This is a genomic window from Mesorhizobium sp. M0909, assembly GCF_040319515.1.
In the GTDB taxonomy this organism is placed as follows: domain Bacteria; phylum Pseudomonadota; class Alphaproteobacteria; order Rhizobiales; family Rhizobiaceae; genus Mesorhizobium.
Map to the genome: position 1 here is coordinate 55,764 of NZ_JAMYOA010000001.1, position 57,671 is coordinate 113,434.

General features: G+C 63.1%; 49 protein-coding genes and 1 pseudogene (2 of these 50 cut by a window edge). 23 read left to right on the top strand and 27 right to left on the bottom strand.

What is annotated here, in order from left to right; translation table 11 throughout:
- The 4 genes from NKH83_RS00275 to NKH83_RS00290 all read right to left on the bottom strand — a co-directional run.
- A protein-coding gene (locus NKH83_RS00275) for a M3 family metallopeptidase (RefSeq protein WP_352480038.1) crosses the window boundary here: on the bottom strand, positions 1-1,908 show its 5' portion. 147 nt of this gene lie to the left of the window's left edge; the window shows 1,908 of its 2,055 coding nt (coding positions 1-1,908); its start codon is at positions 1,906-1,908; the stop codon falls past the left edge of the window.
- A 90-nt stretch (positions 1,909-1,998) separates the two neighbouring features.
- The gene (locus NKH83_RS00280) at positions 1,999-2,406 is read right to left on the bottom strand and encodes a nuclear transport factor 2 family protein (protein ID WP_352801968.1); all 408 of its coding nucleotides are present in this window, start codon (positions 2,404-2,406) and stop codon (positions 1,999-2,001) included.
- A 13-nt stretch (positions 2,407-2,419) separates the two neighbouring features.
- The gene (locus tag NKH83_RS00285; RefSeq protein ID WP_254817763.1) at positions 2,420-3,064 is read right to left on the bottom strand and encodes a carbonic anhydrase; all 645 of its coding nucleotides are present in this window, start codon (positions 3,062-3,064) and stop codon (positions 2,420-2,422) included.
- A gap of 211 nt (positions 3,065-3,275) precedes the next feature.
- Positions 3,276-3,812 (bottom strand): TetR/AcrR family transcriptional regulator, encoded by a 537-nt coding sequence (locus NKH83_RS00290; RefSeq protein WP_352509081.1) that lies wholly within the window; start codon positions 3,810-3,812, stop codon positions 3,276-3,278.
- 150 nt (positions 3,813-3,962) lie between these two features.
- Between NKH83_RS00290 and NKH83_RS00295 the strand changes: the two genes are divergently transcribed.
- Positions 3,963-5,240 (top strand): efflux RND transporter periplasmic adaptor subunit, encoded by a 1,278-nt coding sequence (locus NKH83_RS00295; protein WP_502895501.1) that lies wholly within the window; start codon positions 3,963-3,965, stop codon positions 5,238-5,240.
- The gene (locus NKH83_RS00300; protein ID WP_352801517.1) at positions 5,237-8,320 is read left to right on the top strand and encodes an efflux RND transporter permease subunit; all 3,084 of its coding nucleotides are present in this window, start codon (positions 5,237-5,239) and stop codon (positions 8,318-8,320) included. The genes NKH83_RS00295 and NKH83_RS00300 overlap by 4 nt, the downstream gene beginning before the upstream one ends.
- A 90-nt stretch (positions 8,321-8,410) precedes the next feature.
- Here the strand turns inward: NKH83_RS00300 and NKH83_RS00305 are convergent, their stop codons facing one another.
- Complete coding sequence (locus NKH83_RS00305) at positions 8,411-8,875, bottom strand: L,D-transpeptidase (RefSeq protein ID WP_352470721.1); 465 nt, start codon at positions 8,873-8,875, stop codon at positions 8,411-8,413.
- Positions 8,876-9,718: 843 nt separating this feature from the next.
- Positions 9,719-10,405 (bottom strand): response regulator transcription factor, encoded by a 687-nt coding sequence (locus tag NKH83_RS00310; protein ID WP_292663715.1) that lies wholly within the window; start codon positions 10,403-10,405, stop codon positions 9,719-9,721.
- Between the two features lie 46 nt (positions 10,406-10,451).
- Here NKH83_RS00310 and NKH83_RS00315 point away from each other — a divergent pair, with 46 nt between their 5' ends.
- A complete protein-coding gene (locus NKH83_RS00315; protein WP_254817757.1) occupies positions 10,452-11,231 on the top strand; it encodes a response regulator in 780 nt (259 codons plus the stop codon).
- Between the two features lie 44 nt (positions 11,232-11,275).
- Positions 11,276-13,363 (top strand): PAS domain S-box protein, encoded by a 2,088-nt coding sequence (locus NKH83_RS00320; RefSeq protein ID WP_254817756.1) that lies wholly within the window; start codon positions 11,276-11,278, stop codon positions 13,361-13,363.
- A gap of 90 nt (positions 13,364-13,453) precedes the next feature.
- On the opposite strand, the gene NKH83_RS00325 is transcribed toward NKH83_RS00320, so the two are convergent.
- Positions 13,454-13,858 carry a hypothetical protein gene (locus NKH83_RS00325; protein WP_352801519.1) on the bottom strand — a complete coding sequence of 135 codons (405 nt, stop codon included), beginning with the start codon at positions 13,856-13,858 and terminating at the stop codon, positions 13,454-13,456.
- A 411-nt stretch (positions 13,859-14,269) separates the two neighbouring features.
- On the opposite strand from NKH83_RS00325, the gene NKH83_RS00330 reads away from it, so the two are divergent.
- Entirely contained in the window at positions 14,270-15,472 is a 1,203-nt protein-coding gene (locus tag NKH83_RS00330) for an aromatic ring-hydroxylating oxygenase subunit alpha (RefSeq protein WP_352801521.1), read from the top strand.
- Between the two features lie 11 nt (positions 15,473-15,483).
- Here NKH83_RS00330 and NKH83_RS00335 read toward each other — a convergent pair whose 3' ends face one another.
- From NKH83_RS00335 to NKH83_RS00345, 3 genes are all read right to left on the bottom strand, one after another.
- Entirely contained in the window at positions 15,484-16,251 is a 768-nt protein-coding gene (locus tag NKH83_RS00335; RefSeq protein ID WP_352801972.1) for a DUF429 domain-containing protein, read from the bottom strand.
- Positions 16,252-16,328: 77 nt separating this feature from the next.
- Positions 16,329-17,213, bottom strand: coding sequence for a pyridoxal kinase PdxY (gene pdxY, locus NKH83_RS00340; protein ID WP_352801523.1), 885 nt, complete (start codon positions 17,211-17,213; stop codon positions 16,329-16,331).
- A gap of 9 nt (positions 17,214-17,222) precedes the next feature.
- Entirely contained in the window at positions 17,223-17,474 is a 252-nt protein-coding gene (locus NKH83_RS00345; protein ID WP_352801974.1) for a hypothetical protein, read from the bottom strand.
- A gap of 162 nt (positions 17,475-17,636) precedes the next feature.
- On the opposite strand from NKH83_RS00345, the gene NKH83_RS00350 reads away from it, so the two are divergent.
- From NKH83_RS00350 to ppa, 6 genes are all read left to right on the top strand, one after another.
- On the top strand, positions 17,637-18,281 hold the full coding sequence (locus tag NKH83_RS00350; protein ID WP_352740819.1) for a LemA family protein: 645 nt from the start codon (positions 17,637-17,639) through the stop codon (positions 18,279-18,281).
- A gap of 85 nt (positions 18,282-18,366) precedes the next feature.
- Positions 18,367-19,176, top strand: a complete 810-nt coding sequence (locus NKH83_RS00355) for a TPM domain-containing protein (protein WP_352509073.1) — start codon at positions 18,367-18,369, stop codon at positions 19,174-19,176.
- A 70-nt stretch (positions 19,177-19,246) separates the two neighbouring features.
- A complete protein-coding gene (locus NKH83_RS00360) occupies positions 19,247-20,071 on the top strand; it encodes a TPM domain-containing protein (RefSeq protein ID WP_352801976.1) in 825 nt (274 codons plus the stop codon).
- A gap of 10 nt (positions 20,072-20,081) precedes the next feature.
- Positions 20,082-20,720 carry a TPM domain-containing protein gene (locus NKH83_RS00365; protein WP_352801525.1) on the top strand — a complete coding sequence of 213 codons (639 nt, stop codon included), beginning with the start codon at positions 20,082-20,084 and terminating at the stop codon, positions 20,718-20,720.
- Between the two features lie 233 nt (positions 20,721-20,953).
- Positions 20,954-21,460 carry a GNAT family N-acetyltransferase gene (locus tag NKH83_RS00370; protein WP_254817749.1) on the top strand — a complete coding sequence of 169 codons (507 nt, stop codon included), beginning with the start codon at positions 20,954-20,956 and terminating at the stop codon, positions 21,458-21,460.
- A 117-nt stretch (positions 21,461-21,577) separates the two neighbouring features.
- Positions 21,578-22,108 (top strand): inorganic diphosphatase, encoded by a 531-nt coding sequence (gene ppa, locus NKH83_RS00375; protein WP_023721304.1) that lies wholly within the window; start codon positions 21,578-21,580, stop codon positions 22,106-22,108.
- A 17-nt stretch (positions 22,109-22,125) separates the two neighbouring features.
- Here the strand turns inward: ppa and NKH83_RS00380 are convergent, their stop codons facing one another.
- Complete coding sequence (locus tag NKH83_RS00380; protein WP_352801527.1) at positions 22,126-22,716, bottom strand: hypothetical protein; 591 nt, start codon at positions 22,714-22,716, stop codon at positions 22,126-22,128.
- A gap of 97 nt (positions 22,717-22,813) precedes the next feature.
- Positions 22,814-23,419, bottom strand: a complete 606-nt coding sequence (locus NKH83_RS00385; RefSeq protein WP_352509069.1) for a TetR/AcrR family transcriptional regulator — start codon at positions 23,417-23,419, stop codon at positions 22,814-22,816.
- A gap of 82 nt (positions 23,420-23,501) precedes the next feature.
- Between NKH83_RS00385 and NKH83_RS00390 the strand changes: the two genes are divergently transcribed.
- Together NKH83_RS00390 and NKH83_RS00395 are read left to right on the top strand one after the other, a co-directional pair.
- Positions 23,502-24,785: an MFS transporter gene (locus NKH83_RS00390; protein WP_352801529.1), complete on the top strand. Its 1,284-nt coding sequence runs from the start codon at positions 23,502-23,504 to the stop codon at positions 24,783-24,785.
- A gap of 147 nt (positions 24,786-24,932) precedes the next feature.
- Positions 24,933-26,507 (top strand): alkaline phosphatase D family protein, encoded by a 1,575-nt coding sequence (locus tag NKH83_RS00395; protein ID WP_352801531.1) that lies wholly within the window; start codon positions 24,933-24,935, stop codon positions 26,505-26,507.
- 37 nt (positions 26,508-26,544) lie between these two features.
- On the opposite strand, the gene NKH83_RS00400 is transcribed toward NKH83_RS00395, so the two are convergent.
- Complete coding sequence (locus NKH83_RS00400) at positions 26,545-26,826, bottom strand: hypothetical protein (RefSeq protein ID WP_352801533.1); 282 nt, start codon at positions 26,824-26,826, stop codon at positions 26,545-26,547.
- Between the two features lie 198 nt (positions 26,827-27,024).
- Here NKH83_RS00400 and typA point away from each other — a divergent pair, with 198 nt between their 5' ends.
- Positions 27,025-28,854 (top strand): translational GTPase TypA, encoded by a 1,830-nt coding sequence (typA, locus tag NKH83_RS00405; protein ID WP_254817743.1) that lies wholly within the window; start codon positions 27,025-27,027, stop codon positions 28,852-28,854.
- A 257-nt stretch (positions 28,855-29,111) separates the two neighbouring features.
- Here the strand turns inward: typA and NKH83_RS00410 are convergent, their stop codons facing one another.
- The gene (locus NKH83_RS00410; protein ID WP_352801535.1) at positions 29,112-29,738 is read right to left on the bottom strand and encodes a DUF1062 domain-containing protein; all 627 of its coding nucleotides are present in this window, start codon (positions 29,736-29,738) and stop codon (positions 29,112-29,114) included.
- 395 nt (positions 29,739-30,133) lie between these two features.
- On the opposite strand from NKH83_RS00410, the gene NKH83_RS00415 reads away from it, so the two are divergent.
- Positions 30,134-30,748 carry a LysE family translocator gene (locus tag NKH83_RS00415; protein WP_352801537.1) on the top strand — a complete coding sequence of 205 codons (615 nt, stop codon included), beginning with the start codon at positions 30,134-30,136 and terminating at the stop codon, positions 30,746-30,748.
- Between the two features lie 9 nt (positions 30,749-30,757).
- Here NKH83_RS00415 and NKH83_RS00420 read toward each other — a convergent pair whose 3' ends face one another.
- The gene (locus NKH83_RS00420; RefSeq protein ID WP_254817740.1) at positions 30,758-31,081 is read right to left on the bottom strand and encodes a YciI family protein; all 324 of its coding nucleotides are present in this window, start codon (positions 31,079-31,081) and stop codon (positions 30,758-30,760) included.
- A 137-nt stretch (positions 31,082-31,218) separates the two neighbouring features.
- Positions 31,219-31,781, bottom strand: a pseudogene (locus NKH83_RS00425) (peroxidase-related enzyme).
- A gap of 131 nt (positions 31,782-31,912) precedes the next feature.
- Here NKH83_RS00425 and NKH83_RS00430 point away from each other — a divergent pair.
- Both NKH83_RS00430 and NKH83_RS00435 read left to right on the top strand, forming a co-directional pair.
- Positions 31,913-36,709, top strand: coding sequence for an NAD-glutamate dehydrogenase (locus NKH83_RS00430; protein ID WP_352801539.1), 4,797 nt, complete (start codon positions 31,913-31,915; stop codon positions 36,707-36,709).
- A gap of 188 nt (positions 36,710-36,897) precedes the next feature.
- A complete protein-coding gene (locus NKH83_RS00435; protein ID WP_352801541.1) occupies positions 36,898-38,274 on the top strand; it encodes an MFS transporter in 1,377 nt (458 codons plus the stop codon).
- Positions 38,275-38,313: 39 nt separating this feature from the next.
- Here NKH83_RS00435 and purH read toward each other — a convergent pair whose 3' ends face one another.
- From purH to htpX, 4 genes are all read right to left on the bottom strand, one after another.
- The gene (gene purH, locus NKH83_RS00440) at positions 38,314-39,930 is read right to left on the bottom strand and encodes a bifunctional phosphoribosylaminoimidazolecarboxamide formyltransferase/IMP cyclohydrolase (protein WP_352801543.1); all 1,617 of its coding nucleotides are present in this window, start codon (positions 39,928-39,930) and stop codon (positions 38,314-38,316) included.
- 84 nt (positions 39,931-40,014) lie between these two features.
- Positions 40,015-41,763: a heparinase II/III family protein gene (locus NKH83_RS00445; RefSeq protein ID WP_352801544.1), complete on the bottom strand. Its 1,749-nt coding sequence runs from the start codon at positions 41,761-41,763 to the stop codon at positions 40,015-40,017.
- Between the two features lie 145 nt (positions 41,764-41,908).
- Positions 41,909-43,297, bottom strand: a complete 1,389-nt coding sequence (locus tag NKH83_RS00450; RefSeq protein WP_502895503.1) for an RsmB/NOP family class I SAM-dependent RNA methyltransferase — start codon at positions 43,295-43,297, stop codon at positions 41,909-41,911.
- Positions 43,288-44,304, bottom strand: a complete 1,017-nt coding sequence (gene htpX, locus NKH83_RS00455) for a zinc metalloprotease HtpX (protein WP_352801548.1) — start codon at positions 44,302-44,304, stop codon at positions 43,288-43,290. The genes NKH83_RS00450 and htpX overlap by 10 nt, the downstream gene beginning before the upstream one ends.
- A gap of 117 nt (positions 44,305-44,421) precedes the next feature.
- On the opposite strand from htpX, the gene NKH83_RS00460 reads away from it, so the two are divergent.
- Positions 44,422-44,634 carry a DUF1674 domain-containing protein gene (locus tag NKH83_RS00460; RefSeq protein WP_352801550.1) on the top strand — a complete coding sequence of 71 codons (213 nt, stop codon included), beginning with the start codon at positions 44,422-44,424 and terminating at the stop codon, positions 44,632-44,634.
- Positions 44,635-44,653: 19 nt separating this feature from the next.
- On the opposite strand, the gene NKH83_RS00465 is transcribed toward NKH83_RS00460, so the two are convergent.
- Complete coding sequence (locus NKH83_RS00465) at positions 44,654-45,325, bottom strand: HAD-IA family hydrolase (protein WP_352801552.1); 672 nt, start codon at positions 45,323-45,325, stop codon at positions 44,654-44,656.
- A 169-nt stretch (positions 45,326-45,494) separates the two neighbouring features.
- Between NKH83_RS00465 and NKH83_RS00470 the strand changes: the two genes are divergently transcribed.
- The 3 genes from NKH83_RS00470 to NKH83_RS00480 all read left to right on the top strand — a co-directional run bounded on the left by NKH83_RS00470 (position 45,495) and on the right by NKH83_RS00480 (position 49,710).
- The gene (locus NKH83_RS00470) at positions 45,495-46,364 is read left to right on the top strand and encodes a transglutaminase-like domain-containing protein (protein ID WP_352801554.1); all 870 of its coding nucleotides are present in this window, start codon (positions 45,495-45,497) and stop codon (positions 46,362-46,364) included.
- A gap of 328 nt (positions 46,365-46,692) precedes the next feature.
- Positions 46,693-48,054 carry a pilus assembly protein TadG-related protein gene (locus tag NKH83_RS00475; RefSeq protein ID WP_352801556.1) on the top strand — a complete coding sequence of 454 codons (1,362 nt, stop codon included), beginning with the start codon at positions 46,693-46,695 and terminating at the stop codon, positions 48,052-48,054.
- Between the two features lie 387 nt (positions 48,055-48,441).
- Positions 48,442-49,710 carry a class I SAM-dependent methyltransferase gene (locus tag NKH83_RS00480; protein WP_352479567.1) on the top strand — a complete coding sequence of 423 codons (1,269 nt, stop codon included), beginning with the start codon at positions 48,442-48,444 and terminating at the stop codon, positions 49,708-49,710.
- On the opposite strand, the gene NKH83_RS00485 is transcribed toward NKH83_RS00480, so the two are convergent.
- Together NKH83_RS00485 and acs are read right to left on the bottom strand one after the other, a co-directional pair.
- On the bottom strand, positions 49,711-50,454 hold the full coding sequence (locus tag NKH83_RS00485; RefSeq protein WP_352801558.1) for an MOSC domain-containing protein: 744 nt from the start codon (positions 50,452-50,454) through the stop codon (positions 49,711-49,713). It abuts the gene before it with no gap.
- Complete coding sequence (gene acs / locus NKH83_RS00490; protein WP_352801560.1) at positions 50,454-52,409, bottom strand: acetate--CoA ligase; 1,956 nt, start codon at positions 52,407-52,409, stop codon at positions 50,454-50,456. The genes NKH83_RS00485 and acs overlap by 1 nt, the downstream gene beginning before the upstream one ends.
- A gap of 305 nt (positions 52,410-52,714) precedes the next feature.
- Here acs and NKH83_RS00495 point away from each other — a divergent pair, with 305 nt between their 5' ends.
- A complete protein-coding gene (locus NKH83_RS00495; protein WP_254820441.1) occupies positions 52,715-52,987 on the top strand; it encodes an usg protein in 273 nt (90 codons plus the stop codon).
- Between the two features lie 41 nt (positions 52,988-53,028).
- Here NKH83_RS00495 and NKH83_RS00500 read toward each other — a convergent pair whose 3' ends face one another.
- Positions 53,029-54,063 carry an aldo/keto reductase gene (locus NKH83_RS00500; RefSeq protein WP_352801562.1) on the bottom strand — a complete coding sequence of 345 codons (1,035 nt, stop codon included), beginning with the start codon at positions 54,061-54,063 and terminating at the stop codon, positions 53,029-53,031.
- A gap of 56 nt (positions 54,064-54,119) precedes the next feature.
- Positions 54,120-55,301 carry an MFS transporter gene (locus NKH83_RS00505; protein ID WP_352801564.1) on the bottom strand — a complete coding sequence of 394 codons (1,182 nt, stop codon included), beginning with the start codon at positions 55,299-55,301 and terminating at the stop codon, positions 54,120-54,122.
- A gap of 138 nt (positions 55,302-55,439) precedes the next feature.
- Here NKH83_RS00505 and NKH83_RS00510 point away from each other — a divergent pair, with 138 nt between their 5' ends.
- Positions 55,440-56,348, top strand: coding sequence for a LysR family transcriptional regulator (locus NKH83_RS00510; RefSeq protein ID WP_352801566.1), 909 nt, complete (start codon positions 55,440-55,442; stop codon positions 56,346-56,348).
- Between the two features lie 62 nt (positions 56,349-56,410).
- Here NKH83_RS00510 and NKH83_RS00515 read toward each other — a convergent pair whose 3' ends face one another.
- Together NKH83_RS00515 and NKH83_RS00520 are read right to left on the bottom strand one after the other, a co-directional pair.
- Positions 56,411-57,460: an aldo/keto reductase gene (locus NKH83_RS00515; protein WP_352801568.1), complete on the bottom strand. Its 1,050-nt coding sequence runs from the start codon at positions 57,458-57,460 to the stop codon at positions 56,411-56,413.
- Between the two features lie 109 nt (positions 57,461-57,569).
- A protein-coding gene (locus NKH83_RS00520) for a YggS family pyridoxal phosphate-dependent enzyme (RefSeq protein ID WP_352648911.1) crosses the window boundary here: on the bottom strand, positions 57,570-57,671 show its end. It continues 561 nt past the right edge of the window; 102 of the gene's 663 nt are visible here — the last part of the coding sequence; its start codon lies off the right edge, out of view; its stop codon occupies positions 57,570-57,572.

The window sequence follows — 57,671 nt, forward strand, 5'->3', positions numbered from 1 at the left end:
GCCCGTCTCCTCGAAGGCGGCGAAGGCGTCGGCATCGAGCACTTCGGACCACATGTAGGAATAATAGCCGGCCGAATAGCCGTCGCCGGCAAAGATGTGGCCGAAATGCGGGGTGCGGTGACGCATGGCAATGGTATCGGGCATGTTAAGCCGTTCCAGCGTTTCGGCTTCGAAACGAAGCGGCTGGTCCGGTGCATCCGGCCGCGCGTGGTAAGCCATGTCCACCAACGCCGAGGCAGTGAACTCGACCGTGGCGAAGCCCGCGCCGAAGGTGCGCGCCGCCAGCATCTTGTCGACCAGCGCCTTTGGCATCGGCTTGCCGGTCTTGACATGCAGCGCATGTTTTTCCAGCACCGCCGGTACCGTCAGCCAGTGTTCGTAAAGCTGCGAAGGCAGTTCGACGAAATCGCGGCTGACCGAGGTGCCAGCGACCGACGGCCAAGTGACGTCGGTCAGCATGCCGTGCAGAGCATGACCGAATTCATGGAACAGCGTCTTGGCTTCATCGACCGACAGCAAGGCGGCCTCGCCGGCCGGCGGCTTGGCGAAGTTCATGATGTTGTAGATGACCGGCTTCGAGCCAGGGCCAAGCCTATAACCGGATTTCAGCGCGCTCATCCAGGCGCCGGAGCGCTTCGAAGGCCGGGCGAAATAGTCGGCGAGGAACAGGCCGCGCTCGCTGCCGTCGGCATTCTTCACCACGAAGACACGCGCGTCCGGATGCCAGGTGGCAATGCCCTTCTTTTCTTCGAAAGAAATGCCGAACAATCGTGTTGCCACATCGAAACAGGCGTCGATGATGCGGTCTAGCTGCAGATACGGCTTCAGCTCGGCCTCGTCGAAGGCGAATTTCTCTGCCCGCAGCTTCTCCTGGTAGAAGCGCCAGTCCCAGGCAGCGAATTTCTCGTTGCTGCCGGCCTCGGCCGCCAGCCGCTGCAATTCGGCCTGGTCGCTTGCGGCCTTCTCCACCGCCTTTTCCCAGACCGGATCGAGCAGCGCGTGCACCGCCTCCGGCGTCTTGGCCATGGTATCGTCGAGCTTCAATGCGGCGTAGGAAGCATAGCCGAGCAGCTTTGCCTTCTCGGCGCGCAGGCGCAGCATGTCGCGCACCACTTCCGTATTGTCGGTGGCGCCGCCATTCTGACCACGCATGATGAAGGCGCGGAACGCCGTCTCGCGCAGGTCGCGGCGTTCTGAGAAGGTCGAGAACGGCTCGTAGATCGACCGCGACAGAGTGACGGCGTAGCGGCCCTTCTGGCCGCGCATCTCGGCGGCTTCCGCCATCGAGCTTTTCAGGAATTCCGGCAGGCCGGCAAGATCGGCCTCGTCGAGGAACAACGCCCAGTCGCGCTCGTCGGCAAGCACGTTCTGGCCGAAATTGGTGCCGAGCGACGACAATTCCTCGTTGATCGAGGCCAGCCGCTTCTTGCCTTCGGCGTCGAGCATGGCGCCGGAGCGAACGAAGTTTTTCCAGGTCTTTTCCAAGACCCGCAGCGTTTCGGCATCGAGCTTCAAAGCATCGCGGCGCTGATAGAGGTGGTCGATGCGGGCGAATAGGCGTTCGTTCATCGAGATTGCCGAGAAGTGCCGCGACATCTTCGGCGAGATGTCGCGCTCCAGCGCCTGGATCGCCTCGTTGGTGTGGGCGCCGGCGCGGCACCAGAAGATCGACGAGACATGGTCGAGAGCCTCGCCGGCAAGCTCGAGCGCGGCAAGCGTGTTTTCGATGGTCGGCGTCCCGGTGTTGCCGGCAATCGCCTCGATCTCGGCTTCATGCGCCTTCAGGGCCGCGTCGAAGACCGGAGAAAAATCGCCATCGCCGATGCGCGTGAAATCGGGCAGGCCGAGCGGCCCTTGCCATGCGGTCAGCGGATGGGCGGCGAGGTCGACGGCGGATGGCATGGGCAAACTTTCGCTGAGTGGCGGGAGGAGATGGATCGTCACCGATGTAAGGCGCCGGCCGGTTGCGCGCAACAGCGGCCCCAGTTCATGGTTCCGTCAGTAACCGTCGCAATTTTCGGCGATCGCGGCTTGCGAACTGGCGCTGATCTGGTCGTTGGCGACCGCGAAAGTCTCCTGCATCAGCATGTCGTTGCTGGGAAAATCATAGCAGGCGATCACAGTGGTGACGCCGCCCTCCGTCTTCTCGATCCGGTGGCGGATTTCGGCCCCGGCGACGGCGCCCTGCCACTCGGCGATCGAGGCGATGAATTCCTGCTTGCTTTGCACGACGCCGAGGTCGTCGAGCTTGATGCGGACGTTGTCGGCGAGCAGGTCCGACAATTCGGTGCGGTCGGCGACCAGCAGTGCCGAATACCAGCGGTCTATGATCGCGCTATCGTCGGCGCGGGCGATATTTGCTGAGCACAGCAATACCGCCGCCGCGAACGCGAACCGAGCTCGCATCATGCCTCGTCTCCTACTCGGTCTCCGGCCGCTCGAAATCGCCTGTGTCCTTGTTCATCACCCAAAGCTCGCCGGTCGAAATATCGAACCAGGCACCGTGCAGCGACAGCCGCCCCTTGCCTTCGAGGATCGAAATACAAGGGAAGGTGCGCAGATTGGCTATGGAATAACGGATCGAGATGCGCTCCAGCGCCGTCTGGCGCTCGGTCGCGGTCATGAAGGTGCTGGACGATACGGTCTCGGCCGCCGGCGCGATCAGGCTCATCCATTTGCCGATGAAATCGCCCGGCGACAACGGCGCGGCCGTGGTGTCGAGTGCTGCGCGGATGCCGCCGCAGCGGCCGTGACCCATCACCACGATGTTCTTGACCTTGAGGCTCTGCACGGCAAATTCGAGCGCCGCCGATGTCGAGTGGAACTGATCGTCGGGCGCATAGGGCGGCACCAGATTGCCGACATTGCGCAGCACGAACAACTCGCCCGGCCCGGCATCGAAGATCGCTTCGGGTGCGGCGCGGGAATCGCAGCAGGCGACGATCATCGTTTCCGGTGCCTGGCCCTCCCGCGCCAGCGAGCGATAACGGCCGCTTTCGGTGAGATAGCGGCCGCTCATGAAACTGCGGTAGCCGGTGAGAAGATGCTCGGGAAGATGGGGCATGGGCAGCGGTGGGAGCCTTTCCGGGTTGAAGGCAGCTCGGGTCAATCCCGAAAGGCTCTAGCGCATCGGCCCGAAAATCGGAACCGATTTTCGGAAAGCACCGAGACGCAGGTTCAAAGCGTGGAGCTCACTCTGCCCCAAGTGGACGGCACCTCGCTCCAGCCACATCCCGACAGTCGAGGCAACTGAACCCGGCCGGCGTATTCCTAGACTATTCCGCGATCTCCAGCAGGGTCGATATCAGCAGCCGGCGCTCGTCGGCGGAAAGAATATCCGAACCGAACAGATTCATGCTGCGAAGTCCCTCGATGGCGAGATAGCAGACCAGCAGCGCCTTGAGGTTCGGCGTCTCCGCCTTCAGCCGTTCGAACACCTGCCGCCTGAACGATTTTATCGGCGTCAGGAAGTCGGGATCCTCGGCGATTGCCGAAAATATCCAGGATGCCGATGGCTTCGACTCCTCGGCATGCTCGGCCGAAAGCCTGATATAGGCGGCGAGCGGGCTCTCGCCGCTGCCGCTGTTCTTGCGGGCGGCCTCCAGCGCCTGTTGGAATGCGCTGAGATAATCCTCCACCAGCGCCTGCATCAATTTCGCCTTGGTCGGGAAATTGTAGAGAAGACCACCCTTCGACACGCCGGCACGGCTGGCAACAGCGTCCAGCGACAGGCTGCCAGGACCCGTCTCGCGCGCCACCGCGGCGGCGGCAGCGAGAATTTTTTCGCGCGAATTTGCTCTGCGGACCTTCATCAATCGTTCCCCATTCATTAGCTTAGGCGGAATTGACAAGACCGTCCAGACGGTACAGTAAGATCGCCGTCATTTGAAATTGGGACCAGTCACAGGTATGTGTTCCGGTCGTCCGACCGTTATGCTGGGCCATGGCCGAGGGAACTGTTCGTGATCAAGCGCTTCATCATCGCCTTCATTCTGCTCGTGCTGGTGTGCGGCGGCATCGTCGGCTTCAACCTGTTTCGCGACAATGCGATCAAACAGTTCTTCGCCACCATGAAGCCGCCGGCCGCGACCGTGTCGACAGTCATCGTCAAACCGATGTCCTGGACCCCCGGCATCGAGGCGATCGGCACTGTCAGTGCCGTACGCGGCGTCGACCTGACGGTCGAAACTGCTGGCATCGTCAAGGACATCCTGTTCCATGCCAATCAGAAGGTCGCCGCCAACGCCGTCCTGCTGCAGCTTGACGATGCCGTCGAGCGAGCCGACCTCGTCGCGTCGAAGGCGCAAGCCACCTCCGACCAGACGACGCTGATGCGCGCTCTCGAGCTGCAGAAGCGCGGGGTCGGCACCGATGCTACGCTCGACACGGCGCAGGCAGCAGCATCGGTCTCCGCCGCGCAGGTAAACAAGCTGCAAGCGGTGCTCGACCAAAAGCAGTTGACCGCCCCCTTCAAGGGTACTGTCGGTATTCCGAAAATCGACCTTGGCCAGTATCTCACACCCGGCACCGCCGTGGTGACCTTGCAGGACATGGATACGATGCGTGTCGATTTCACCGTGCCGGAGCAGCAGCTTCCGCAACTGAAGATCGGACAGAGGGTGCGGTTGGGCGTCGGCGGCGGCGAAATGCCGTTCACCGGCAGCATCCGCGGCATCGATCCGAAGATCGACCCGACCAGCCGGCTGGTGACGGTAAGGGCGGAGGTCGGCAATCCCGAAGGCAAGCTGACGCCCGGCCAGTTCGTCCAGGTGCGCGTCGAACTGCCCGAGGAGAACGACGTGCTGGCGCTGCCGCAGACGGCGCTGACCTCCAGCCTGTACGGCGACTTCGTCTTCGTGGTGCGCCCGGCCAAATCCGCCGAAGCCAACGGCGCGGCTCCCGAGGCAAAGCCAGAAGAAAAGCCGGCTGCAGATGCTGCCAAGCCGGCGGCCGAAGCACCCGTGGCAAAACCCGACGAAAAGCCGGCTGCTACCCCAGCCAAACCGGCAGCGGAAGCCAAGCCGGCAGCGGAAGAACAGAAACCGCAGCTCGTGCTCGCCCAGGTGTTCGTCAAGCCAGGCCGCCACAACGCCGGCCTGGTCGAGATCCTGGAAGGCATCCAGCCCGGCGACGAAGTCGTTACCGCCGGCCAGAACCGGCTCTCCAACGGCATGTCCGTTGCCGTCGACAACACGATCGATCCGAGCAAGCCGGGGAACCAGCAGGCAGCCCAGCAATGAGCTTTTCCGACCTCTTCATCCGCCGCCCGGTTCTTTCGACCGTGCTTGCCTGCATGATCCTGCTTCTGGGTTTTCAGGGCATCTTCAACCTTTCGATTCGGCAGTATCCAGAGGTTGAAGAAACGGCCATCACCATCACCACGGCTTATCCCGGTGCCAGCGCCGACCTGATCCAGGGGTTCATTTCCGCGCCGATCGCGCGTGCCGTCGCTTCGACCGAAAACATCGATTATGTCACGTCGTCGAGCCGGCCGTCCTCCAGCACCGTGACGGTGCAGATGAAGCTCGGCTCCGACCCCGACGTCGCGCTGAACGAAGTCTTGTCGAAGGTTCAGAGTGTTCGCGGCGATCTGCCGGACGAAACCAAAGACCCGGTGATCGTCAAGGGCACCGGCCAGCAGTTCGCGATGATGTACATCTCGATGCAGAATCCGAACATGACACCGGAACAGCTCACCGAATATATCGAGCGTGTCGTGCGGCCGCGTATCTCGACGGTCGAAGGTGTCGCCGACGTGCAGATTTTCGGCGCCGCCGAATATTCGATGCGTGTCTGGATCGACCCGATCAAACTGGCGGCGCGCGGCGTGACGGCGGCGGAAGTGCTGACCGCCATCAACGAATCGAATTTCCTCTCTGCGCCCGGCGATACCGAAAACGAATATGTGGCTTCCTCGATCACGGTTCGCTCGACCCTGCAGACGCCGGAGGCTTTCGCTGCCCTTCCGCTCCGCTCGAAAGACGGCAATGTGGTGAGGCTGCGCGATGTGGCCCGCGTCGAGCTCGCCGCGGCGAGCACCGACACCAGGGTCACGTTCAACGGCAAGCCCGGCATCTTTCTCGCCATCTTTCCAACGCCGGCCGCCAATCCGCTGACCACGGCGGCGGCGATCCACAAGATCGTGCCGACCATCCAGGAGACGCTGCCGCAAGGCATGACGATGGAGATCGTCTATGATTCGACCGAGCAGATCAGCGCGTCGATCGAGGAGGTGTTCAAGACCATCGGCGAGGCGGTCGCCATCGTCATCGTCGTCATCCTGCTCTTCCTCGGCTCGTTCCGCTCGGTGCTGATGCCGATCGTGACCATTCCGCTGTCGTTGATCGGCGTCTGTTTCCTGTTGTTTTCTTTGGGTTATTCGATCAATCTTTTGTCGTTGCTGGCAATGGTGCTGGCGATCGGCCTCGTCGTCGACGACGCCATCGTGGTGGTGGAAAACATCCACCGCCACATGGAGGAAGACGGTTTGTCGCCGATGCAGGCTGCCTTCAACGGCATGCGCGAGATCTCTTCCGCCGTCGTCGCCATGACGATAACGCTGGCCGCCGTGTTCGCGCCGCTGGCCTTCACCGGCGGCCTGACCGGCGCGCTGTTTCGCGAATTCGCGGTGACGCTTGCCGGCTCGGTGGTGCTTTCGGGGGGCGTTGCCCTAACCGTCACACCGATGATGTCGGCACGTATCCTGAGGTCCGGCTCGCACAGCCGCTTCCAGCGCATTGTCGACAATACGTTCGGGCGCGTCGAACACATCTATGAGCGGCTGGTCACCGGCTCGCTGAAATATCGCCCGGTGACGCTGATGATCGTCGTCGCACTGGTCGCCACGACCGGCTTTATGTTCACCAAGACCTCAAGCGAACTGGCGCCGGAAGAAGACCAGGGCTTCTTGCTGTCTATTGTGAACGCGCCGCGGTACGCGACGTCGGACTACACCGAGACCTATGTGAACCAGATTCTCGGGCTGGTGAATGATATCCCCGAAACCAGGGCGCGGTTCTCCGCCGTCGCGTTCCAAGGCCCGACGAACAGCGCTTTCGTCGGCTTTGCGTTCAAGGACTGGGCCGAGCGCGCGCGCAGCTCGAAGGAACTTCAGCAAGACATCACTGCGCGCCTTGCCAAGGTGGCGGGCGTCAAGGCTTTCGTCTTCGCGCCGCCGACGCTGCCCGGCTCCGGCGGTGGCCTGCCGATCACGATGGTCGTGCGCTCGACCGGCGAGGCCTCCGAAGTCTACGAGGCGGCGGAAAATATCAAGAACAAGGCGCAGGCCTCCGGCCGCTTCCTCGCCGTGGAGAATTCGATGTCCTACGACGCGCCGCAAGTGACGGTGACGATCGACCGCGACCGCGCCGCCGCGCTCAACCTGCCGATCGCCGACATCGGCCGGACGCTGACGCTCCTGGTCGGTGGCGCCGAGGTGGCGCAGTTCGACCGCGAATCCAACAGCTACGACATCATCCCGCAGGTGCCGCAGAGCTTTCGCGACAACCCTGAAAAGCTGGCCGAGTATTTCGTGCGCAGCGCGTCGGGCGAGATGGTGCCGCTCTCGGCGGTGGTGAAGATCTCGACCAACGCGTCGCCGGCCGCCATCGAGCAGTTCAACCAGTTGAACTCCGCCACGATTTCCGCTCTGCCATTGCCCACCGTCACCACCGGTGACGGGCTGAAGACCATCGAGGACATCGCCAGGGAAAGCCTGCCCGACACGTTCTTCATCGACTATACCGGCCAGTCACGGCAGGAGAAGCAACAGGGCTACACGATCATCATCGCCTTCGCTGCGGCTGTGCTCGTCATCTATCTGGTGCTGGCGGCGCAGTTCGAAAGCTTCCGCGATCCGTTGATCATCATGATGGCGGTGCCGCTCTCGATCTTCGGCGCGATCGTGCCGCTTAACATCGGGCTAGGCACGCTCAATATCTACACCCAGGTTGGCCTCATCACGCTGATCGGCCTCATCACCAAGCACGGCATCCTCCTGGTCGAGTTCGCCAACCAGCAGCGTGAAATGCACGGCATGCGGCGGCGCGATGCGATCATCGCGTCGGCCAGGGTGCGGCTGCGGCCGATCCTGATGACGACGGCGGCGATGGCGCTCGGCGTGGTGCCGCTGATCATCTCCAGCGGCGCGGGTGCCGCGGCACGCTATTCGATGGGCTTGGTGATCTTCACCGGCATCCTGGTCGGAACCATGTTCACGCTGTTTGTGGTGCCGATGTTCTACACCTTTATCGCCAGCAAGGACCTGCCGCATCACGCTGAAAAGCCGGATCCGAAGCTGATGCCGGTGATGCCGGATTAGATTGTACTAACCCAGATTAGATTGTACTAACATTGTACAATAAAAAGGCCGGATTTCCGGCCTTTTTGAGCGACACAAGAGCAGCATCGCTCACTTGACGATGACGATGCTGGTGTTGGCCGGGCCGAAGACCTCGACGAGCTGGTAGAAATCGGCGGCGTTGTCCGGATGCAGACGCACGCAGCCATGCGAGGCCGGCTGGCCGAGGCGCTTGATGGCGCTTGTCGCATGTACGGCGTAGCCGCCGCTGAAGAACACCGAATGCGGCATCGGGGCGTTGTCGTATTTCTTCGAATACCAAATTTCATGCATGCGGGTCGGCTTGAACGAACCGGTCGGCGTGACGTGCGTCCTGTCGCCGGTCGAGACCTTCCAGGCGAATGTCGGCCGCCCGTCGACCAGAATTTCCATGGTCTGCTGCGATAGCGACACACGCGCGACGATCTTGTTGGCGGCGGCGTGGGCTGCGCCGTTGCCGGCACTGACAAGCAAGGCAGTACCGGTGATGACGGCGGCGGCGATGTTGATGAGCTTGGCGGAAATGGCAGTGTACATGATGTCTCCCCTATTCTGCCGGTCGGGGCCGGCCCAATTCATGACCGGCTTATCGGGGCGTCATGTTTCAAGCCGATTTCGCAAGATGCTCGTTTGTGTTTCGATTCTGTTTCCCCTGGTTAACAGAAAAGGTCCGTGCAAAGCAGCTTGCAGTTGCACGACGTCGTCATGACGGGTGGCGTGTTTGCCTAGGCGGATCGGCCAAACCGCGGCGCCAATACGCGATTGCCTTTCGTTTGATAGGAATTCACCTGACTCCGAAACCGAGCTGCAACAAAGCGCAGCGTCGGCGGCATGATCCGGATACAGCGAACAGGCAAAGTTGACCTAACGAAAACAGCGGGCAACGAACGATCGGAAGCCAACACTGTTTCGCTACGGCCTGGATTGATCTGGACACTTTCCAGCCTGCGCGTCGACCGGCTCAAGCCCCTCTGGCGGGGGCGGCTTAGGGCCGTTGAGGATGCGCGGCGCCTCCGGCAACTTGCAGCCGAGAGGACCGAAGGCCCGCGCCGCAACGGGGGGCTCCGCTGGCGGCGCGGGCGCTTCGGGGGTTCCCCTGAAGTGCCCGTAAATTCCAATTTTGAGGAACGAACAGGATGAAAACGAAATTCGCCGCTTCCGTGCTTTCCGCCCTGCTTTACGTCCAGGGGCTGCTCGGCATTGCCGCCTCGCCACCGTGCTGCTGAAGGAACGTGCTCATGCCGGCGAGGTCAGTACGAACAGTGACATGCCGTCCGGCCCGTCGCTTCTCGTGGTGCGCTGAAGAGCATCGGAACCCCAAAGTGGAAACCGGTTTTGGGAAAACCCGATGCTCAAGACAAAAGGGTGGCCGTCCTGCCTTCAATCGGCGAATTGCGTCGGCGGATCGAACCGGTAACCGGCACCCCGTATGGTGGTGATGGTTTCGGTATCGAGCTTGCGGCGCAGCCGCACGATGCGCGAATCGATCGACCGATCGAAGGCTTCGGCATTTTCGGCGGGCGCGGCGGCGATGATGTCGTCCCGCGTCAGCACCTTGCGCGGGCTGGCCAGGAACAGCCTGAGCAGCGCCACCTGCCCGGGGGACAGCTGTTCTTCGGTTCCCGAGCGGTGCATGACAATGGCCGATCGGAGATCGACGGTCGCGTTCTCCAGCACGATCAGTTCCCCGGCGCTCCTGCCGCGCCGAGCCAGAAGGCCGCCGACGCGAGCGGCAAGCTCCCTGACATTGAGCGGGCTTTCGACGACGTCGGCGGCGCCGAGTTCGAGCGCCAGAACCTTGTCGACCAGATCGGCCGGGCGGCAGATCAGGATGAAATCCGGGCCACCTTCGCCGCCATGTCGCCTGAGCAGGTCTCGCCCCTCCGCCTGGCTGACGCTGTCGCCGACAACCACGACATCGATACCCTTTTCCGAAAGCAGCGATTCGGCTTCCCACGGCTGTCGCGCCGCACGGACGTCATGACCGCGCCGCTCGAGATGATCGGCGAGATCGGTGGCAATTACTTCAGCGACGGAAACAAGCGCGATAACGGATCGTGCAGCCATGTTTTTCTACCCCGCATACGGCAACCCAAGAAGAGTGCTGGACATCATGTTTATACCCAATCTACTTTCCACTGAAAGCGGGAGCGAAAGCATCGTGCGTGCACGAATTGTCATCGTCGAGGACGAGCCCGACCTCAGGGACGCGGTCGCCGAGTATCTCGGCGCCAGCGGCTATGATGTGGCCACGGCCGAAAGTGCGGCGGCGGCGCGCGACCTCTTGGAAGTGCAGTCCTTCCATCTGGCCATTCTCGACATCGCCATGCCGGGCGAGGACGGCTTGTCGCTCGGGCGCTGGATGCGGTCGAAAATGCCGATCGGCATCATCTATGCGACGGCCGCCGGTACCGCGCTCGACCGCATCGTCGGACTGGAGCTCGGCGCTGACGACTACATCGTCAAGCCTTACGAATTGCGCGAAGTGCTGGCCAGGGTGCGCAGCGTGCTGCGTCGCGTTCCGGAGCCGACCGAGCCACAAAAGGCCAAGGCTGAAACATCCGGCGGCCGCCGGTCCGTGAGCTTCGGACCCTTTCACGCCGATCTCGACGGCAGGCTCGTCACCGGCGCCAACGGCGCGGTCATTGACATGGCCAAGAGCGAGTTCGACGTGCTGGAGGTGTTCCTGACGCGCGCCAACCGGCTGTTGACGCGGGCGGCGATCTCCGAGGCGATCGGTTTCGTCGAGGATCCGGAATCGTCCCGCGCCGTCGACATCCGCATCATGCGGCTGAGAAAGAAGATCGAGGCGGATCCGGCCAATCCGAAATTCCTGCGCACGGTGCGCGGCGAAGGCTATATCTTCTCGCTGCCAGTCGGCGAAAATAACTAAGGCGACGGCTTGAGGAAGCCGCGGCCAGGAAATGACGGCTGATCATGACGGCTGAAACAACACGCGTGGACGTGCAGGGCGCCAGGCAGGGCGCGGCGATGGTGGCCGTGCATGTGGTTCGCCGGCTGCGCGAAGCCGGTGACTGGCAGCGCGAGATGGAGGGTATTCTCCAAACGCTTTGCGAAGCCATGGATTGTCACCGCGGCATCCTGTTTCGCCTGCGCGAACTGCCCGGCCAGGGCTTCGCCCAGTCGGTCGCCGCTTATTGGATCGCCCCCCGGTTTGGCGGCGAGCTGGCGTCACCAACCGTCATCATGCAGTCGGTCGTCGATTCAGACCCATTGCTGGAACGGCTGGCGGAGGACGAGCGTCAAGGCAAGATCTTCGCCGGGCACACACGCGATCTCGAAGGCTTTCTGCGGACGGATTTCGAAAAGCAGAACATCAAGTCGTTCCTGTCGGTGTCGGTCTTTTCGCACGGTAATTTGTGGGGCACGCTGGCGGTCAACGACTGCATCCACGAACGCGAATGGACCGACCAGGAAGAGGCGGCGTTGCACATGGTGGCACTCGCCATCGGCGATGCCATCGAACGGTCGCCGTCCGACGCGCATGCCAGCGACGTCATTCGCCGCACCATGCTGCAGGCCTCGCTCGATGCTATCATCGTCATCGACGAGACCGGCTCGATCATCGAATTCAATCCGGCCGCCGAGAAGATGTTCGGCTATCGGCGCAGCGATATCCTCGGCAAGGACCTGCTCGATACGGTCGTGCCGGAATATTATCGCAAGGGCTATGCGTCTGGCGCCGAATACATGTCGGGCCGCGGCGCGCCGATGGTCGGCCAACGGCTTGAAACGGTCACCCAGAATGCCGCTGGCGAGGTTTTCCCGATCGAGCTGACGGCAACCGAGATGCGGGTCGCCGATCGCCAGCTGATCTTCGGCTCGATCCGCGACCTGCGCGACAAGTTGCGGGCTGAGGAGGAAATCAACCGCCAGCGCGAAAAACTGCACCAGAACGAGAAGATGGCGGCAATGGGCTCGCTGCTTGCCGGCGTTTCGCACGAGCTCAACAATCCGCTGGCCGTGGTTGTCGCCCAGTCGACGCTGCTGCACGAATTCGCCGCCGATCCACAGACCAAAGTGCGCGCCGAAAAAGTGCGCGCCGCTGCCGAGCGCTGCGGCCGTATCGTCAAGAGTTTCCTGTCGATGGTCCGCCTGCACCCGGCCGCACAGGCCGAAACCGACCTCAACCAGGTGATCCGCGCCGCACTCGAAGTGACCGCCTATGGCGCACGGTCGAGCGGCATCATCATCGACACCGATTTCGCCAGCGGCCCGCTGCTGGCCATGGCAGATGCCGACCACGTGACGCAGGTGGCCGCCAACTTCCTCATCAACAGCCAGCATGCCTTGGCCGGCGTTGCCGGCGACCGCCGGATCAAGGTCCGGACGTTTCGCAGCGACCGCGGCAATCCCGGATTCTCGGTCGAGGATAACGGACCAGGCGTGCCGGAAGCGATACGTTCACGCATATTCGAATCCTATTTCACCACCAAGCCGGTCGGTGTCGGTACCGGCATCGGTCTGTCGATCTCGAAATCGATCATCGAGCGGCACAATGGCAATATCTGGTTCGAGGAGGTTTCGCCGAGAGGTGTGCGTTTTGTCGTGCAGCTGCCGGCGATCGCGGCCGGCGCGGCCGCCGCCGGCGAAGCTCCGTCGCGGTCGAGCGGCTTGCGTCACGCGCTGATCATAGACGATGAGCCGGATGTCGCCGCGTCGCTGTCCGACATTCTGGAGTTGATGGGTATCAAGTCGCGGATCGTGCCGGCCTGGGTCTCGGCCGCCGCGACGCTGAGTGGCCATGTCCCGCCGGACATCGTGTTTTCCGATTTGCGCATGCCCGGCACCAGCGGCATAGCCGCCTATCGCGAGCTACTCGGCGAATTGCCGGGTCTGGCGCGGCGCTTCGTGCTTGTCACCGGCGATCTGATCGGCGCGAAAGGCGAGATCGAGGCGCTACCGGCGCCGCAACGGCCGCCAATCCTCGAAAAACCGTTCAGCACGCTGGATGTGCGCGGCGTGCTCTCGGCCATTGCCGAGCAGGCCGCTCTGGGCGGCTAGACTCCGCCATCTCTCCCGGAAGAAAAAAGGGCTCCCGGCCGACATTGCGGCGGGAGCCTGACTGGAGTGCTGGAGGGCGCTCGCAAAAAATCAAAAAACGTTCGGCGTATCGGCCAGCGGGGCGGCGTTGGCGATCATGCGGACCGGCCGTGCCTTGCCCGACTGAGCGGCGATGACGCGCAGGCAGTCCAGGCTCTCGGCGCCCCAGGCCTGCCCCTTGCAGGCGAAATCGATCTCCGAAATCGGCAGGCGCGCCGTCTTGGTGGTAGTCGTCGCGCCATCGATGAGGTTGGCCGGCGGGTTCAGTGAGGCGAAGGCCGGACCGACGGTCGGCGTCAACGCCATGCCGGCAAATGCGGCGGACGCCAGCAGCATGAACATCGCCATTGGATGATCACTGGCGCGCTGGCGCAGCGCCAGTGTCGGGCGCCGGTCGTTACGCCGGGGACCCTGCTGGCGAAGGTCGGTATCGGTGATCTGGATTTTCGTACGCATCGTCGTTTCCTTCGGTCTTCTTCTTTCCTCCGTTGAAACGAACCTAATCGCACCTTGTAACCGACCAACGATGATGGATTAACGATTGTGTAACCGGCATGAAACCAAGCCCGCAGCCATTCCTGGGCAACCGATCAGGCGTAGCTGCAGCACAGGTGGCATTCTCTTTTCCGCTACCCACGGCACCAGATCCACGTCGCCTTTCCAGGCCCACGGAGCGTCGGGCGCTCAACAAGCGTGAGGGGATTAACGTCCGGAATTCCCGGGATTTTCCCGGCTTCGATCGTTCGGACTCGGCTCTCAAATCCGGCTCGATTTCCCGCCAAGAATTCTCCCCATTTTTGCAAGCCATTGCATTTCAACGGAAAATATGCTTTTATTGAACGAGCATTCAATAAATAAAGAGCCTTTATGAACCCGCATCTGCGTGACGTGGCAATTCCCAACGATTGGGATCGGCGGGGGCTGCCGGGCTGGAGCTATCATTCCGACGCCTTGCTCGAACTCGAGAAAGAGCACGTCTTCCGCAATCATTGGCAGATCGCCGGCCATGTCTGCGACGTGCCGAACGCCGGCGACTATCTGACGATGGATGTGGTCGGCGAGCGGGCGCTGATCGTGCGCGGCAAGGATGGCGTTGTACGCGCCTTCAACAATATGTGCCGCCACCGCGGCAGTCGCGTTGTCGCCGACAGCCAGGGCACTTGCAAGAACGCGCTGGTCTGCCCTTTCCATGGCTGGGTCTACAATCTCGACGGCACACTGCGCGGTGCTGCCCGCCCGCGTTCCTTCCCCGACCTCGACAAGACCGAATTCGGCCTGATGCCGCTCGAGCTCGAAATCTGGATGGGCTTCATCTTCATCCGCTTCCGCAAGGGTGGGCCGCAGCCATCCGTGGCCGAGCTGTTGAAGCCGATCGAAGCCGAGATTGCTCATTACGGCGTGGTCGAGATGGTGCCGTCCCGGGGCATCTGGACCCAAAATACGCCGGTCAACTGGAAGTCGGTGCGCGACGTCGACAATGAAGGCTACCACGTCGCCATGGCACATCCGGCGCTGCAGGATCTTTACGGTGCGACCTATTTCGACGAGCCGTTCGTCAACGGCGTGTCGCGCTCGTTCGCCACTTACAATCCGCATGCCGGACGGCGCTGGAGCGTCGCGCAATATATCAAGCTCGCACCCGACGCGAAGCACCTGCCGGAGCACCTGCGCAAGGCCTGGATCTACTACGGCATCTTCCCAAACAACGTGCTGTCGATCATGCCGGAATCGGTGCAGTTCTATCAGGAATTCCCGCTGTCGACGGGTGAGACGCTGCTGCGCGGCGCCATCTACCGCTATCACGACGAGACCAGGCAACAGGCGGCTGCCCGCTACCTATCCTACCGCATCGATCGCGACACGCTGGCCGAGGACGTGCAGCTTTCGATATGGTCCAACGAATCCATGCTGTCCGAAGCCTTCGGAGGTTTTTACCTCTCCGATCTCGAATATGGCGTGCGCACCCACCACGACCATTTGCGTAAGCAAATTCCCGTGCTCGGATTGGAGACCGCGCCCGAGGAGAAGGATATGTGGGCACTCAACGAGGCGCTCAAATCACGCTCCTGACGCCTTGGTCCTCAGGCCCAAATGGCGACTGGAATGCCGAAACGATCGGCGAGCGGCGGATCCGGAAACGGCATTGCCTCGCCTCTGACGATGCGTCCGGCAACCACCATCATCGCCGCGGCGTCGAGGAAATCGTCGGCGGCCGCGCCGCGCGGCGGCGTCTGGTCGAGAAAATCCTCGCTATGACCATGCTGGGCAAGCAGCGCCTTGCGTTCGGCCATGCCGGCCGGATTGATGTTGCCCCTGATCTTCTTGGGCAGGCGCATAGCGCGGTCGCCGTTCAGTTTGCAGAAGGCAACTTCCGGATGCGATTCGAAGACGCGGCTGCGCAATTCGGGCCGCGCGATCAGCAGCGAATCGATCTCGCGGATCTTGGCGAAGATGCCGAAGGCCTGGATCGAGACGCCGCGCGGCGGATCTGATGTCGTCCTGGCCACCTCGCTTGCCTTGCGATGTGCGGCGTACCAGGCATCGACCGTGGTGAAGGCTTCGATCTCGGCGTAGAGCGCGGCGCGGGAGGGGATGGCAAAGACACTGGACTGGCGGGCCCCGAGCAGCGGCCGCACCAGCGCCTCCGGGCCGCGACCGCCTCTTTGCGAGAAATCGGGCAGGCCGATCGGCATGTCGACCGCCACGATCGCATTGACGGGCAGTCGGTCGAGCAACGCCGCGAAGCTTGGGAAAACGGCTGTAGACGGTGCCGCACCGGGATCGCGGCGGACGGCTATCCAGCCAGCCTTGCAACCGTCGACGCCGACAAGCACAACGTCCTCGGGCACAACGTCCTCGGGCACAACATGGCCGGGCGCAACATCCTCGGGCGCATCGTCCTGCGGCACGGCGTTTTCGGCCTGCGTCACGCCCGGCGGTCCCGTTCCGGATGCGGGAGATGGCGAAGCTGCACCATCGCCATCGGGTGCGACAGGCTCTGGGCATCGGTCTCGAGCTGCAACTCGTCGCCGCCGCGCTTGGCGGTGCGCGCCAGGATCTCGTAGACCGCCGCGGTGGTCGATTGCAGAGCTTTGGCGGCCGGCTGGCCGGACAGGATCCGCGCCAGGTAGACGGCAGCCGTCAGGTCGCCGAGCCCATTCGGCGGCTTGTCGATGAGCCGGTGTTCGGCAAGCAGCGCCTCCCTGCCTGTGAGCAGCAAATTGCCGGTGCCGCCGGCCATCATCGCCGGCGCCGATGTGACCAGCATGGCCGGCGGGCCGGCCAGCAGGGCTGCAGCCATTGCCGATTTCAGGTCGGGCAGCGGCGCGCCGGCCATCCATTCCAGCTCGTAGCGGTTGGGCGTTGCGATATCGGCGATCGGCATCAGCCGGTCGCGCATGGCGATAGCGGTCGGCTCAAGTACGTAGAGGCCGCCCGAATCGCCCATCACCGGGTCGCAGATATAGAGGGCTTCCGGTGTCTTCGCCTTGACCGCGCCGACCAACGAAGCAACGGCATCGGCCTGGCCAGCCTCGCCGAGATAGCCGGACAGCACCGCGCCGACCTCGCCCAGCCACGGCGCGCGCTCGAGGTCGGTCATCAGCGCCTTGAACTGGTCCAGCGGCGGCACGATGCGGGTGGCCCGGCCATGGCCCGGATGCCAGGGCAGGATGACGGTCGGCACCGCCCAAACCGGAAAGCCGAGCGTCTCCAGCGCAAAAACGGCAGCACGGTTGCCGACCGAGCCACGTGCGACATGGCTGGAGACGACGATGACCGCGCGCGGCGCGTCGGTTTTTTCGGCACTCATTGATTTTTCCTAACTGCCCCTGGTGACGAAAAGCACGAGCCAGATCAACAGGCCGATGGCAATAAGCAAGCCCGCTGCCCGACCGATGCGGGTGCCCCAATATTCGATCGGATCCGACCGGTCGGCATCGGCCGCGGTGACGCGGTCGCGCGCGCCTTTAGTGGTTCGTGCAAGGAACGAGGTGCCGCCCGGGTCGGTCTCGCGCGCCACCCGTTCGATGATGCGGCGCGATTCCGCGTCGCTGTCGTGGCGTTTCGCCATGGTGATACCCCGTTTCATGCCGAGCTTAACCCGTTCGCCTTGTCTGTCACAGGGCCTGACGGTGAATGGCAGAAACCAGTAACACTTCTCGGCCGAAGTCATTTTCTTACGCAAGGATTGTGCTAATGCTTCGCCTGCCAATGCTATCGAGGGGACCTTATCATGCTTGCCCAGCGCCTTTCTTCACCGCCAATCTTCCGTAATATAGCTGCGTTCCTGGTCATGGCCGTCATGCTGCCGCTGCTTGCGGGCTGCGGCTACAACACCATCCCGACAGCTGAGGAAAACGCCAAGGCAGCATGGAGCGAGGTGTTGAATCAATACCAGCGCCGCGCCGATCTCATCCCCAATCTTGTCAACACGGTCAAGGGATACGCCGCGCACGAGAAGGATACGCTCGATGCCGTGGTCGAAGCGCGCGCCAAGGCGACGCAGGTGACCGTGACGCCGGAAACGCTGAACAATCCGGAAGCCTTCAAGAAATTCCAGGACAGCCAGGCCGGCTTGACCAGCGCGCTGTCGCGCCTGCTGGCGGTGGTGGAGAACTACCCCGATCTCAAGGCCAACCAGAACTTTCTGGCGCTGCAAGCACAACTCGAAGGCACCGAGAACCGCATCACGGTCGCCCGCCGCGACTATATCCAGGCAGTGAGAGAGTACAATCTGACGCTGAGGACCTTCCCGTCGGTGATCTGGGCGACCTTGTGGTTTCGCGGCAACCAGCCGTTTGCGAATTTCACCATCGAGGAGGATAAGATGCAGCCGCCGAAGGTCGATTTCGGCACCAACACCACGCAAGGCGGGTGAACGGCGCCTGTTGAGCCTGGGCCTGTTGGCCTTGTATTCCTTCGCGCCCCCCTCTGTCCTGCCGGACATCTCCCCACGGAGGGGGGTGGGAAGAAACGCAGCCCTGATTTTTCTTGGCTTCGTTCTAACCTTTCTCCTGCTCCCTCTAATCGTTCTCGCCGCCGAATTGCCGGCGCTGACCGGACGGGTCGTCGACAATGCCGGCATCATCGATGCCGCGACCGAGGCGGCGCTGACGCAGAAGCTTGCCGATTTCGAGACCAAAGGTTCGGACCAGATCGTCGTCGCGACCATCCCCAGCCTCGACGGCGAGGAAATCGAGCCTTACGCCAACCGGCTGTTCCGCGCCTGGAAACTGGGCCAGGCGAAGGAGAACAACGGCGTCCTGCTTCTGGTGGCGCCGAACGACCGCAAGATGCGCATCGAGGTCGGCTATGGGCTGGAAGGCACGCTGACCGACCTGCACACCAAGTTGATCATCGAAAACGACATGGTGCCGGCCTTCCGGGCCGGCGATTTCTCTGGCGGCATCAGCAAGGCCGTCGATGACATGATCATGGTGCTGGAAGGCAATCCCGAAGAGCTGGAAGCCCGCGGCAAGCGCAACCAGCAGGCGCCGTTCAACAGCGACGATCTGTTCTTCACGATCTTCATAGCCATCTGGGCAATCATCTTTTTCGGCGGCCTCGCAGCCTCCATCCTGCCGCCGATCTTCGGCCAGAAGATCGGTCCCGGCCGCTATCGCTGGCTGGGCATGACCTTCGAGCCAAACCGGCGGTCGTCCGGCGGCTGGTCGGGAGGTTCCGGCGGGGGATGGTCGTCGGGTTCAAGCGGTGGCGGGTTTTCCGGCGGCGGCGGTTCGTCCGGTGGCGGCGGCTCCTCGGGAAGTTGGTGACGAGATGACAAGACACGCCATCAGCCCGGTGGAATTCAGCCGTTTCATCAAAACGATCGGCACCGCGCTTATGGCCATGGCGGTGCTGCTGGTCGGCTTCGCGGTCATTGCCGCCGAATTGCCGGCGCTGACCGGACGGGTCGTCGACAATGCCGGCATCATCGATGCCGCAACCGAGGCGGCGCTGACGCAGAAGCTTGCCGATTTCGAGACCAAGGGTTCGGACCAGATCGTCGTCGCGACCATCCCCAGCCTCGACGGCGAGGAAATCGAGCCTTACGCCAACCGGCTGTTCCGCGCCTGGAAACTGGGCCAGGCGAAGGAGAACAACGGCGTCCTGCTTCTGGTGGCGCCGAACGACCGCAAGATGCGCATCGAGGTCGGCTATGGGCTGGAAGGCACGCTGACCGACCTGCACACCAAGCTGATCATCGAAAACGACATGGTGCCGGCTTTCCGTGCCGGCGATCTCTCTGGCGGCATCAGCAAGGCCGTCGATGACATGATCATGGTGCTGGAAGGCAATCCCGAAGAGCTGGAAGCCCGCGGCAAGCGCAATCCGGCGAATGACAATCCTGTCGATCCCATCTTCGTTCTGTTCATCGTCCTGTGGGCGACGATGTTCTTCGGCGGCCTGGCAATGGCATTCCTGCCGCCGATCTTCGGCACGAAGCTGTCGCCGGGCGTGTACAAGTGGCTGGGCATGACGTTCCGCTACGGCCGTGGGCCAGCGTCGTCATCCTCCGGTGGCGCTGGCTGGACGTCGGGGACCTCGTCCGGCAGTGGCTGGTCGTCTGGAAGTTCCGGCAGCGGTTGGTCGTCCGGAAGTTCGGGCGGTGGGTTTTCAGGCGGCGGCGGTTCGTCCGGCGGCGGCGGTTCTTCAGGAAGCTGGTGAGACATCAATCATGGCAACACGACCGATCAGCCTCGAGGATCATGAGCGCATCGCCGATGCGATCCGCGCTGCCGAAGCAAAGACCGACGGCGAGATCTACTGCGTCGTGGCGCATGCCAGCGACGGCTATTTTTTCCCGGCCGCTTTCATGGCGATGCTCGGCATGCTCGTCGTCAGCCTCGCCGTCGGTTACGGGCTGGAAGCCTGGTGGCTGTCGATCCGCTTGCCGCATTTCGTCATCGCCGAGCTGCTGGCGCTTGCCAGTGTGCTCATCCTGTTGTGGGCATTGCCCGCATTGCGCATCCATTTGGTGCCGAGGCGTCTGCGCTACCAAGCCGCCCACGCCAATGCGATGAAGCAGTTCCTCGCCCGCAACGTCCACCGCACCACGGCGCGCACGGGCGTGCTGGTGTTCGTCTCGATCGCCGAGCGCTATGCCGAGGTGGTCGCCGACAGCGGCATCGATTCTCGTGTCGGCCAGCATGTCTGGGACGGTGTCGTCCGCGACCTTACGGCGCATGCCGGCGACGATCGGCTCGCCGACGGGTTCGTCAAGGCGATCGAAGCGGTCGGTGCGGTACTGGCCGAGCATTTTCCGGTCTCGAGCGGCGACAGCAACGAGCTGGACGACCATCTGGTCGAAATCTAAGGGCCAGCCTGCAAACGCTACTCTGCCGGACGACTGACGCGGTTTTCTGCGCTTCCGATGCTCACGGACTCAAATGTGCGCTGCGCTTCGGTTCTCGAAAATCACGCCATTCGCCTCGGCAGAGCGCATTTTCAGGCAGGCCCTTTCTGTGTCGCGGTTCGGCTGTGTGAAAGCATCGCGGCGGCTGACCGGACTCTTGCAATCGGGCGCGGCGGGTTTATGGTTAACCAATCATGAATACGCTGAGCATCGACATCAGGAAAGCCGAACCACGCGATGCAGCCGCCATTGCCGACGTGCATCTCGAGGCCTGGCGCGGCGCCTATTCGGGCATCATCCCGCATCGTACACTGACATCGATGATCAACCGCCGCGGTGCCGATTGGTGGGCGAATGCCATTCGCCGGGCCGCCACCGTCCTGGTCGTCGAAATCGGCGGCAAAATTGCCGGCTACGCGACGATCGGCAAGAACCGAGCACGTGAACTCAGGCAGCAGGGCGAGATCTACGAGCTTTATTTGCGGCCGGAGTATCAAGGCATCGGGCTCGGCAGCCGGCTGTTCGCAGCCGCACGGGCACGGCTGGCCGACCATGGCCTGAAAGGCATGGTGGTGTGGGCGCTGGAAGACAATCAGAACGCACTTGCCTTCTATGCCGGCGCCGGCGGCCGCGATGTGGCCGAGGGCGTCGAGATATTCGAGCAGAAGGCGCTGAAGAAGGTCGCTTTCGTCTGGGAATGACGGCCAGCGCATGATCCGGCCGGTTTCGGTTTCGGACGATCCCCCCAGTACCATTCGCCGCATTGCACCATTCGCCATCGGCCGCTATCGATCTTCAATCGAGAGAGGGATAAAGCGATGCGGATCGAAGCAATTGCCAGCGGAAAGAACCCGCCCGAGGACGTCAACGTCATTATCGAGGTGCCGATCGGCGGCGAGCCGATCAAATACGAGATGGATAAGGAGGCCGGCACGCTGTTCGTCGACCGCTTCCTTCACACTTCAATGCGCTATCCCGGCAATTACGGTTTCGTACCGCACACGCTATCGGGCGACGGCGACCCGATCGACGTGCTGGTCTGCAACACGCGCGCGCTGGTGCCAGGCTGCGTTATCAATGTGCGGCCGATCGGCGTGCTGGTGATGGAGGACAATGCCGGCCAGGACGAGAAGGTCATCGCGGTGCCTTCGCCCAAGCTGACCTTGCGCTACGAGGACGTCCACGAATACACGCAATTGCCTGACATTACCCGCCAGCAAGTGCAGCATTTCTTCGAGCACTACAAGGATCTCGAACCCGGCAAATGGGTCAAGATCGAAGGCTGGTACGATGCGGCCTATGCCAAGAAGATGATCGTCGAGGCAATCGAGCGGGCCAAGCGCAAGTAATTATCGGGCGCAAATAATCAGTTGTCGACGCGGCCGAAAGCGGGCGCGTCGCCGATCACTACGCGCTTGTCCTTGCCGCAGGCGAAGGTGCGTGCCTTCTCGTCGGCAAGCTTGCGCGCCTGATCGTTGGCGGCGGGATTGCCGGTGGCGAGCACAAGGCCGATCGTGCAGCCTTCGTGGGTGTCAGGCTGGGCAACCTTGGCGACGATCAACACTTCCGTCGACTTGTTCTCGCCCTCGGTATCGCTGATCGAGCGACGATGAATGACGGCGAACGGAATGGTAGTTTTGCCGTTGGTTTCGATCCGCCACTCGACTTTAGGTCCAGCCGAGTTGAGGCCGGAAAAGCTTTCCCAGACCGTGGTCATATCGCCGGGTGGAAAGCCGTAGAACAGCGATTCCCGCGCGTCGTCGTAGGAAACCATCACCGGGTAGCCGCCATAACCCGAACAGGCGAGGTCGGCCCAGTCGCCGTCGCCTTCCTCCGCCTGGGCATAAGTCACGCAGTCCTTCTCCCAGACGAGATCGGTATAGACGCTGGATATGTCGCCAGCCCGGGCGGCGTTGCAGAAGCCGGCGAAGGCAAGCGGGATCAAAAGAGCGCGCATGGCGGACAACTCCGTTCGGGCTGCCGCAGCGTACCGTCAAATCTAGCAGCAGCCTAGACGAACTCAGGCTGCTCACAGTGATCTGGTAAACGCAACGCTATTTCTTCAAGCTTGCCTCGATCAGAAGGTCGGCGTTGCGGGCTACCGACTGCGCCGGCCCGCCGACACCGAACAGCTGGCCGCTGATATAGGCGCCCTCGATCAGGAGCAGCAGCCCGTCGCCTAGCGTGTCGGCGTCGCCGGCGCCCATCTCTGCCGCCATGGCACGCAGGCGCCGGCGCAATTCCCGCTTGTTGGCTTCGCTCACAACGCGGGCTGGATGGCCATGTTCGGGATATTCGACTGCGGCATTGGTCATGCCGCAGCCGCGATAATCGGGCCTTTGCGTACGCTTGCCGACACGCGTCAGGAAGGCGAGGATCTGCGCGCGCGGATCGCCGGGATGGGCATTCACCGCCTCGTCGAAGCGCTCCCAAAATTCGAGATCATAGTGCCGGAGATAGGATGCGGCCAACTCATCCTTGGACGGAAAGCTGCGGTAGAGGCTGGGCTTGGTGACGCCGGCACGCCGCACGATCTCGTCGACGCCGATCGCCCTGATGCCTTGCCGGTAAAACAGGTCGCGCGCCACCTGGAGAATCCGTTCGGCGGCGCGAGGCGGCGGTGCGTCATTCGCCTTGATCGTTGGTTCAATGCTTTTCATGTCTGGTGTACCGATTAGCTGGTTGACAATGTTACCGGTCGGTACGTATGTTTCGCGCTCCTGCAACGTACCGGTCAGTAACATGATAGCTCAATCCCGCCCGTTTGGCCAGCGCTACGCTTTCGTCGTGGTCGCCGTCATCTTCCTTTGCCTGCTGATCGCAGCGGGCCTGCGTTCGGCGCCGGCAGTCATGATGCTGCCGCTGGAGAACAGTTTCGGCTGGCGGCGCGACGTCGTCTCGCTGGCCGCTGCCACTGGCATCTTCCTCTATGGCCTGACCGGGCCGTTTGCCGCGGCGCTGATGGAGCGGATCGGGCTGCGCCGCACCTTGCTTGCCGCGCTGCTTTTGATGTCGGTATCGACCGCGCTCAGCCTGTTGATGACCAAGCCCTGGCATCTGCTCCTCACCTGGGGCGTGTTTTCCGGCGTCAGCTCGGGCGCCGTCGCCACCGTGCTCGGCGCAACCATCGTCAACCGCTGGTTCAAGACCAATCGCGGCCTGGTGATGGGACTGATGTCGGCGTCCAGCGCCACCGGGCTGCTGGTCTTCCTGCCGCTGCTCGCCTCGCTCGCCCAGTCAGGCGGCTGGAAGCCGGTCGCCATCGCCATTGCAGTGGCCACCGCCTGCCTGGTGCCGCTGGTCTATATGCTGGTGCCGGAGCGCCCGGCCTCGATCGGCATGGTCCGCTATGGCGCCGATGCCGACGACGTGCCGCCGGCGCCGCCGGCCGCGCAAGGCAATTTCCTTTCGCATACGCTGAGCACGCTGCGCCGCGCCGCCGGCACGCGCGTGTTCTGGTATCTGTTCGCCACTTTCTTCGTCTGCGGCTTCACCACCAACGGGCTGGTCGGCACGCACCTGATCGCCTTTTGCGGCGACATGGGCATAGGCGAAGTGCAAGCCGCCGGCCTGCTGTCGATGATGGGCATCTTCGACCTGATCGGCACGACGCTATCGGGCTGGCTCACCGACCGTTTCGACCCGCGCAAGCTGCTCGGCGTCTATTACGGCATCCGTGGCCTCTCGTTGATCTATCTGCCCTATTCCGGCTTTTCGGCAACCAGCCTGATCATCTTCGCCGTGTTTTACGGACTGGACTGGATCGCCACGGTGCCGCCGACGCTGAGGCTTTCCAACGAGGCGTTCGGCGACCGCAGCGGACCGATCGTCTTCGGCTGGATCGTCGCCGGCCATCAGGTTGGCGCCGCGACAGCGGCCTTCTTCGGCGGTACCATGCGCGAGTTGCAAGGCAATTACGAGCTTGCCTTCCTGATCGCCGGTATGACGGCAATAGCCGCCGCCTGCATCTCGCTGCTGATCAACACCAGCCGCCCGGCCTTCGAGCCGGAACCGCAGGCGGCTTAGGGTGCGACAGTTGAGTGCTAATCTCCCCCGTTGAGGGGGAGATCGCCCGCCTGTTCACTGTTATCAAACCTTCATCGTTTCGAAATGTGCCTGAAACATTGAAGCTGGAGCTTGGCGGCGACGTTCAACGCCATCCAGGAGACAGCCATGAACAAGATTTCGATGACGCGGCGCGCTTTCGTCACGTCGGCCAGCGCCGTTGGCCTGGTCGGCGCGTCGGGCCTCGCGCTTCCCTATTACTCGCGCGCCAATCAGCGCCCGGCCTTTACCCACGGTATCCAATCCGGCGACGTCGACGCGACCAGCGGCATAGTCTGGGCTCGCACGGACCGGGCGTCGCGCGTCATGTTCGAAGTGTCGCCGACGGAGAGCTTCGCCAATGCCGTCCGCCTGGCGCCGCTCGACAGCTCGCCGGCCAGCGACTATACGGTGAAGCGGCTGCTTACCGATCTCGCCTCCGACCAGGACATCTTCTACCGCATGGTCGCGGCCGATCTTTCCGATATCAACGCCGTTTCCGAGCCGATCGTCGGCCGCTTCCGCACGGCACCTGCCTCGAAGCGCGACATTCGTTTCGCTTGGTCGGGCGACACCGCCGGCCAGGGCTGGGGCATCGACGACACCGGCATGAAGACCTACGCCACGATCGCCAAGCACACGCCGGACTTCTTCCTGCATTCGGGCGATACGATCTATGCCGATGGCGCGATGAAGGACGAGGTCGACCTGCCCGGCGGCGGCAAGTGGAAGAACACCGTGCTGATCGACGAAAAACGCAAGGTTGCCGAGACGCTGGATGAATACCGGGGTCAGTGGAAATACAATTTGATGGACAGGAACGTGCTGGCGCTGAACGCCATCTGCCCGACGTTCTACCAGTGGGACGACCACGAGGTGGTGAACAACTGGTCGGATTCGAAGGATCTGAGCGCCGACGACCGCTACACCGAAAAATCCATCCATATACTGGCGGCACGCGCAGCGCGCGCCTTCCACGAAATGACGACGATCCGCTACGAGCCGTCTGAGCCCGGCCGTGTCTACCGCAAAATCGCCTATGGGCCGCTGCTCGATGTGTTCTTCCTAGACATGCGTTCCTATCGCGGCCCCAACGGTCCGAATATGCAGGAGACGATGACGCCGCAATCGCGCATCCTCGGCGAACAACAGACGAAATGGCTGAAGCGCGAGCTGGCGAATTCCAATGCAACCTGGAAAATCATCGCCGCCGACATGCCGCTCGGCCTCGTCGTCTGGAACGACGGCACCAAGAAGGTCGGGGCCGAGGCAATCAGCAATGGCGACAATGGCGCGGCCAAGGGGCGCGAGCTGGAAATTGCCGACCTCCTTCGCTATATAAAGAACGCGGGGATCAGCAATACCGTCTGGCTAACCGCAGACGTGCATTACACAGCCGCGCATTATTACAATCCGGACAAGGCGCAATTCCAGGACTTCAATCCGTTCTGGGAATTCGTTTCGGGTCCGATCCACGCCGGCACGTTCGGACCGAATGCTTTCGATATGACTTTCGGCCCGGAGCTGAGGTTCATCAAGGCACCGACCGCCGAACAGGGTCAGAACCTGCCGCCGTCGGCCGGCCTGCAGTTCTTCGGGCTCGTCGACATCGATGGAGCCACCGAGCAGTTGACGGTGCGGCTGATGGATCGTGACGACAGCGAACTCTACAAGGTCACGCTCGATCCGGCGCGATCGGCGTGAGATTGCCTTTTAGGACCACCCGGAAGGTGGATGTGCATCAATCGGGATAGCAGACGACGGGAATCTTGGGCCAGACGGCTCTGTCGCATCCGGCGTTTTTTTGCCTTTGCTTGAAGGCGGTGCTGACCGGTCCGGTCACCACCGGGTCGACGCCGTCCGGAGCATCGGCAAAAAGCTGCTCTGCCGAGCGCTTGTCGAACGGCAGAGCAGACCGCGTCTCCTTGGGCGGCGCGGCCGATTGCGCCGCGCTTGCCGCGAGGAGGACGGCGAGCGCGGTACATGCCAAAATCGGCCGGAGTTTGATGCCTGTCTCGATCATGAAATTCGAACTGTCCGGACCACGAAAGGTTCCGCCTTGGTTAATAATTCCACTTCACACCAAGACATTTAAGATTTGGTGACTTTATTTGGTGGCTCGCCTCCTCTTTCGCAAATGCGAAAAACCCTGTATGAGCCGCCCAACCGAAAGAGGCAGCGCCTTTTGGCCTGCTGCCTGCAACGCTCCCGAGACCGAAACATGAAAATCCGCAATATCGCGATCATCGCGCACGTCGACCATGGAAAAACCACCCTCGTCGACCAGCTCCTGAAACAGTCCGGCTCGTTCCGCGACAACCAGCGCGTCGCCGAGCGCGCCATGGATTCAAACGATCTTGAAAAGGAACGCGGCATCACCATCCTGGCCAAGGCGACCTCGGTCGACTGGAAGGATACCCGCATCAACATCGTCGACACGCCCGGCCACGCCGATTTCGGCGGCGAGGTCGAGCGCATCCTGTCGATGGTGGATTCGGCCATCGTGCTGGTCGACGCCGCCGAGGGCCCGATGCCGCAGACCAAATTCGTCGTCGGCAAGGCGCTCAAGGTTGGACTGAAGCCGATCGTCGTCATCAACAAGATCGACCGGCCGGATGCCCGCCATGTCGAAGTGGTCAACGAGGTGTTCGACCTTTTCGCAGCACTTGACGCCACCGACGAGCAGCTCGACTTTCCTATCCTTTACGGTTCAGGCCGCGACGGCTGGGTCTCAGAAAACCCCGAAGGCCCGAAGGACCAGGCTCTGGCGCCGCTGTTCGACCTCGTCATCAAGCACGTGCCGGCGCCGACCGTTCATCCCGGCCCGTTCCGCATGATCGGCACCATCCTGGAAGCCAATCCGTTCCTCGGCCGCATCATCACGGGCCGTATCGAATCCGGCACGCTGAAATCCAACCAGGCGGTCAAGGTGCTGCACCATGACGGCACCCAGGTCGAAACCGGCCGCATTTCGAAGATCCTCGCCTTCCGCGGGCTCGAGCGCCAGCCCATCGAGGAAGCGCAGGCGGGCGACATCGTCGCCATCGCCGGCCTGTCGAAAGGCACTGTGGCCGACACCTTCTGCGACCTGTCGGTGACCGAGCCGCTGCACGCGCAGCCGATCGATCCGCCGACGGTGACGATGTCTTTCCTCGTCAACGATTCGCCGCTGGCCGGTACCGAAGGCGACAAGGTGACCAGCCGCGTCATCCGCGACCGCCTGCTGCGCGAGGCCGAAGGCAATGTCGCGCTGAAGATCGAGGAATCACCTGACAAGGATTCGTTCTTCGTTTCCGGCCGCGGCGAATTGCAGCTGGCCGTGCTGATCGAGACGATGCGCCGCGAAGGTTTTGAGATCGCCGTGTCGCGGCCGCGCGTCGTCATGCAGAAGGGCGATAACGGCGAATTGCTGGAGCCGGTCGAGGAAGTCGTCATCGACGTCGACGAGGAGCATGCCGGCGTCGTCGTGCAGAAGATGTCGGAGCGCAAGGCCGAGATGGTCGAGTTGCGCCCTTCGGGCGGCAATCGCCAGCGCATCGTCTTCCACGCGCCGACGCGCGGCCTGATCGGCTACCAGTCGGAACTGTTGACCGACACGCGCGGCACCGCCGTGATGAACCGGCTGTTCCATGCCTATGAGCCTTATAAGGGTGAGCTGCCGGGCCGCACCAACGGCGTGCTGATCTCCAACGAACAGGGTGAATCGGTGGCCTATGCCATGTGGAACCTGGAGGACCGCGGCCCGATGGTCATCGATCCCGGCGTCAAGGTCTATCAGGGCATGATTATCGGCATCCATTCCAGGGACAACGACCTTGAGGTCAACGTGCTCAAGGGCAAGAAGCTGACCAACATCCGCGCCGCCGGCAAGGACGAGGCGGTGAAGCTGACGCCGCCGATCCGCATGACGCTGGAACGCGCGCTGGCCTGGATCCAGGATGACGAGCTGGTCGAGGTGACGCCGAAGACCATCCGCCTGCGCAAGCTCTATCTCGACCCGAACGAGCGCAAGCGTTTTGAAAAGTCGGCGAAAGTGGTCGGCGCGGCATAAAGGGCAATACCGCGCAATGAGCGGTAAACTCGTCACGGCTGTCATATACGACAATCGACCCGAGGCCGAAGTTTGCGTGTCGATGCTCGGCGCGTATGGAATTTATGCTCTCGCGAATTATCTTCTCGACACGGGCTCGGCTTGATCCATGTGCAAGTCGCCGACAGCGATCTCGATGCGGCCAAGGGTTTGATTGACTCGGAGCGATTGACCCCTGGCCGCAACTGTCTCCGATTGCGGATGCCCTTGCCGTTGCCTCATCCGCCGGCAGCCGAGATGATGGCTTCCCGGTCGGGCTCGCCGACGAGATAGACGCGGATCGTCGTTCCCGCTCGAGCCGGCTTGCGCAAGGCTTTGCCCCCGTCCGGACCAACCACCAGCAATCGCTTCTCTTCCCAAACCTGAAGCCGCGATCGCGAGACACCGAGTTCGCTGGCGAGCAACCGGTCGAGCCGCAGCGCTGTCGGCGTTTCGAGCCAGAGCTGGAGTTCGAGAGCGGTGGTGTTTCTCAGCCTGTCGCCGAGCACCTCCTTATGAACGGCGGCTTCGGGAAACTCCTCGACGCGCCCGATACTGCTTCGCAATGCGGCAACATCGAAGGCATGGCGCCGCGCCAGGACCGGATCGTTGCTTTCGAGCGCCTGCAATATTGCCGGTTCGATATCCCGGCGGCTGCAGCGCTCCAGAATGCCGAAATTCCAGGAATTGTCGCAGTCGATGCAGCGGTAGATCAACCAGGCGTCAATGCGCTTGCCATTGGCATTGACGCGGAATTTGCCGCTGCAGCGATAGGCTTTCAGGCCGCCGCAGCGATTGCAGTTGAGGTGAGGTCGAGGTGCGGTTTTGGGCGCGATCGCCCAGCGGATGCGCAGTATCGAAGGCATGCCGAAAAGCCCTTCCCGTCGGGAAGTTCGTCAGATCGGCGATATCGAGAACCCCTTGCGGGCACGGCGTGGCGAGAGACTGCGGCAGTTGGAAATCAGGTGTCGCGGGTGGTTATGCGCGACAGCGGTTCAGCAGTGCCAAACCGGTCTCGAACCGCCACCCTGAAGAACAGGTCATGTGAAAACAGGCACCGCGACTGCGACGCCCTGCTCTGTGTTGGGGGAGTTGACGAGACCGGCGGTTACGTAGGCAAAGTGAAGCTCGGAAAGGATTTCGGGACGACATCTCTAGCCGTGAGGTGCCTGGTCGACAAGCCTTCTTTCGGTAGACGCTACCGTCGCCGGAACAGTTGGGTTATGTTGAACACCCCAAACACTTCAAACGAGACCGCGTCATGCATTTCACGTCGCTGCTGATTTTTGCCGGCGCCCTGCTTGTTGCCGCCGGCTCGCCCGGCCCGTCGATCGCCGCTCTTGTGGCGCGGGTCATCGCAAAGGGCTTCCGCGACGTGTTTCCGTTCCTGCTTGCGATGTGGATCGGCGAAGCGATCTGGCTGTCTCTGGCGGTGTTTGGCCTCGCCGTGGTGGCGCAGACGTTCCATTATGCCTTTGTCGTCGTGAAGTGGGTCGGCGTCGCCTATCTCGGCTGGCTTGCCTGGAAGATGTGGACGGCACCGGTCGAGGCGAAGGAAGGTTCGCTGCCGCGCGAAGATTCTCCTGCCAAGCTGTTCTTTGCCGGCATGGCTGTGACGCTCGGCAACCCCAAGATCATGATGTTCTATCTGGCGCTGCTGCCGACCATCATCGACCTCGGTTCGGTCAGCGTGGTCGGCTGGGTCGAGCTGACGGCGACCATGGCAGTGGTCCTGGTCGCCATCGATTTGACCTGGGTGCTCGCCGCATCGCAGGCGCGCAAGCTCTTGAGAAGCAAGCGGGCGATGAAGATCGCCAACCGCATCAGCGCCGGCACCATGGCCGGCGCTGCGGCGGCGATCGCGGCGCGGTCCTGAGCCAGCGCGTCAACCCATTTCGATGATCGGCGCGATCTCGATACTAAAGGCTGGGTCGGTCAAGATAGGACAATCCTTGGCCTTGCCGACGGCATCGTCGATGTCTTTTGCTTCGATGATGGTGTAACCAGCGGTCGGATTGCTGCCGCCGTTGTTCTCGACCTTGCCGCCAGGCAGCACGGTCTTCGACATGCCGACTGGATTGCCACCGTCGACCACCGCTGAGCCGAGCTTGCCGTACCAGCCGGTCCAGGCATCCATCGCTGCCTTCCGTTCGGCCTCCTCGGTCGGCATTTTGCCTGAGCCATGATAGACGTAGAGAAATTTCGCCATGTTCTCCTCCTCTGATCGGCGGCATCGAACCGGCATGCGGTTATGCCGCATGCCGATCATCTGACCAAACCGGCAAACAAGCAACGAGAATGCGAAGTAGCTAATATAATGTGCGGTTGGCCCGCAACGGCGGCGCCCTATCGAGCCATCGCGTGGTATTCATCGTTCGGCCGCATATCGATTGCCGATGCCAACCGGTTCGACATGTTGAAGAATGCCGCGGTCGAGGCGACATCCCATATGTCGCGGTCGGAAAAGCCGACTTGCCGCAGCGCCGCCCGGTCCGCTTCGACGATCTTTGCCGGCTGCTCGGTCAGCTTCACCGCGAATTCGAGCATGGCGCGTTGCCTGTCCGACAGCTTGGCGGCGCGAAAATTCATCACCATCATCTCGCCGAAGGCGGGGTCGCCGGAAAGCTGGCGCACCGCCGCGCCATGCGCGGCCAGGCAATAGTAGCAATGGTTGACCGAAGAGACGGCCACCGCGATCATCTCGCGCTCGAGTTTCGACAGGCCGGATTCACCCAGCATCAAATCATTGTACATGTCGGTGAAAGCGCGCAGCTTCTTCTCGTCGAAGGCATAGGCGAGTAGCACATTGGGAACGAGGCCGAGTTTCTCCCGGCATTGGCGAAATACGCCTTGGTCGCGTCGCTCAGCTCCGCCGGTGCCAGGTCAAGCGCGGTGATTTTGTCCGTCATGGCGGATTTCTCCTCGTTTTTCGCTAGGCTGCCGGTGAATTCCGACATTTCGTCGCAAGCCGTCAAACCTTTGTCGCCAAATACCCGTCATCTGTTAGCATAGCCGCAAAAACATGCGACGGGAGGGACTCATGGCCAGTGTAAAGTCAGCGGGCCGGTTGAAAAAAGCCGGCCTGACGAGGGGTGAAGCCGCGGGTGGCGAAAAGCCCGGCAGGCTTGCCGACTACCTGCTGGCCCGAGCTCCGGCCGAAGATGTCGCCGCCTACGACGTCATCGATCTCGAACGTGCTGCCGAACTCGCTGGCCGCGCAGTGGCCAGGCACAAGAAGGACGACTGCGTCGTTGCCATAGACGTCGATTCCGGTGTCGTCCGCCAGGGCCGGCCGATGACGGTGATCACCGTCGTCAACGACAACATGCCGTTCCTGTTTGATTCCGTCCTCGGCGAAATCACCGAGAGCGCGGGCGAGCCGCTGCTGGTTACCCACCCGGTCATAGTCGTCAGGCACGGCAAAAACGGCGTCGAGGAAATCCTCGGCGACGGGGGTTATGCCAAGGGCGACCACAGCCATGACCGGCTGAGCGTCATTCATGTCCATATCGGCCGCCTTTCGGCCGAGCAGGCTGAAGGTCTGGCCGCACGCCTGACCAAGCTGCTCGGCCAAGTGCGCGCCGCCGTCACCGACTGGAAGCCGATGCTCGCCCGCCTCGACCAGGCGATCTCGGAATTCCGCTACTCGCCAGTGCCGCTCGACAAGGCCCATGTCACCGAGGCGATCGCCTTCCTCGAATGGCTGCGCGACGACAATTTCACCTTCCTCGGCATGCGCGAATTCAACTACACCGGCGGCGAGACGAGCGGCATGCTCGAGCGCGCCGAAAAGCCCGGCCTCGGCATCCTTTCCGATCCCGACGTGCTGGTGCTCAGGCGCGGCACCGAAGCGGTAAGCACGACGCCGGAAATCCGCGCCTTCCTGCATGGGCCGGAACCGCTGATTGTCACCAAGGCCAACGCCAAGTCATCGGTGCACCGCCGCATCTACCTCGACTACATCGGCGTCAAGACCTACACCGGCAAAGGCGTGCTTTCGGGCGAGCTCCGCATCGTCGGCCTGTTCACGTCGACCGCCTATACGCGCTCGGTGATGAAAATCCCCTATCTGCGCTCGAAGGCGGAAACCGTCATCGCCAAATCCGGCTTCAATCCAAGCGACCATTCCGGCAAGGCATTGATCAACGTGCTGGAGAGCTATCCGCGCGACGAGCTGTTCCAGGTTCCGGTGCCGATTCTGCGCAAGCATGCCGAAGCCATCCTGGGCTTGATCGAGCGGCCGCGCGTCAGGGCATTGGTGCGTGTCGACCAGTTCGACCGCTTCGTCTCCGTGCTCGTCTTCGTGCCGCGCGACCGCTACGACAGCGTCGTGCGCGAGAAGATCGGCACGTATCTGAAGACCGTTTTCGAAGGCCGGCTGTCGGCCTATTATCCGGCGTTCCCGGAAGGCGGGCTGGCGCGTGTCCATTTCATCATCGGCCGCTCCGGCGGCAAGACGCCGAAGGTCGAGCAGGCGACGATCGAGGCGGCGATCCGCGACATCGTACGGACCTGGGACGATGCACTGCGCGAGACCGCGACAGAGACCGGCGCCGATGCGAGACTCACTGCCATCGCCTCACGTTTTTCGGAAAGCTATCGCGACAGTTTTCCGCCGGCCGTGGCGCTGGCCGACGCCGGGCGCATCGCCAAGCTCGATGCGTCAAATCCGATCGCCATCGACTATTACCGTCACGCCGTCCAGAAGCCGCATCAGGCGGCGCTGAAGATCTATCACCACGGCAGCCCGGTGGCGCTGTCGCGGCGCGTGCCGGTGCTGGAAAACATCGGTTTCCGCGTCATAAGCGAGCGCACTTTCGAGGTCGGCGACAATCAATCCGGCATGGTCTTCATCCACGACATGGAACTCGAGAACAGCTACGGCAGGCCGATCGACCTCGGTAATGGCGGCGCGCTGTTCGAGGATGCGTTCCTTTCCGTCTGGCGCGGCGATGTCGACAATGACGGCTATAACGGCCTTGCCCAGACCGCCGGCCTGTGGTCGGGCGAGATCACCGTCCTGCGCGCCTATGGCCGCTATCTGCAGCAGGCCGGTATCCCGCAGAGCCAGGATTTCATCGCCGCCGCGCTCAATCGCTATCCCGAGATCGCCCGCGGCCTGCATGCGCTGTTCGTCGCCCGCCTCGGCCCGACGGCCGAAACGGAAGGTGTCGTCCAGGCCAAACATTTGAAGGCCAAGATCACGGATGCGCTGGAAGACGTTCCCAACATCGATGACGACACCATCATCCGCCGTTATCTGAACCTGATCGAGGCCTCGCTGCGCACCAACCATTTCGTTGCCGATACGAAAGAGAAAGGCCAATCGCTGGCGATCAAGCTCGATTCGCAATCGGTGGACGGGCTGCCGGCGCCGCGGCCATGGCGGGAGATCTTTGTCTATGGTTCTGAGGTCGAGGGTGTGCATCTGCGCTTCGGCCCGGTCGCGCGCGGCGGCCTGCGCTGGTCGGACCGTGCCCAGGACTATCGCACCGAAGTGCTCGGCCTGGTCAAGGCACAGCAGGTCAAGAATGCGGTGATCGTGCCGGTTGGCGCCAAGGGCGGTTTCTACCCGAAAAAGCTGCCGATGAGCGCCGGGCGCGACGCCATTTTCGAGGCCGGCACAGCCGCCTACAAGAATTACGTTTCCAGCCTGTTGTCGATCACCGACAATATCGGCCTAGACGGCGTCATCCCGCCGGCCGGCGTGGCGCGGCGCGACCAGGACGATCCGTATTTCGTCGTCGCCGCCGACAAGGGCACGGCGACCTTCTCGGACATCGCCAACGCCATCAGTGAAAAGCACGGCTTCTGGCTCGACGACGCTTTCGCCAGCGGCGGTTCGGCCGGTTACGACCACAAGAAGATGGGCATCACCGCCAAGGGCGCCTGGGAAGCGGTCAAGCGGCATTTTCGCGAGATGAACCGCGACATCCAAACCACTCCGTTCACCGTCGTCGGCGTTGGCGACATGTCGGGCGACGTGTTCGGCAACGGCATGCTGCTGTCGGAGCAGACCCGGCTGATCGCCGCCTTCGATCATCGCGACATCTTCATCGATCCCGATCCCGACATGGCGGCTTCGATGGCCGAGCGCCGGCGTATGTTCGCTCTCGCCCGCTCAAGCTGGCAGGATTACGACAAGACGAAGCTGTCCGAAGGTGGCATCATCGTCTCGCGCAGCCAGAAGTCGATCACCTTGCCGGCCGCCGCGGCTGCAGCGATCGGCCTCGGCAAGACAACGGCCACGCCGGTCGAGATCATGAGTGCCATCCTCAAGGCGCCGGCAGATCTTTTGTGGTTCGGCGGCATCGGCACCTATGTCAGGGCATCGGACGAGACCAACCAGGACGTCGGCGACCGTGCCAATGACGCGATCCGCATCACCGCGCTCGACCTGCGCGCCAAGGTGATCGGTGAGGGTGCCAATCTCGGCGTCACGCAGCGGGCGCGCATCGAATTCGGATTGAATGGCGGCCGCTGCAACTCAGATGCGATCGACAATTCGGGCGGCGTGAACTGTTCCGACGTCGAGGTCAACATCAAGATCGCGCTGGCTTCCGCGATGCGCAAGGGATCGTTGACCCGGCCGGCGCGCAACAAATTGCTGGCCGAGATGACCAATGAGGTCAGCGCCCTGGTGCTGTCCAACAATTACCAGCAGACGCTGGCGCTGTCGCTTGCCCGCAAGCGGGGCCTCGCCGACATCGCCCATCAGAGCCGCTTCATGGCGGCGCTGGAGGCGCGCGGACTGCTCGACCGTGCCGTCGAGGCGCTGCCGTCGCCGGCGGCCCTTGTCGAGCGCGAGACGCGCGGTGAACCGCTGACCCGGGCCGAGCTCGGCGTGCTGCTTGCCTATGCCAAGATCGTGCTGTTTTCCGATATCGTCGCCAGCGACGTGCCCGACGATCCGCATTTCGACCGTGATCTCATGGGCTATTTCCCTGATCGCATGGCAAAGAGATATGCGGGAGAAATCCACGGCCATCGGCTGCGCCGCGAGATCATCGCCCGTGTCGTCACCAATGATCTGGTCAATCGCGGCGGTCCGTCCTTCGTCAACAGGCTGCAGGAAACAACCGGCCGCAGTGCCGCCGATGTCGTGCGCACCTTCGCCGTGGTTCGGGATGGATTTGCGCTGCCGGCGCTCTATCGCCAGATCGACGCGCTCGACAACCAAATCGACGGGCAGATCCAGCTCGACCTTTATCAGGCGGTCAGCCGGCTGATCTATGTGACGAGCGGCTGGTACCTGAAGAATGATGCCGGCACCGCGCCGCTCGGGCAGCGGATCGCCGAGTTGCAGGACGCGCGCAAGGCGCTGGAGCCGAAGCTGGTTTCGCTGCTGCCGGCCTTCTCGCGCGAGCGGATCGAAGAGCGGCGGCACAATCTGTCGAAGGGCGGCGCGCCGGGGAGCCTTGCCGAACAACTGGCGTTGACCGATGTGGCGGAACTCATCCCCGACATTGCCCTGACGGCGCGGACGGCGAATGCTGGCATCGTCGCTGCTGCCAAGGCGTTTTTCGCGGTCAGCGATGTCTTCCGCATCCCGCGCGTCGAAGATGCGGCGCGCTCGATCACCCCCTCGGATTATTACGATCAACTGGCGCTTTCCCGTGCCACCGACACGATCGGCGCGGCCAGGCGCGGCATCGCCGTGGCGGCACTCACCAGCCATGCCGAGGCGGCGGATCCGGTGACGGCATGGCTGGAGGCCGGCGGCGAACGGGTCGGACGCATCCGCGAGCGGCTGCAGGCGCTGACCGAGGGCGGCGACATCACCGTGTCGCGGCTGTCGGTGGCGTCCGGCCTGATGAGCGATCTGACGGGGCTGTGAGACGTCTTCCATATCGCGCGGGATTGCCGGGAAGAACTGCGCAATAGAGCGAACGGCGCGCTGCTTTGGGGAGCGCCGGAGCATGATCCCGAACCTAACGATCGGCTTTTGGACAAGATCGTGCTCAACAACAAGACGGAGCGTCATTCCGATTCGATCGGCATTGAGCAAGCTCCAGCGGAGGGGACATGGCTGAGATGGCAGTGCAGCGGGCGTCGGGACGCGGCATCTGGGGATGGATGCTGTTCGACTGGGCGGCACAGCCGTTTTTCACGGTCGTCACTACCTTCATCTTCGGTCCTTATTTCGTCTCGCGCATGGCCAGTAATCCCGAGACCGGGCAAGCGGCCTGGGGCTACGGCATTGCCGCCGCCGGCCTCGTCATCGCCGTTTTGTCGCCGGTCCTCGGTTCGATCGCCGACCAGACAGGACCGCGAAAGCCATGGATAGCCTTCTTCGCCGCGGTCAAGATCACCTGCCTCACCCTGCTGTGGTTCGCCGCGCCCGGCTCTGATCTTTTTCTGGTCGTGGCGTTGTTCTCGCTGGCGTCGGTCGCGGCGGAATTCTCGACCGTGTTCAATGATTCGATGATGCCCCGCCTGGTGCCGAAGAGCGACATCGGCAGGATCTCGAACATGGCCTGGGGGCTCGGCTATCTCGGCGGCATGATCGCACTGATCTTCGTCGTTACCGTCATGGCCGGCTCGCCTGAAACCGGCAAGACCGTCGTTGGGCTGGACCCGATCTTCGGCCTCGACCCCAGGCTCGGCGAGGACGCGCGTGCCACCGGACCGTTGTCGGCGGCCTGGTATTTCCTGTTCATCCTGCCGATGTTCTTCTTCACGCCGGATGCAATCAAAGGCATTCCAATCGGGCCGGCGGTGCGCGAGGGACTGTCGGAACTGAAGTCGACGCTGGCCGAAGTGCGCAAGCGCAGCGGCATTTTTCGCTTTCTCGTCGCGCGCATGATCTATCAGGACGGCGTCAACGCGCTGCTGGCGTTGGGCGGAACGTTTGCGGCGGCAATGTTCCATTGGTCGATTACCGAGATCGGCCTGTTCGGCATCATCCTCAACGTCGTCGCCATAGTCGGATGCCTGGTCGCCGCACGCCTCGACACGGCGCTCGGTTCCAAGTCCATAGTGATGATTTCGCTGGTCATGCTGAGCATCGCCACGCTCGGCATCGTCTCGACCGGCCCGGGCTATACGCTGTTCGGCGCTTGGGTGATGCCCGGACTGGACGGCGGCGGATTGTTCGGCACGGCGGCGGAAAAAGCCTACATTTTCTACGGCCTGCTGATCGGGCTTGCTTTCGGGCCGGTGCAGGCTTCGTCGCGCTCCTACATGGCGCGCAGCGTCTCCGCGGCCGAATCGGGCCGCTATTTCGGCATCTATGCACTGGCCGGCCGAGCAACCAGTTTTGCCGCACCCTTCATGGTGGCCACGATCACCCTGGCCAGCGGCTCGGCGCGGGCCGGCATGGTGGCGATCGTGCTGTTCCTCGGAGCGGGCATGGCGATCCTGATCGGCACGCCCTATCCGGCGGATCGGCCGGCGGAGTGATCTGCTCGTCCCTTCTCCCACAGAGGGAAGGGAGGGAGTTCAATGCCTGAAATGCCTCACGCCGGTAAACACCATGGCGATGCCGTGAGCATCGGCGGCGGCGATGACATCGTCGTCGCGCATCGAGCCGCCGGGCTGAATGACGGCGGTGGCGCCGGCTTCGATTGCCGACAAAAGCCCATCCGCGAACGGGAAAAAGGCATCCGAGGCGACGACCGAGCCCTTGGTCAAAGGCTCCGTCAGACCGGCAGCCTCGGCCGCGTCGAGCGCCTTGCGCGCGGCGATGCGCGAGGAATCGACCCGGCTCATCTGGCCGGCGCCGATGCCGACTGTAGCGCCATCCCTGGCATAGACTATGGCGTTCGACTTGACGTGCTTTGCCACGCGAAAGGCGAATTTCAGATCGGCCAATTCGGCCGGCGTCGGAGCGCGGCTGGTCACCACTTTCAGGTCGAGGTCATCGACCACCGCATTGTCGCGGCCCTGGACCAGCAAGCCGCCGGCAACCGATTTCAAGCCAAGGCCCGCCGCGCGCGGGTCGGGCAGGCCGCCGGTAACCAGCAGGCGTAGATTCTTCTTGGCGGCAATGATACGGACTGCTTCCTCGGACGCCTCCGGTGCGATGATCACTTCGGTAAAGGTCTTGACGATCTCTTCGGCGGTTCCGGCGTCGAGGATGCGGTTCATGGCGACGATGCCGCCGAAGGCAGAGACCGGATCGCAGGCCAGCGCCTTGGCATAGGCCGCGTGCAGCGAAGCGGCTTCGGCGACGCCGCACGGGTTGGCGTGCTTGATGATGGCAATTGCGGCGGAGCGGGTCGGATCGAATTCGCCGACCAGCTCGAAGGCGGCGTCGGTGTCGTTGATGTTGTTGTAGGAAAGCTGCTTGCCCTGGAGCTGGCGCGCCGTAGCGACGCCCGGCCGCCTGTCGCCATTGACATAGAAGCCGGCGCCCTGATGTGGGTTTTCGCCATAGCGCATCACCGATTGCAGCTTGCCGCCGAAGGCGCGCCATGTCGGATGCTCGATCTCGAGCGCCTCGGCGAACCATCCCGAGATCGCCGCGTCGTAGGTGGCAGTACGGGCAAAGGCCTTGGCTGCCAGCTTCTTGCGGAAATCCAGCGACAGCGAGCCGAAATTCATCTCCAGCGCGTTGAGCACCGAGGCATAGTCGTCAGGGTCGGTGACGATACCGACATAGGCGTGGTTCTTGGCCGAGGCACGGATCATCGCCGGGCCGCCAATATCGATGTTCTCGACGATCGCCGCGTAGTCGGCGCCGGAGCGGCGCACCTCTTCGAATGGATAGAGATTGGAGACGACGAGATCTATGGGCTCGATGCCGTGGTCGCGCATCGCAGCGGCGTGCTCGGGATCGTCGCGCACGCCGAGCAGTGCGCCATGCACCGACGGGTGCAGCGTCTTGACGCGGCCGTCCATGATCTCGGGAAAGCCGGTGAGCTCGGATACGTCGCGCACGGCCATGCCGGCCTCGGCGATCGCCTTTGCGGTGCCGCCGGTCGAAACCAGCTCGACGCCGGCCGAAGCCAGCGCCTTGGCGAAGTCGATCAGGCCGGTCTTGTCGAAGACGGAGAGCAGCGCGCGACGGATCGGAACAAGGTCGGGCGCGGGAATGTTCTTGGCGGCGACGGCCATGGGCTGGCGGCCTTTCCAGTTCTGGTTGGTGAGCGTCCGCGGGCCGTAGCACATGAGGCCCGGAAATCAAGCAGCAAGGCTTGATCAGTGTTTGCCGTTGCCGCTGGCTTCGGCTTTTTCCGGATGACCACCGATAGTAGTCCGCGTGAATTGCCAGTGGACCTCGAAAATCTCCGAGGCTTTGAACGCAAGCACGATCTGCCGGCTGCGGCGCGGGCCGCCGAGCCCGGCGAAATAGATCGATTCCTCGACCTCGGGTGCCACTTCGGTGGAGGTAAACACCCAGGTGTCGGCATGGTCGGCGGCCAGCACCAGACGGTCATGCTCATCCTGGAGCAGGTTTATGTCGGGATGGACATGGAAACGCACCGTGACGAAATCACGGCCATTGTTGCGGATAGAGGCGCCGCCCGGCCGCAGGAAGCGGTCCCTGCCGGCAAGCACATTGCCTTCGGTCGATAATTTCAGCTCGCGCTCATGCAGGAAGCCGAAGCGCGCGACATAGCCGTCATGGCGGGCGATGAAGCCCTGGCTGCCCTTCTGGTCGGTGCGCTTGCAAGGCACGTGCTGCGGCCCGCCGATCAAAGGCGTGCCGAGCAGGTCGTTGACGCGCAGGGAGTGGTTGAAGCGCGCCGACGACGTGTCGTTGATGGTGGCGGTCGAGTGGGCGGCGGTGGCGCGGGCAAGCGGCCGGAACTCGGCGGCGCCATAGGTGTCTATGCCGGCGTTGACGATATAGTGCTGGCGGCCCGACGACAATTCGAAGGCGAGGCACCCGGCGTGAGCGGCATTGGACACGTCGACGGGCGGCGGCGGTCCGGTATCGGCGATCACGGTGACACCCCCCATCGACAGGCGCTCATAACCCGAATGCGGCGCGTGCAGCAATGGTGCGCCGGCGGTGTCGTCGTGATGCAGGATGCTGGCGATACGGTCGTGGATGGTGGCGCCCATGCCGTTGAAGCGGGCAAGGCTGCCATCCTGATGGCGAAAGAAGCGCAGCGCCGGCAGCATCCGGTCGATGGCGCCGATCAGGGCGGCCGGCGGTGTCTCGGCCTGATTGGCGTATGTCTGGCGCAACGGCAGAAGGTCGGCGAGTATTTCAAGCACGGCCATCGGATTGCGCGAGATATGGCCGCCGTCAGGCAGGATCTGGCGGTCGATCTCGTCGGCGAGACTGCGGGTGGCACCGCGCAGCGCCGAGGCCGGCGCCGGCAGCGACAAAGCGGCAAAGGCCAGCGCAATGCGCGCGCGCAGCCTGTCCTTGCCGTCCGGCATCTCGCGCGCCATGGCGCGCAGATAGCGGATCTGGACGGCAAGCGATTTCAGGAAGGCGCGGTAGAACGGAAATTCGGCGCCCTGCAACACGATCGAGGAATGCTGCAGCCAGGCAATGACGCGCTTGGCCGTCGTGCCGGGCTCCCAGGCGACGCCGGAAATATGGCTGCCATGGATTGCAATCCAGTCGGAAACCAACGCCCGCGCGTTGGCGGCGGCGAGCTCGGTACCCGCGGCACGCATGTGGCGCAGCCAGCGAAAGCCATGCAGCGTCTTTTGCCAGCCGGGATTGGGCACGTCGATCTGGAAGGGCGATTTGCCGCCGGTCTCGACCAGATGCCCCGAAAGCGGATAGCGGCCGTAATAGATCTCGAGCGCGATCTGAGGATCGGCGAGGCGCAGGTCCGGCGGGGCGATCAGGACGCGCTCCGGCGTGCGGCCTGAGTAGCGCCAGCGATAGAGTGGTCCGGCACGCAAGCGCCGGCGCGCCTTGCGCCAGAACTCCCTCGCGACAAGCGTCCACAGACGCGTCGTGTTACCGGCAGCGATTGCCAAAATCTCTCCTGATCGTCCTCACCCAGGCACAAGTTTATATGATTCAAGAACTTGTGCGAAGGCGAATTCCGCGGCAGCGTGGCCGTTCAGCCTGTTTTCCGTGCCTCTTCGCCCCACAAGGCCGGACGCGCTTCGAGATCGGCCCTTAGCCGGCTCTGCGCATGCGGGCGGCGAAGAAGCCGTCCAGCCCGGAACGGGCAGGGGAGCCAAGCTCCAGGTCGGCAGGCGTGGTGCGCAACGTGCCTTGCAGCGTCAGGAACGGGTCGATGCCGGCGATCTCACCCGGCCGAAGCGGGTCGTCGATGATTTCCGCATTGCCGGCGAGAAAGCCGCGATAAAGCTCTTCGCCTTCGAGCGGATCGAGCGAACAGTTGGAAAAGACGATGCGTCCGCCAGGCTTGACCAGGGTGACCGCCCGGGCAAGCAGCCGGCGTTGCAGGTCGGCCAGTTTTTCGACGTCGGCCGCCGTCTTCGTCCAGGGGACGTCGGGATGCCGGCGCACCGTGCCGGTCGAAGAGCAAGGTGCGTCGAGGAGGACGGCGTCGAAGCGGTCCTTCGGCTCGTATTTGAGCAGATCGGCCTGCACTATCTCCGCGGCCAGGCCGAGCCGTTCGAGGTTCTGCGTCAGCCGTGCCAGCCGCGTTTTGGACATGTCGAGGGCGGTGACGTGGGCGCCGGCGAGGATCAACTGGGCGGTCTTGCCGCCCGGCGCGGCACAGAGGTCGGCGATTCGCAAACCATTGATGTCGCCGAACAGCCGGGCCGGCAGGCTGGCCGCCGCGTCCTGAACCCACCAGGCGCCTTCCGCGAAACCTGGCAGTTCGGTCACGGAAGCGCTGAGCTTTTCCACGCGCACCGTGCCGGTCGGCAAGACGAAGCCGCCGAGCCGTTCGGCCCACAGCGCCGGGTCCGACTTGACCGAGAAATCGACCGGCGCCTCGTGGCGATGGGCGAGCAGTATCTGCCTGGTCTTGTCGAGGCCGTAGACCGTTTTCAAACGGTCGGAAAACCATTTTGGCGCCTCGTCGGTGGCCGCAACCGCCGCCGCGAGCTCATCCTGCTTGGCCCGCGCCAACGTACGCAGTACGCCGTTGACGAGGCCGGAAAAGCGCGCCGTGCGCGCATCGGACTTGGCGTGGGTCACGGCGAGGTCGACGGCGGCGCTGTCGGGAACATCGAGGAACAGGATCTGCGCCGCCGCCACATGCAAGATGTGCGAAAGCGCCGTGGCGTTGGGCGGCAGCGGCTTTTCCAGGCGGCGGGCCAACAGGCCTGATATGGTCATGCGGTAGCGCAGCGCGGTGACCAGAATGGCGCGCACCAGGGCGCGGTCGCGCAGGTCGAGCGCCTTGTATTGCGGATGGCCGTTTTCATGGTCGGTCAGCCCGTCGAGCGGCGTTCTCGCGTCGATGACGGCGGCAAGCAGCCGCGCGGCTGCCTTGCGCGCGGCGAGGCCAGCAACGGCCTCGCTGCCCGAATTGTGTTGACGATCGCCTGGAAATGCGTGCCGGCGTTGCCCGGCGCTCACGACCACGGACCTTTAGGCCCGGTCGGATTGCGCCCCCAGGGATTGGGTTTCGGCCTGGCCGGCTCGGCCGGCCTTTCGGGCCGGGCGGCCCTTTCCCACGGACCCGACGGCTGCTGCCCGATCCCGTCCGGCTCCGGGCTTGGCGTCGCGGCCGCTTCGGGTGCGCCGGCCATCTGTTGCGCCATCCGCTGCAGGGCGGCGATGCGGTTTTCGGTGCTCGGGTGGGTGGAGAACAAATTGTCCATGCGCTCGCCGGAAAGAGGATTGATGATGAAGAGGTGGGCGGTTGCCGGATTGCGCTCGGCATCCGGGTTGCGGATGCGTTCGGCGCCACGGGCGATCTTGTCAAGCGCCGAGGCGAGCCACAGCGGGTGTCCACAGATTTCGGCACCGCGCCGGTCGGCCTCGTATTCGCGAGTGCGGCTTACCGCCATCTGCACGATCATGGCGGCCAAAGGCGCGACGATCATTGCCACCAGCACGCCGACGATGCCGAAGGAATTGTTGTTGTCGCGGTTACCGCCGAAGAAAAAGGCGAAATTGCCGAGCATCGAAATTGCGCCGGCGAAGGTGGCGACGATCGTCATGGTCAGCGTATCGCGGTGCTGCACATGGGCGAGCTCGTGCGCCATCACCGCCGCGACTTCTTCATGCGATAGCCGCTCGAGCAGGCCAGTGCTGGCGGCGACAGCGGCATTTTGCGGATTGCGGCCGGTGGCGAAGGCATTGGGCTGCGGATTGTCAATGAGATAGGTCCTCGGCATCGGCAGACCGGCGCGTCGGGCGAGGCCCTGCACGATGGCGTAATATTCAGGCGCGTTGCCTTCGTCGACCTCGATCGCTCGGTGCATCGCCAGCACCATCTTGTCGGCGTTCCAATAGCTGAACAGATTGGTGCCGGCAGCGATCAGCAAGGCAATCATCATGCCGCCGGATCCGCCGACCAGATAGCCGACGCCCATGAACAAGGCCGTCATTGCGGCCAAAAGCATGGCGGTGCGAAGGGTGTTCATTGTCTGCTCCGTTCTGCCCAACAAAGGGGTCGATCCCTTGTGGACCCATCGCTATATGATGGGAAACAGCGGTTCTCGTTTCAATCGGGGCCCTGTTTCAATCTACCGGAAGATCGCATGATCGACGAATCCAACAAAACACAGGCTCACCACGCGCCGCAAAAGGCGCTGACGCCGGCAGCCCGGCGCGCTTTGGCGGAGGCCGAGGCCCGGCGGCAAAAATATCGCGAGACGGAAGCCACGCTGCCGAGGGAGATCGGCGGGCGCGGCGGCAAGGAGCCTGGCCGCTACGGCGACTGGGAGGTTAAGGGCCTGACCAGCGACTTTTAGCCCAGGCAGGGGCGCCAAACTATACAGGCTGCGCCGTCCGCTCCGCTTCGATGGCAATCCAGCCGCTGGCATCGACGGCGATGCCGATCGCGTCATAGCCGGCGATAGCGGCATGCGGCGTCTGCAAAGGATGCCGGTGCGTGGCGCTGATCACCACGATTGCGGCGCCCGCGGCTTCGGCTGCCGCTATGCCGGCCGGCGCGTCCTCGAAGACAAGGCAGTCGCGCACATCGACGCCGAGCCGTTCGGCCGCCAGCCGGAAGCAGTCGGGCGCCGGCTTGCCGCGGGCCACGTCCTCCGCCGCAACGATCACGGCGGGAGCCGGAATGCCGGCGGCCTGCAGGCGCAGCAGGGCGAGTTCGCGCGGCGCGGAGGTGGCGATCGCCCAACTCCCAGGCGGCAGCGATGCGAGGAACGCCGCGGCGCCGGCGATCGGGCGAATGCCCTCGACATCGGCTGCCTCGGCCTGCAAAAGCGCATCCGCTTCGCGGGCAGGATCGACGCCTGGCAGCGCCAGCCGGCCGATGGTCTCGATCGCCCGCACGCCGTGGATGGTCGGCAGGAATGCGGCGACGTCAAGACCTTGCCGATGCGCCCAAGCTGCCCAGACCCTTTCCGCCGCGGCAATCGAATTGAGAATCGTGCCGTCCATATCGAACAGGAAGGCCGCAAATTTTCTGCCTGCAAACATCGGTCATCCTGGAGGGATTATTTTCGAAGGACGCGTGTCGATCGACCGTAACGTTGCCGCGTCCGTATGGGAAGCCGCGAGGCGTCGTTTTCGACGTTCGCAAGGAACCGCCGCGCACTCTCCTGCGTTGACCAGCACTATCTTCCATGACGATCGTAGGGGGACGGCGATGCTGATCAGGCTCGGCTATGAAATTGGCATTGAATGCGCTGCAGCCACGCCGATTGTTTCGCTGCTCGAGATCCACAGGGATCGCCAGGTCGACATCAAGCGGCAGACGCGCGTGCTGACCTCGCCGTCGGTCCCGACCAGGGTCTACCACGATCTTTTCGGCAATAGCTGCCGCCGCTTCACGGCGCCGGCCGGAAGCTTTCGCATCCTCTATGACGCGGTGGTCGAGGACAGCGGTGAGGCGGACGAAGTCAACACGCTGGCCAGGGAAGTTCCGGTCGCCGAATTGCCGGACGAGGTGCTCGGCTATCTGCTCGGCAGCCGTTACTGCGAGACCGACCATCTCGGCGACCTGGCCTGGCAACTGTTCGGCCAACTTCCGCCGGGCTGGGCGCGGGTGCAGGCGATCGTCGACTATGTCCACAACCGCCTGTCCTTCGGCTACGGTTATGCGCGCTCGACCCGCACGGCGGCGCAGGCGCATGAGGAACGCGTCGGCGTCTGCCGCGACTTTGCCCATCTGGCGATCACGCTCTGCCGCTGCATGAATATCCCGGCTCGCTACGTGAACGGCTATCTCGGCGATATCGGCGTGCCCGCCGATCCGGCGCCGATGGACTTCTCGGCCTGGATGGAAGTGTTCCTCGACGGCAAGTGGTACACGTTCGATCCTCGCCACAACGTGCCGAGAATCGGCCGTGTCGTCATTGCGCGTGGCCGCGACGCCACCGACGTGCCGCTGTTGCACAGTTTCGGCCCGCACCGGCTCAGCCTGTTCAAGGTCTGGACCTACGAGCAGGAAGGCAACCTGTTCAAGCCGCCCTATCGCGGCCTCGACAGGACCGTCACCGCACGGGTGCTGGCCTAATCCTCCCGGAAACGTTCACAGCTCATGTTTCCACGTCCCGCCATCACGGTCGTGCTGATCCGGTTCGAGACATCTCGTCTGTACCGGATCGGGACGCCATCCGGCCGTTCCGAAATGCGAGCCGGATCGTGGTAAGCGCTTTGTGAACAAAGCCGCGCCGACGCGGCTTTCGTTTACCCGCTGTTTACCTTGTCGCTGCTCGAAACCGTTTGGAAACAATGGCCTGAGCGGGGGGCGCTCGCTTTCCCGCGCCGGCGGCGCGATCCGGCCGGATTCCTGCAATGCGCGTTCGGACAGCTGCAGGCTGTAGCGAATGGAGGCGTAAGGAATGCGGCGTTTCGGGGGTCTTGTTCAGGCGATCGGCGGCTTTGCCGGGGATCGCAGCGGAAATTTCGCGGTGCTGTTTGGTATAATCGGCTCAGTACTGGCGCTGAGCGTCGGCTTTGCCGTCAACGTCTCCCAACTCTACAATGTGAAATCGAGCCTGCAAGGCGTCGTCGATGCTGCGGTCACGTCGACGGCCCGCGACCTGACGACCAGCGTCATCAGCGAGGCTGACGCCAGCAAATCGGTGCAGGCCTTTCTCGATGCCAACAGCACGGCGGGTATCCTGCAGGACAATCAGATCGTTCTCGACAAACTGACTGTCGACCGAATCGCCAAGACCGTTCAGGCGGACGTTCATGTCAATGTCAGCTATTATTTCCCGCTTTTCAGCACGGGTAGCATGCAGCGCGTTCCCGCATCGACGACGGCTCTCTATTCGGACAAGCAGATCGAAGTCGCGATGATGCTCGATGTTACCGGCTCGATGGCAGGCCAGAAAATCATCGATCTGCGGACGGCTGCGGCGAATGCTGTCGACAGCTTCCTGGGCGGTCAGGACCCCTCCAAACCGCGCGTGCGTGTTGCCATCGTGCCTTATGCCAATTCGGTGAATGCCGGTACACTTGCCGCCAGCAGCGTCTATGTCGAAACCTCCACCAGCCAGCGCAAGCAGGCGCCCGGCAATGGCGCCATACAGTATGTCTCGGGCTTCATCCGTCCCGATAATTGCGCCACAGAACGCAAGGGGACCTACCAGTATTCGGACGCAGGCCCCGACGCCAGCATGGTCAACCGCGACTACCTGCTGTCGTCCTTCGCCTGGCAAACCGGCACCGCCGCCTGCCCGGCCGCCACGCTGATGCCGCTGACGGCGGATGCGACGGCGCTCAAGACGGTCATCAAGAATTTCGTCGCCTCCGGCGGCACTGCCGGCCATATCGGCGTGCAGTGGACCTGGTACATGCTCTCGGAGAGCTGGGGGAGCATAATGAGGACTTCGCAGCGGCCGGCCAAGATGGATCCAAAAAAGGTCGCCAAAATCGCGATCCTGATGACCGACGGCGAATTCAACCTGTCCTACTTCGATGCGAGCACGGTGAGCGACGTTTACAATGACGCCGGCAAGGAGCCGACCCGCACGGCAGCCAAGAAACTTTGCGCTGCCATGCGCGACAAGGGCATCGAGATCTTCACTATTGGATTTGACCTAAACGAAACGAATGCCAAGGCGACGCTCCAGGATTGCGCGAGCCCGGACACCACCAAGATCAAGCACTTCTACCAAGCTGCCAATGGAACCGAACTCAACCAGGCTTTCCAGGACATAGCGCGCAACGTCGAGATGTTGAGCGTAACCAAATAAGGGACAACAGCCCAAAAAGGAAAAGGCCGCCGCTTCTTGCGAAGTAGGCGGCCTTCCGTGTTTCCGTCCATGGCGCGGCTCCTGGCGGCGACGGTTGGTCGCCAGCCGCGCATCTCGCGCCTTAACGGGAAGACTGCTTCCCGAAAGTGCGATCCGCTGAGGCCACGTTCTGGAAAACGAAATCACTCGACATTGGATCACCTCCTTTCGATTTGTTGAACACTTGCTCATGATGGGGTGTCATCCGGCAAATGGCAAGGCGCGGCACTCGAAAATCCTGAACAAGCGTGCTTGTGCACTCGGGCGGCTTGCGGCCGGCCGATCCGGCAGGCAAGATCGAGCCGCGATTGTTCCGGGCCGCTTTTTGCCGGGTAAGGGAGGATGGGGATGGAGGCAGCCGAAAGAGCGGCCCGGATTGTTCGGACGGTCATCGAAACGCTGAAACCGGGTTTCGCGGTGAGGCTGTGGACAGGCGAGCGGATCGGCCCGGCTACCGGCCCGGTGCTCACTATCAACGACCAGGACATCGTCTGGCAGATCGTACGTCGGCCCTCTTTATCGACGCTGATCGAGATGTGGATTGCGAAGGCGGTCGACGTCGAAGACGGATCGCTGTTCGATTTCTACGCCTTGCCCACACACGGCAAGCTCAGGACGAAGCTCAAGACCTTGCCGAAGCTGGCGATCCTGCGCGACCTGCCGGCGGTGCTGTTTTCGCGAAAACAGATGACGGCGCGAACCGATCTTTCCGGCCGCAATCCTTACGTCAGCGGGTCGAGCAAGGAGGCGATCCAGCATCACTACGACATTTCCAACGCATTCTACCGGCTCTTCCTCGACGAGCGCATGGTCTATAGCTGCGGCTATTTCAAGGATTTCGCCAACGATATCGATCAGGCCCAAAGAGACAAGCTCGACCATATCTGCCGCAAGCTTCGGCTGAAGCCCGGCGAAAAACTGCTCGACATCGGCTGCGGCTGGGGAGCGATGCTCATCCATGCGGTGAAGAATTATGGCGTCGTCGGCCACGGCGTTTCGCTGTCGGAGGCACAGACCGAGCTCGCCCGCGAGCGCATCCGCGCCGCGGGGCTGGAGGACCGCATCACCATCGAGATCAAGTCCTATGCCGAGCTGTCCGGCTCCTTCGACAAGATCTCGTCGATCGGCATGTTCGAGCATCTGGGGCTTGCCAACCATGCGGCCTATTTCTCGAGGATCCATCGCCTGCTCAAGCCCGGCGGCATCTATCTGCACCACGCCATCACCCGGCGCGACAAGGGCAGCTTGAAGAAGACGCTGCGCAAGGGGCCGGAATTCAAGGCGCTGATCAAATACATTTTTCCGGGCGGCGAACTCGATACGATCGGCATGACGCTCGGCAATCTCGAGGCGCACGGCTTCCTCGTCTACGACGTCGAAAACTTGCGCGAGCACTATGCGCGCACCTGCAGGCTATGGGCAGAGCGTCTCCACGCGCGCTTTGACGAAGCCATCGCTGAGGTCGGCGAAGCCAAGGCGCGGCTCTGGCTGCTTTATCTCACCGGCTGCTCGATTACTTTCGAACGTGCATCGGCGCAGGTTTTCCAGACCGTCGCCACAAGGCGCGCGCGTGGGCCGAGCGGCCTGCCGCCGACGCGGGCGGATTTGTACCGATAGCTACAGGAGGCGCATCGTGGCGCCGATCTCGACGCGGGCCGGTCGGTCGACAGTGCAGTAGACGCCGAGATTATGGGCGTTGTGGCGGACCAGGCTGCGCAGGATTGCCGGGTCGTGGTCGAACCCGTCCTGGCCAATGATGGTGAAGCCGCAGCGGCGGCACGGCTCGGAGATGGTCAGGAGCAGGTCGCCGATTGCCAGCTTGCGCCCGATCCATTCCGTCTCGGGGAACGACCCCTCGACCTCCGGCATATCGACGACGATGTTGGGGCGGAAGCGGCGCGCGTCGGCGGTGCCCTCTGGATGCAGCACTTTCAAACGCGCCAGTGAGGCGGTGGTCAGCAGATGAATAGGGGCTTTGACGTAGCGTTCGGTCAGCAGAGGGCCGGCATAATCCGGAGCCGCATTTTCCCGGCGGAACGGCCGGATGGAAGCCGCAAAGCCGAGATACGCGGAAACCGCGCGATCACTTTGCGCGCCAGGTGCCGAAAGCCAGCGTCCGTCGGGGATGGCGACCTCCAGCCTGCCGGACTGCGACAGCCGGGTGCGGATGCGGGGCACCTTGTGCCATTTCGCTTCGCGGTCGGGCCGTGCGATTTCATCGGTCGAGGTATCGACAAGACCAAACAGGCGGTCGCCTTCGACGGTATACCAGTCGACGGAGATCGCCTCCTGAAACTCGCCGGCGAGCGAGCTCGCGGGATAGCGCCAAAGCTCGGTGACGGCGCCCAATGCGGGTTGCATCAGCCCTTCTTGTTTTGCCGGTTGGCGATCAGGTCGTCGACGACTGCCGGATCGGCGAGCGTCGAGGTGTCGCCGAGCGCGGCAAAATCATCCTCGGCGATCTTGCGCAGGATGCGCCGCATGATCTTGCCGGAACGGGTCTTCGGCAGGCCGGGCGCGAACTGGATCTTGTCGGGCGAAGCGATGGCGCCGATCTCCTTGCGGACATGGACGACGAGCTCCTGGCGCAAGTCCTCGCTTGGCGTCTCGCCGGCCATCAGCGTGACATAGCAGTAGATGCCCTGGCCCTTGATATCGTGCGGGTAGCCGACGACGGCGGCCTCCGAGACCTTCTCATGCGAAACCAGCGCCGATTCGACCTCGGCGGTGCCCATGCGGTGGCCAGAGACGTTGATGACGTCGTCGACCCGGCCGGTGATCCAGTAGTAGCCGTCAGCATCGCGGCGGCAGCCGTCGCCGGTGAAGTACCTGCCCTTGTAGGTCGAGAAATAGGTCTGCACGAAGCGGTCGTGATCGCCATAGACGGTGCGCATCTGGCCCGGCCATGAGTCGGCAATGCAAAGATTGCCGCTGGCTTCGCCTTCGAGCACCTTGCCGTCGGCGTCGACCAGCTGCGGCTTGACGCCAAAGAAGGGCCGCGTCGCCGAACCCGCCTTGAGGTGGGTGGCGCCCGGAAGCGGCGTAATCATGATGCCGCCGGTCTCGGTCTGCCACCAGGTGTCGACGATCGGCACCTTGCCGTTGCCGACGACGTTGAAATACCACTCCCAGGCTTCCGGATTGATCGGCTCGCCGACGGTGCCGAGCACGCGCAGCGACTTGCGCGACGTTTTGGTGACATGGGCATCGCCGGCGCCCATCAGTGCGCGCAGCGCCGTCGGCGCCGTGTAGAAGATGTTGACCTTGTGCTTGTCGATCACGTCCCAGAAACGCGACTGCGACGGGTAGTTCGGCACGCCTTCGAACATCAGCGTGGTGGCGCCGTTGGCGAGCGGCCCGTAGACGATATAGCTGTGGCCGGTGACCCAGCCGACATCGGCGGTGCACCAGTAGATGTCGCCGTCATGATAGTCGAAGACATATTGGTGGGTCATCGAGACATAGACGAGATAGCCGGCTGTGGTGTGCAGCACGCCCTTCGGCTTGCCGGTCGAGCCGGATGTGTAGAGGATGAACAGCGGGTCCTCGGCGTTCATCTTCTCGGGCTTGCATTCGGCCTTAACCGTGGCGACCTCGTCATGGTACCAGACGTCGCGCCCGGCGGCCCAGCCGGTCTTGCCGCCGGTGCGGCGCACGACCAAGACCTTTTCGACTTTCGTTCCGGCCTTGGCGGCGATCTCGATCGCCTTGTCGGTGTTGTCCTTCAGCGCGATAGTCTTGCCGCCGCGCAGGCCTTCGTCGGCGGTGATGACGAAGGTCGACTTGCAGTCGTCGATGCGTCCGGCCAGCGCGTCCGGCGAAAAGCCGCCGAAGACGACCGAATGAATGGCGCCGATGCGCGTGCAGGCGAGCATCGCATAAGCGGCCTCCGGGATCATCGGCATGTAGATGGTGACGCGGTCGCCCTTCTTGACCCCGTGCTTCTTCATCACATTGGCGAGGCGGCAGACATGTGCGTGAAGTTCGTTGTAGGTGATCTTCCTGTCGTCGTAGGGATTGTCGCCTTCCCAGATGATGGCGGTCTGTTCGCCGCGCTTCTTCAGATGCCGGTCGATGCAGTTCCAGGAAACGTTTGTCTGGCCATCCTCGAACCATTTGATCGAAACCTTGCCGTCGAAGGACGTGTTCTTGACCTTGCTGTAGGGCTTGAACCAGTCGATGCGCTTGCCGTGCGTGCCCCAGAACTTGTCCGGGTTCTTGACGCTGTCGGCGTACCATTTCAGGTAGGTGTCATTGTCAATCAGCGCGTTCTTCTTCCACGCCGGCTGGACGCGATGGACATGAACATCGGACATTTCTTCGCCTTCCTCCCCAAAACCAAACCGCCGGCTTGACCGCCGGCAGGATCGCAGCGATGCGGCCGCGAATTCGCGCGCATTATTAACAGTTCGGCGGTGACGGCAACATTAGACGTTGGATTCGCGCGGCGGGATGCCGCAGGTGCCTTGCCGGGTGGTGTCAGCACTCTCGTGAGGCGGCTGCTAAGCGCATGTTTTTGCGGGAGGAATCTGGTTTGATCGCAGAAATATCAATAGACGAATAAGCAAATGGGGTGCACAATTTCAGGCTGGGAGGAAGGAGAATCAACCAGGGGACCGCAATGCGCGACCATTCAGAAATGGACCTGATGCTCAAGGGCTATGGCTTGACCACGGCCAAGATTCTTTATCACTTTCCCGATCATCCGCATCTGCTGCAGAGCTTCATCTGGCAGGACTACGACATCGCCCCGAAATTTCCGGTGCTGATCCGCTTCATCGAGTTCTGGAAGGCCGAGCTCGAAGGCCCGCTGCATTCGGTGAGCTACACGCACCAGAAGCTGATCGCGCCGAACGAATGGCGCAAGGTCGACGGCGAGTTCGTGCTGCATTAGCCGGGGCGGCAGCCCGGGAGCCGCCGCCAGCTTTTGGAGCGTCAGACTGCGGGTGCGTTCAGCCGGGCAAACCCCTCCTGCCGGCGATAGGGAAAATACGGGTAGGGTGCGGTGACCTCACTTGCCGTGTCGAGCTTCTTCATCTGCTCGGCTGTCAAGGACCAGCCGACGGCGCCGAGATTCTGGCGCAACTGCTCCTCGTTGCGCGCGCCAATGATGACGGAGGCGACGGTCGGCCGCTGCAGCAGCCAATTGATGGCGATCTGCGGTATGGTCTTGCCGGTTTCCTCGGCGACAACATCAAGCGCGTCGACGACCCGATAGAGATGCTCATCCTCGACGGGCGGTCCGAAGCTTGCCGTGTCGTGCAGCCGGCTTTTCTCAGGCAGCTTCTGGCCACGGCGGATCTTGCCGGTCAGGCGGCCCCAGCCGAGTGGGCTCCACACCAGCGCACCGACACCCTGGTCGAGGCCGAGCGGCATCAACTCCCATTCATAATCGCGTCCGACCAGCGAATAGTAGACCTGATGGGCGACGTATCGGGGATAGCCATATCTATCCGCCAGGCCGAGCGACTTCATCACTTGCCAGCCGGAAAAATTGGAGACGCCGACATAACGCAGCTTGCCGGCGCGCACGAGACCGTCCAGCGTCGACAGCACCTCCTCGATCGGTGTTGCGGCATCAAAGGCGTGCAGTTGCAGCAGGTCGATGTAATCGGTGCCAAGACGCTTCAGCGCGTCTTCGACGGCCTTGATCAGGCGTGAACGTGACGAGCCGGCATCGTCGGGACCGTCGCCCATCGGCAGCGAGGTCTTAGTCGAGATCAGCACGGCGTCGCGGCGGCCCTTGATGGCAGCGCCGAGCACTTGTTCGGAAGCGCCAATCGAATAGACATCGGCGGTGTCGAACAGGTTGACGCCGGCCTCCAGGCAGATGTCGACCAGCCGCCGTGCTTCCGTCGCATCGCTGTTGCCCCAGGCGCCGAATAGCGGGCCTGAACCGCCGAAGGTTCCAGCGCCGAACGAGAGTGCCGGGACCTTCAGGCCTGATGCGCCAAGATTTCGATAATCCATGGGTTTGCTCCTTGTGGAAGGATGGCTGTTTCAAAGATTGGTTGAGGTTTGCCGTTCTATGACGGCGCGATTTCCGGTGTGGAGAGGGCAGGGTCTCGGTCGAGGCGCAGAGCAAACGCCGCCACGGCAAGCGCTGAAAGCGGCAACAGGGCCGCGACCCAGGTGACGGCACCGAGACCGGGACCGTGCGCGATGACCACGCCACCGAGCCAGGCGCCGGCCGCGTTGCCGAGGTTGAAGGCGGCGATGTTGAAGGACGAGGCGAGGCTCTGGCCGGCGCCTTGTGCCTTTTCCAGCACCCACATCTGCAGTGGCGCCACGGTGGCGAAGGCGGCGGCGCCGAGCAGGCCGACATAGATAACGGCCATGACCTGGCTTTGCAGGGCGAAGGTCATGGTGCCGAGCACCAGCGCCAGGACGACGAGACTGCCGAGAACGGAAGGTAGCAGCCGGCGGTCGGCGAACTTGCCGCCGGCGATGTTGCCGGCGATGAGGCCGCCGCCGAAGACCAGCAGGATAGGCGACACCGCTGCTTCCTCAAAACCGGTGATCTCGGTCAGCAACGGGGCGATGTAGGTGAAGACGGCAAAGACGCCGGCATAGCCAAGCACGGTGGTGGCAAAGCCAAGCAGGACGGGCGTGCGGCCGAGCACGGCGAGATCGGCGCGCAAATTGCTCTTTTCAGGTTCTGTTCGGCTGCGCGGCACCACCAGGAGAATGATGGCGAAGGCGGCGATGCCGACCAGGGTCACCGCCCAGAACGTCGCGCGCCAGCCGAAGACCTGGCCGAGCCAAGTGCCGAAAGGCACGCCGAGGATGTTGGCGATGGTCAGGCCGGTGAACATCAGGGCGATCGCCGAAGCTTTCTTGTTGGGCGCCACCAGCCCGGTCGCCACGACCGAGCCGACGCCGAAGAAGGTGCCGTGGGCGAAGGCGGTCAGCACGCGCGCACCCATCAGCGTCCAGTAGTCTGGGGCAAGCGCACAGGCGAGGTTGCCCAGCGTGAAGATCGCCATCAGCGACAGAAGCACGGTCTTGCGCGGCCAACGGCCGGTTGCGATCGTCAGCAGCGGCGCGCCGATGACAACGCCGAGCGCATAGCCGGAAATAAGCTGGCCGGCAGCCGAGATCGAGACGTCGAGATCGGTGCTGACGTCGAGCAGCAGGCCCATGATGACGAATTCGGTGACGCCGATGCCGAACGCACCGGCGGCAAGAGCGTAAAGAGCAAGGGGCATGGCGGTTCCCACATCGATGACGACCAGTTTTGACGACGGGCGCCGTGTTCCTCCCACGCCCCAATTCGGAAGATCGTGTCCCGATGTGCTGTGAACCAGCCTTGCATCGGGCACATCGTCTGTGAAATAGATTCACCAATGGCCAGGCCCGACATCAACCGCTCCGGCGAGATCGAAGTGTTCGTCCGCGTGGTCGAGGCGGGCAGCTTTTCGGCCGCTGCCCGTGCGTTGCGGATGACCCCGTCGGCGGTGAGCAAGCTGATCGCGCGGCTGGAGGCACGGCTCGGCGCGCGGCTGGTCAGCCGTTCGACGCGCAAGCTGCAACTGACGCCGGAGGGGGCGGCCTTTTTCGACAGCGGCGTGCGTATCCTGGCCGACATGGCAGCGGCCGAGCGTGAGGCAGCGGCGGGTGCCGCGCCGCGTGGCCGGCTGCGGATCAACAGCTACGTGCCTTTCGGGCAGCATCGGCTGATCCCGCTTTTGCCGCGTTTTCTGGAGCGCTACCCCGAAATCTCGGTCGATCTGGTGTTGACCGACGATGTTATCGACCTGATGGAGGAGCGTGCTGACGTCGCCATCCGGGCCGGGCCGCTCGGCGAATCACGGCTGGTGGCGCGCAAGCTCGGGCAGAGCCGGGTGGTCGTCGTTGCGGCGCCATCGTATCTCGAAGCGCGTGGCACGCCCATGACGCCCGCCGATCTCGATCGTCACAACCGGATGGGCTTCCGTTTCGTACGCCACCTCGAGGGCTGGCCTTTTATCGATGCGGCCGGCAAGCCGATCACCCTGTCGATCGCCGGAAATACGCTGGTCAGCGACGGCGAGGCGATGCGGCTGATGGCGCTCTCGGGGGCGGGCATCGCCCGGCTGGCAAGCTGGCATGTGGAGGCCGACATTGCCGCCGGCCGGCTCCTGCCGCTGCTGGAAGAGTTCAACCCCGGCGACGAGGAACTTACCCACGCCGTCTATGTCGGCCAAGGCAAGCATCTGCCGGCGCGGGTGCGGGCCTTTTTGGACTTTTTGGTCGAGACTGTCCGGCTGAACTGAGCTCAAAACGATCGGGAGCCTGCCGGCTCCCGAAGCAACGAAGGTAAGAAGGTAAGATTGAGTTACTTTTTCGGAACAAAGGGCGCCGGGCGCCGGCCGGCTGCCTGACGCTCCAGCATCCAGCCCGGGTATTCGGCGGGCAGGGCACTGACTTCGTCGAGGCGAACAAGATCATCGGCATCGAGCTGCAACTCGGTGGCTGCAAGGTTCTGTTCCAGCTGCTCCATGCGGCTGGCGCCGATGATGACGCTCATCACGAATGGCTTGGCCAGGACATAGCCGAGCGCCACCGTAGCGACGCTGACGCCGTGCTTGGCGGCGATCTCGCGCATAACGGCGACTGCTGCCCAGGCACGGTCCTCATTGACCGGCGGGAAATTGAAGCTGGCGCGGCGGCCCTCGCCATTGCCGGGGGCGCCCGGTCCGTATTTGCCGGAGAGCAAGCCGCCAGCCATCGGCGACCAGACCATCAGCCCGAGCTTCTCCTCGCTGAGCAGCGGCACGATCTCGCGCTCGAGATCGCGGCCGGCGATCGAATAATACGACTGCACGGTCTCGAAGCGGGCAAAGCCTTTGCGCTCGGCAATACCCAGCGCCTTGGCGATGCGCCAGGCCTGCCAGTTCGAGACGCCGACATAGCGGACCTTGCCGGCGGCAACCAGGTCGTCGAGCGCCCGCAGCGTTTCGTCGATCGGCGTCACCGTGTCGGTGCCGTGCAGCTGGTAGAGATCGATATGATCCAGCTGCAGCCGTTGGAGGCTGCCTTCGACCGAATCCATGATGTGGCCGCGCGAGGAACCACGCTGGTTCGGGCCTCCGCCCATGGCGCCATGAACCTTGGTGGCGATGATCACGTCCTGCCGGTTGACGCCAAGGTTCCTGAGCGACTGGCCGAGAAGCCGTTCCGAGGCACCAAAGGAATAGACATCCGCCGTGTCGAAGAAATTGACGCCGGCGGCGAGCGAGCGGGCAACGATCTCGTCAACGCCCTTCTGGTCGAGGCTGGCGATCAGGCCCCATTGGGCGTTCTCGCCGGCCGCGCCGAACGTCATCGTGCCGAGGCAAAGTTCGGAGACGAACATCCCCGTATTTCCAAGTTGATTGTAACGCATGGTGGCTCCAGACGGGTTGAGAATAACTCGACCCATATAGGAACGAAACGTTCCGTTTCTATACACTGGCTTAGTCGATGTCAGCCTGTGGCCTAAGGCCGGCTGCGCCTCATCTGGCGCCGAAAATCGCCGATCCAACCCTGACACTGGTCGCGCCGAAGGCGATCGCGGTTTCGTAGTCGCCGGACATGCCCATGGAGAACTTGTCGAC

Coding starts and splice junctions, on each gene's coding strand:
- NKH83_RS00280 (WP_352801968.1), bottom strand. CDS start 2,406: ATGCGAGCTCGGTTCGCGTTCGCGGCGGCGGTATTGCTGTGCTCAGCA.
- NKH83_RS00285 (WP_254817763.1), bottom strand. CDS start 3,064: ATGCCCCATCTTCCCGAGCATCTTCTCACCGGCTACCGCAGTTTCATG.
- NKH83_RS00290 (WP_352509081.1), bottom strand. CDS start 3,812: ATGAAGGTCCGCAGAGCAAATTCGCGCGAAAAAATTCTCGCTGCCGCC.
- NKH83_RS00300 (WP_352801517.1), top strand. CDS start 5,237: ATGAGCTTTTCCGACCTCTTCATCCGCCGCCCGGTTCTTTCGACCGTG.
- NKH83_RS00305 (WP_352470721.1), bottom strand. CDS start 8,875: ATGTACACTGCCATTTCCGCCAAGCTCATCAACATCGCCGCCGCCGTC.
- NKH83_RS00310 (WP_292663715.1), bottom strand. CDS start 10,405: ATGGCTGCACGATCCGTTATCGCGCTTGTTTCCGTCGCTGAAGTAATT.
- NKH83_RS00315 (WP_254817757.1), top strand. CDS start 10,452: ATGTTTATACCCAATCTACTTTCCACTGAAAGCGGGAGCGAAAGCATC.
- NKH83_RS00320 (WP_254817756.1), top strand. CDS start 11,276: ATGACGGCTGAAACAACACGCGTGGACGTGCAGGGCGCCAGGCAGGGC.
- NKH83_RS00325 (WP_352801519.1), bottom strand. CDS start 13,858: ATGCGTACGAAAATCCAGATCACCGATACCGACCTTCGCCAGCAGGGT.
- NKH83_RS00330 (WP_352801521.1), top strand. CDS start 14,270: ATGAACCCGCATCTGCGTGACGTGGCAATTCCCAACGATTGGGATCGG.
- pdxY (WP_352801523.1), bottom strand. CDS start 17,213: ATGAGTGCCGAAAAAACCGACGCGCCGCGCGCGGTCATCGTCGTCTCC.
- NKH83_RS00345 (WP_352801974.1), bottom strand. CDS start 17,474: ATGGCGAAACGCCACGACAGCGACGCGGAATCGCGCCGCATCATCGAA.
- NKH83_RS00350 (WP_352740819.1), top strand. CDS start 17,637: ATGCTTGCCCAGCGCCTTTCTTCACCGCCAATCTTCCGTAATATAGCT.
- NKH83_RS00360 (WP_352801976.1), top strand. CDS start 19,247: ATGGCCATGGCGGTGCTGCTGGTCGGCTTCGCGGTCATTGCCGCCGAA.
- NKH83_RS00365 (WP_352801525.1), top strand. CDS start 20,082: ATGGCAACACGACCGATCAGCCTCGAGGATCATGAGCGCATCGCCGAT.
- NKH83_RS00370 (WP_254817749.1), top strand. CDS start 20,954: ATGAATACGCTGAGCATCGACATCAGGAAAGCCGAACCACGCGATGCA.
- ppa (WP_023721304.1), top strand. CDS start 21,578: ATGCGGATCGAAGCAATTGCCAGCGGAAAGAACCCGCCCGAGGACGTC.
- NKH83_RS00380 (WP_352801527.1), bottom strand. CDS start 22,716: ATGCGCGCTCTTTTGATCCCGCTTGCCTTCGCCGGCTTCTGCAACGCC.
- NKH83_RS00385 (WP_352509069.1), bottom strand. CDS start 23,419: ATGAAAAGCATTGAACCAACGATCAAGGCGAATGACGCACCGCCGCCT.
- NKH83_RS00390 (WP_352801529.1), top strand. CDS start 23,502: ATGATAGCTCAATCCCGCCCGTTTGGCCAGCGCTACGCTTTCGTCGTG.
- NKH83_RS00395 (WP_352801531.1), top strand. CDS start 24,933: ATGAACAAGATTTCGATGACGCGGCGCGCTTTCGTCACGTCGGCCAGC.
- NKH83_RS00400 (WP_352801533.1), bottom strand. CDS start 26,826: ATGATCGAGACAGGCATCAAACTCCGGCCGATTTTGGCATGTACCGCG.
- typA (WP_254817743.1), top strand. CDS start 27,025: ATGAAAATCCGCAATATCGCGATCATCGCGCACGTCGACCATGGAAAA.
- NKH83_RS00410 (WP_352801535.1), bottom strand. CDS start 29,738: ATGCCTTCGATACTGCGCATCCGCTGGGCGATCGCGCCCAAAACCGCA.
- NKH83_RS00415 (WP_352801537.1), top strand. CDS start 30,134: ATGCATTTCACGTCGCTGCTGATTTTTGCCGGCGCCCTGCTTGTTGCC.
- NKH83_RS00420 (WP_254817740.1), bottom strand. CDS start 31,081: ATGGCGAAATTTCTCTACGTCTATCATGGCTCAGGCAAAATGCCGACC.
- NKH83_RS00430 (WP_352801539.1), top strand. CDS start 31,913: ATGGCCAGTGTAAAGTCAGCGGGCCGGTTGAAAAAAGCCGGCCTGACG.
- NKH83_RS00435 (WP_352801541.1), top strand. CDS start 36,898: ATGGCTGAGATGGCAGTGCAGCGGGCGTCGGGACGCGGCATCTGGGGA.
- purH (WP_352801543.1), bottom strand. CDS start 39,930: ATGGCCGTCGCCGCCAAGAACATTCCCGCGCCCGACCTTGTTCCGATC.
- htpX (WP_352801548.1), bottom strand. CDS start 44,304: ATGAACACCCTTCGCACCGCCATGCTTTTGGCCGCAATGACGGCCTTG.
- NKH83_RS00460 (WP_352801550.1), top strand. CDS start 44,422: ATGATCGACGAATCCAACAAAACACAGGCTCACCACGCGCCGCAAAAG.
- NKH83_RS00465 (WP_352801552.1), bottom strand. CDS start 45,325: ATGTTTGCAGGCAGAAAATTTGCGGCCTTCCTGTTCGATATGGACGGC.
- NKH83_RS00470 (WP_352801554.1), top strand. CDS start 45,495: ATGCTGATCAGGCTCGGCTATGAAATTGGCATTGAATGCGCTGCAGCC.
- NKH83_RS00475 (WP_352801556.1), top strand. CDS start 46,693: ATGCGGCGTTTCGGGGGTCTTGTTCAGGCGATCGGCGGCTTTGCCGGG.
- NKH83_RS00480 (WP_352479567.1), top strand. CDS start 48,442: ATGGAGGCAGCCGAAAGAGCGGCCCGGATTGTTCGGACGGTCATCGAA.
- NKH83_RS00485 (WP_352801558.1), bottom strand. CDS start 50,454: ATGCAACCCGCATTGGGCGCCGTCACCGAGCTTTGGCGCTATCCCGCG.
- acs (WP_352801560.1), bottom strand. CDS start 52,409: ATGTCCGATGTTCATGTCCATCGCGTCCAGCCGGCGTGGAAGAAGAAC.
- NKH83_RS00495 (WP_254820441.1), top strand. CDS start 52,715: ATGCGCGACCATTCAGAAATGGACCTGATGCTCAAGGGCTATGGCTTG.
- NKH83_RS00500 (WP_352801562.1), bottom strand. CDS start 54,063: ATGGATTATCGAAATCTTGGCGCATCAGGCCTGAAGGTCCCGGCACTC.
- NKH83_RS00505 (WP_352801564.1), bottom strand. CDS start 55,301: ATGCCCCTTGCTCTTTACGCTCTTGCCGCCGGTGCGTTCGGCATCGGC.
- NKH83_RS00510 (WP_352801566.1), top strand. CDS start 55,440: ATGGCCAGGCCCGACATCAACCGCTCCGGCGAGATCGAAGTGTTCGTC.
- NKH83_RS00515 (WP_352801568.1), bottom strand. CDS start 57,460: ATGCGTTACAATCAACTTGGAAATACGGGGATGTTCGTCTCCGAACTT.